The following is a 57,671-nucleotide window of genomic DNA, read 5'->3' on the forward strand; positions in this document are numbered from 1 at the left end:
CCATTTCCTCCTCTACGTGCAGATTCTACAACAGTACCGCTTGCCGTAGTCATAATTGGAGTACCCAATTTAGCTGCAAAATCGGTTCCTTTATGTGCCCTTACTCTTCCGTATAATGCTATTTTTCTTCTTAAATTGTATCTTGATGAAACTCTGTACTGAAACTTAATTGGCGATTTTAAAAATTGTCTTCGTAATAATCCTGCTTCATTATCATAATATTCAGGAATTTGTTTAATGCTATCAGCTACATATCTATAGGCATATAAATCTCTTCCATTATGATTAAAAACTGCGGCTTTAATTTTTCCGTAGCCAACTGAGACTGTATCATTGATAAATTTTTCTTCAAAAATTATTTTAAAAGTATCGTCTTTTTGTAATCTATAAAAATCGACCGTCCAAGCATAAATATCAGCAACTTCACTGGCTAAGCCTGGTCGTAACCCTAGTGTGTCGATTGCTTCAGAAAAATTATAAACAATTTTACCTGAAACTTCTCTCTCTTTAATTTTTATAGGCTTTTTATACGTATAAGCATTCACCAACGAATCTTTAAAATCTATAATGGTGGCATCCACTTTATTATGCTTGTAAATAAAAAACTGTGCTTTTTCTAAAGAATCTTTAGAGGCCAAAATCGTATAAGGTTTCCCTGCTCTTACTCGACGAACATCAAAAGTATCTTTTATGGTAGTTGCTATTTGATTAATTTTTGGATAGTCTACATGAAATCTATCCATAATAATTCCAAAACTTTCTCCATTTTTGATAGTATCATTAATTACAGTAAATTCATCAAAATTGAATCCGTATTTTATAGTAGGCTCTGGTTCTATTACCTCTACAATTTGCTCAACAGGAGGCTTTTCTTCTTCTTTACATGAAAAAAGGAGGCATAAAACGAAAAATGGGAGGAGATAAACTGGTTTCAACTAAAACTATTTTTTATTGTTGGCAAAAATACAAATAAATGAACTTTATTATAATACTTTAACAATATGTAACAGTTTCTTTTGTCTTTGATTAATCAAAAATTATTACAAACGGATTTGCTAGTCCTTTGTAAGCGTCTAATTCAGCTCTTAGAGACCCTACCGATAATGATGCTTTCACCATAACAGGAATTTTATTGTCATCCGCAGTAATCCAAATAGTAACACTTTCTTCAGCTTTAAAAACTCTACCTGCTTGTACAATGGGCCTAAATTTTTGGGTTTTTACTTTCCCGAATTTAGTTTTCAAAGTATCATACCCTAAAAAACGAAGTTTGAAAGGATATGATTTCTCATCAAAAAACATATCTACACTTATCTCTTCTCCTTTTTCCATTCCTTTTGTATCATAAGATCTTAAGAAATAAAAAGTAGAGATCATATCATGAACTCCGTTTACAGAGATAACCGTATCACTTTGTTTAATAAAATCTTGAACTGATGCTGTATTTTGTTCATGATTAAACTTGATATCCTTGTTCTTTTTATAACCACCTTCATCTATTTTTCTTTTGAAATAATAGGGTTTTATGGTATTTATATCAAAAAAACTTTCATAGGTGTCATCAACTTTAAAGAACCAACCAACTAAGTCAGAAGTCTGTCCTTTTCCTTTAGCATGTAATACTTTTTTACCACCGTAAGTAGTTTCTTTTAATTGAAGTACCGCAGTACCTGCTTTTAAAAAACCACTATAGCTCATTTCATATCGAAGCCACTCACCATCTTTAAAGGGAGTAATTTTTTCTTGACTCTTTGCTGTAAACGAAATTACAACTGCTATAATAAAAACTAATATCTTTCTCACAATTTCAAACTTAGGAAAAAAGGATGACAATTACCGTTCCAAAAAGTAAAAAGCTGTTTAAATTATTATTAAACAGCTTTTTGATGTTTTTTAAAATGTACCCCAATTTTTAATTTCTTCCTTACTCCATAAATATGGATAAAAAATTCTCTTCTGGTATTTGGGGTGTAAATATTTTCGCCAACTACTACCACCTGTAGCTTCTAATTCTTTTTCACTTCCACCTAAATATTTACCCGCAGCATTATAATGTGCCATTACCCATTTTACATTTACTGTATAATCGTAATGACGCATTGCTTTAATCAATTCTTCATTTTTTTGAACATCTTCTGGAAGTTGTAAGAATTTTTTTGAAAGATTACAATCATTATAATCTTCCATAAAATCGATAAAATCTCCCATGTATTTCTTCTCAAACAGTTTGATTAAAATTGACTTTTCTCCTGTTTGATGATTTACACCAGCGGCTTGCCAATACAAATGATCATAAGCGTTATTAAACGATGAATTTCTATCAATTGTATCTCTAAAACGAGCATCAATTAAATTAATAAGTTCTGTGGATGCGAACTCAATTTTACGATACTGTGCACTCTGGAATCCACTTGCTGGTGTTAATGTATTTCTAAATTTTAAATATTGCTCCACATCCATTCCTTCTGCCATGACTGAGAACGAGCTGCACAACATATCAAAATAACGACTAATGCGCATTAAGTGTTTCGAAAATTTTTCAGCAGTTATTTCTGATGATTTTGCAACCTGATCAATTTCCCATAATACCATTTTAAACAGCAACTCATTCACCTGATGATACATGATAAATACCATTTCATCTGGCTCAGTTGTTCTTGGTATTTGTAAACCTAAAAGTGCATCGGTTTGAATATAATCCCAATAGGTAATTGGTGTACTCCAAAGTAGCCCTTCTAACATTGCGTTTAACGGAACCCCTAGTTTCTCGTACTTCTCTTCAATGGCTTTTAGTATTTCTTCTTTGCTCATGTTTACTTTTTAGAATCAAAAAAAAACCAAGAAACAGACGTTCTTTGTCTTGACTCTTGGTTTTATATTTTCCATTTATATTATAAAGTTCCTCTACGTTGTTGTTCTCTTTCGATAGACTCAAATAAAGCTTTAAAGTTCCCTGCTCCAAATCCGCGAGCTCCCATACGTTGAATAATTTCAAAAAATAACGTTGGACGATCTTCAACCGGTTTAGTAAAGATTTGTAATAAGTATCCTTCTTCATCAGCATCTATCATAATAGACAATTCTTGAAGTTTAGAAATATCTTCTTTCATCATACTCATATGCTCACCTAAACGATCTGGAATCATATCGTAATACGATTGTGGTGGTGGTGGTAAAAACTCCACTCCATTGGCTTTTAACTGCGATACTGTTTTAATAATATCATCGGTTGCTACTGCAATATGTTGTACACCTTCACCTTCATAAAAATCTAAATATTCTTCAATTTGTGAACGTTTTGCTGCTTTTGCTGGCTCATTTATTGGAAACTTTATACGTCCGTTTCCATTACTCATTACTTTACTCATTAAAGCTGAATATTCGGTATGAATTTGCTTATCATCAAACGATAAAAAGTTTACGAATCCCATTACGTCTTCGTACCATTTTACCCATTTATCCATTTGTCCCCAACCAACATTACCAACCATGTGGTCGATATATTTTAACCCTGCTGATGGTGGATTGTAATCTGTTTTCCATTCTTGAAAACCTGGTAAAAATGTTCCGTTGTAATTTTTACGCTCTACAAACATGTGAACCGTTTCTCCATATGTGTAAATTCCTGCACGTACTACTTCGCCATGTTCGTCGGTTTCAACTGTTGGCTCCATAAACGGTTTTGCACCACGTTTTGTAGTTTCTTCAAATGCACTTCTTGCATCTTCTACCCAAAGTGCTACTACTTTTACACCGTCACCGTGCTTTACAATATGTTCATTAATTGGCGACTTACTATTTAATGGAGTCGTTAATACTAAACGGATTTTGTCTTGTTTTAAAACATAACTCACCGAATCTTTAGAACCGGTTTCTAATCCTTTATATGAGTGTGATTGGAATCCGAATGCTGTTTTATAAAAATGCGCTGCTTGTTTTGCGTTACCTACATAGAACTCTACATAATCTGTACCCAAAAGTGGAAGGAAATCTTGTGCTCCTTCAAATATTTTTTCTAAACTGTAGTTTACTGATTTTATTTCTTTACTCATTGTGTTTGTTTTTTTACTCTAACCAAGATTTATAATAATCCTCATCAGCAATTTTCATTGCTTCTTCTGTAACTTTTAACGGTTTAAAAGTATCTACCATTACCGCTAATTCTTCAGTTACTGTTTGTCCAATACTTCTTTCGGTTGCTCCTGGATGTGGACCATGTGGAATACCTGCTGGATGTAATGAAATATGACCTGCATCGATATCGTTTCTACTCATAAAATCTCCATCAACGTAATATAAAACTTCATCAGAGTCGATGTTACTATGATTATATGGCGCTGGAATTGAGTTTGGATGATAATCATACAAACGCGGTACAAAACTGCAAATTACAAATGCATTAGTTTCAAATGTTTGATGTACTGGTGGCGGTTGGTGAATTCTACCAGTAATTGGCTCAAAATCGTGAATAGAAAATGCATACGGAAAATTATACCCGTCATACCCCACAACATCAAAAGGATGCGAAGCATAAACCATTTCTATAATATCTCCTTGTTTTTTTACTTTGATTAAAAAGTCTCCTTTTTCATCATAAGTTTCTATCTCTTCTGGCCTTCTTAGATCACGCTCACAAAATGGAGAATGCTCTAATAATTGACCAAACCAGTTTCTATATCTTTTTGGTGTGTATACTGGTGAATATGATTCAACAATAAAAAGACGATTGTCTTCTGTATCGAAATCTAATTTGTATATAATTCCGCGAGGAATTACTAAATAATCTCCGTATTTAAAATCTAAATTCCCAAGATGTGTTCGTAATTTACCCGTTCCTTTATGAATGAAAATTACCTCATCTGCATCTGTGTTTTTATAAAAATAATCTTTGGTAGATTGTTTTGGTGCTGATAAAATAATATTACAATCGGAATTTGTTAGAACAACCTTTCTACTCTCTAAGTAATCGTTTTCTGGAAGTACTTGAAATCCTCTAAAACGATACGATTGAATATTGTTTTCTTTCGCAATTTTTGGTGCAATAGAATATTGCTTGCGAATTTCTTTGACCATAGTGGGTCTATGTTCGTGATATGAGTTGGTAGACATTCCGTCGAAACCAATAGTACCAAACAATTGTTCGTAATATAAACTACCGTCTTTTTTACGGAATTGTGTGTGTTTTTTAGGTGGTATTTTTCCTAATTTATGATAAAAAGGCATAGTATTTCTATTTGATGATTAAATAATATTAACTTATAAATACATCAAATTATCATTCAGGATTTCTCTTAATAAGAAATTTTAAGTGTGATAATAGGTCTAACCAAAACATAATAAATGGTTTATATGCTACTATACAAATATACAGAAAAGTACGCGGAGATTTTTAACTTTCAGGAGCTAATTCTACTTCCAATCCGTCTAGCTCAGGAGTTATTGGTATTTGACAACCTAAACGGCTGTTATCTTCCACATAAAAAGCTTCAGCTAACATAGCTTCTTCTTCCTCACCCATTTCTGGTAATTCATGATCTGACTTTACATAACATTGACACGAAGCGCACATCGCCATACCACCACAAATCCCAATGGTTCCTTCTGGAGCTAACTCGTACGAACGAACTACTTCCATTAGGTTCATTGCCATATCGGTGGGAGCTTGTATTTCGTGCAAAACACCTTCTCTATCTGTTATCTTTAGTGTGATATCTGGATTCATCTAATTTATTGACTTTATAACAGCTTTTGGTGCTTCTTTTCGGGTTCCGTCAAAACCATCTACACCACCTACAGTTGTATATTTCATCACATATTTTTTATCTGGGAAAATACGTTGAAACGCACTTTGACACATTAAAGTGGCTTCATGAAAACCACATAAAATCAATTTCAATTTACCTGGATAGGTGTTTACGTCTCCAATGGCATAAATTCCTGGAATATTCGTTTGATAATCAAGAGCATTATTTACTTTAATGGCATTTTTCTCAATTTCTAACCCCCAATCTGCTATGGGACCTAATTTTGGTGATAATCCGAAAAGAGGAATGAAATGATCTGTTTCTATAATGAACGGCTCTTCGTCTTTTTTATGAACTTCAACACCAGTAACTTTATCCCCTCCAACAATTCCTTTAACCTCTGCAGGAGTTATTAATGTTAGTTTTCCTTCGTCTTTTAACTCTTGAACTTTATCCACGGAATCTAAAGCACCACGGAATTCATTTCTTCTATGAATTAATGTTACAGAAGAAGCAACATCAGTTAAGAAAATTGACCAATCTAAAGCAGAATCTCCGCCACCAGAAATCACAACTTTTTTGTCGCGATACAACTCTGGATCTCGAATAATATATTCAACTCCTTTATCTTCAAAATCTGCTATATTAGGAATTGGTGGTTTCCGTGGCTCAAAGCTTCCTAATCCACCCGCAATTGCAACTACTGGTGCGTGGTGTTTTGTTCCTTTATTCGTCGTTACTATAAACGTTCCGTCTTCTTGTTTATCGATAGTATCTGCACGTTCACCCAACGTAAATCCTGGTTCAAATTGTTTAATTTGTTCCATTAATTTATCGGTTAAATCTCCTGCTAAAATCTCAGGATATGCTGGAATATCGTAAATCGGTTTTTTAGGATATATCTCTGAGCATTGACCTCCTTGTTGTGGTAATGCGTCTATTAAATGACAACGTAATTTTAATAAACCTGCTTCAAAAACAGTAAACAATCCTGTTGGGCCTGCGCCAATAATGAGTATGTCGGTTTTTATCATTTGATAAAATCTATTCTTTTAATTATTTTTTTACTATTCGTTTTTTACACTTTGAAAAAACAAACCAAAAAAAACACTTTTCCTTTATGATTTTTAAAAATCTATTCTTGGAAAAGTTTTTCAATGCCATGCATTGATTGTTTTATTTTATTCTATCTTCTTCACTATTTGCAGATAAAATCTGCGTTAGCGATTGAAGCGTTTGTATGAGCTCTTTTGTCTAAGCAAAAAGCGGCGAATACGGAAAGTGCAACCCACAGGGTACCCAAAATTAAAGTGTTATAAATTTGTAAAAGCTGACATTTATCAGTTACGCTACATTTATAACTTCTTCAATTTCTGGAGCATACTTTTTTATAGTTGCTTCAACACCGTTTTTAAGTGTCATTTGATTTACAGAACAACCACTACAAGCACCTTCTAATTGCACTTTTACAATATTATCTTCTATTGATAAAAGCTTAATATTTCCTCCGTCACTCAATAAAAAAGGACGGATTTCTTCTAAAGCTTTTTCTACGTTGTTTTGTGTTTCTTGAGCTTTCATTTTATTTTATTTTGTGCTACATCCACTCATTGTTGTAATGCGAACAACTTCTGTTGGTGGTAAATTAGCGTTACGTTTTAGTAGTTGAGAAACCATTTCTTTGGTAATATCCTCAAACGCTTTTTCTAAAGGAGTTCCTTTTTGTAAAGCTACTGGATGACCAACATCTCCTGCTTCTCTAATACTTTGCACTAATGGAATTTCTCCTAAGAATGCAGTATCAATATCTTCAGCTAAATTCTTCGCGCCATTTTGACCAAATATATAATATTTATTATCTGGTAATTCTGCCGGTGTAAAGTAAGCCATATTCTCTACAATTCCTAAAACAGGAACATTTATACTTTCTTGTTGAAACATTGCCACTCCTTTTTTAGCATCTGCCAAAGCAATGTTTTGTGGAGTACTAACAACAACTGCACCATTTATCGGCACCGCTTGCACTATTGATAAATGTACATCTCCCGTTCCTGGAGGCAAATCAATTAATAAGAAGTCTAACTCACCCCAATCTGCATCAAAAATTAATTGATTTAATGCTTTTGAAGCCATCGGTCCACGCCAAATTACCGCTTGATCTGGATTGGTAAAAAACCCTAGGGATAATAATTTTACTCCGTAATTTTCAACTGGTTTCATTTTAGACCTACCTTCAACTTTTACAGATAAAGGTCTTTCCTTTTCAACATCAAACATTAAATGTTGAGATGGCCCATATACATCCGCATCTAAAACCCCAACTTTGAATCCCATTTTTGCTAATGAAATTGCTGTATTAGACGTAATAGTAGATTTACCAACTCCTCCTTTACCAGATGCAATTGCAATAATGTTTTTAATATTCGGAATTTCCTTACCTCTAATTTGATTTGGATTTTCTTTAGTAGGAACTTCTACTTTCACATTCACTTTTACATCAATCTTTTGATCAACATGCTCGTGAATAGCTTTCATAATTTCTACCTCAACCTTTTTCTTCGCTTGTAAAGAAGGGTTGCCAATAACCACATCTACAATTACTTCGTTGCCAAATGCTACAACGTTTTTTATGTTTTCGTTTTCTACTAAACTTTTACCTTCTCCTGGTGCAGTTATCGTTTCTAACGCTTTGTATATATCTTGTTTTGTGAAACTCATGTAAGTTCTTACTTATATTTAATCTAAATTGCAAAGATACATTTTAGCCCTCAGATAATAAAAGGTTTGAATTGTGTTTATTTATAAAATGATAAAGGTTTGTTATGTTTGTTTTATCTTGTAGTCTCTTTACCTTATATTTTTCTTGAAATGGATTTAATTAATCAAATAAACACTTATACATACCCTATAGTTATCCCTCTTTTCATAGTACTTATTTTAATTGAAATATATCTTGGCTGGAAAGATCGTGAGCAAAATCACGAAGTAAAAGACACAATAACAAGCATAGCTACAGGATTGGTGTATTTTATCATATCGCTACTCACTAAATCTATCAAATTGTTATTGTTTCTCTACATCTACAATAATTTTAGATTATTCTCTATTGATTATTCCCTATGGACTTCTTGGGTTGTTCTTTTCTTTTTAGATGATTTCACTTTTTATTGGGGGCATCGTTTTGCGCATTCTGTTTCATTATATTGGGCAAGCCACGTGGTACATCATTCTTCTGAGCGATTTAATTTTTCAACTGCATTAAGAAAAACATGGACGTATGATGTAACTGGTCATTTTTTGTTTTGGATTTGGTTAGCAATTATTGGTTTTCATCCATTACATATTTTTGCAGTGAAAACCTTAAATTTTATTTACCAATATTGGATTCATACTGAAAAAATTAGAAAACTACCAAAACCTATTGAATTCATTTTCAACACACCCTCGCATCACAGAGTGCATCATGGGTCGGATTTAAAATACTTAGATAAAAATCATGCTGGTGTGCTCATTATTTGGGATCGGCTGTTCGGAACTTTTCAATCTGAAGAAGAAACTCCGAATTACGGATTAACTTCAAACATTAAATCTTTCAATCTTTTTAATGTAGAATTTCACGAATGGAAAAATTTATTTTCTCGAATTATAAAAAGTGGAAACTTTACTAACGGATTAAAATATTTATTTATGCCTCCAGGCTGGAGTCACGATAAAATTTCGTTAACCACAAAAGAGTTACGTGAAAAAATGAAGAAGGAAAGTATTTAGAGTAACTCTTTACTCGGGTCCCAAAACACCTTTTCAAAATCTTGAATTTGATTCTCGACAACCACAATTCCTTCGCTTTCTAACAATTGCTGCATAAGGTTTGTTCCGTCAAAATGATGCTTCCCTGTTAGTAAGCCTTTTCGGTTTACCACGCGATGTGCTGGCACATCCTTTCCTGAAGAATTATTCATGGCCCAACCTACCATTCTTGCAGATCGTGCTGCTCCTAAATAAGTTGCTATCGCCCCATAGCTAGTTACTCTTCCGTAAGGAATTAACTTTGCAACTTCATGAGCTTTTTCAAAAAAATTCGGATTAGAATCCATTGTATAAAACTACAATAATTTAATCAATGATACTATAGCCACCAATCCCGTAAGACTCGCTAAAACCAAATTTAAATATTTAGAAATTTTTGCAATTCTGCTTTTCATTTTTGAAGCTAAAATCACATAAGAACCAAAAATTAAATGAAATCCTAAGAGAACTCCAAAAACTAAAAGTGTAAAATCACTAATCTCCTTAAAAAAACCATTTTTTGAGGCGTAAAGTAAAAAAACACCATAAAAAAAAGGAATTGCAAACATATTTGCTGAAGCTAAAATTAAACCATATAAAAATGGTTTTTTAACATCGCTCTTTTGTGAAGTTTGTTTTTGTTCTTGATAAGATTTTCTAAAGAAATAAAATGAAAGCAAAAGAAAAATAGCTATGGAGAACTTTTGAATCATCGATAGTATTCCTGAAGACTCACTACTAATTCTCACCAAATAAATAGCTACTAAAGATTGTAAAACAGTTACCAGACTAACCGCTAAAACAAATTTAAATGCATGATTTTTATTATAATCTACACTTATTTTACTTGCTGTAATATTTAACATTCCTGGGGCTGCAAAACCAAAAAAAGAAGACAAAACCCCTAAACTTACTGCAGCTAACATGTTTTAATATTTTATTCTGAATTTAATAAACGTAATTGGTTTTCCTTGCTCTAAATATTGCTTTTCATAAAACGTTTGTGTACTTACCACCTCTTCTGGTGAATAATAATCTTTATACACATCGTGATTAGCATGTAAAATCTCATGTCCTTCACCATGTAGTAACCCTAGCGTATAACCATGCATAAATTCGCTATCGGTTTTAAGATTAACGACTCCGTCTTCTTTTAAAATAGTATGATACTTTTTTAAAAATTCAGAATTAGTCATTCTATGCTTTGTACGTTTGTATTTTATTTGAGGGTCTGGAAAGGTAATCCAAATTTCATCTACTTCGTTTTTAGCAAAAATAAAATCTACCAACTCTATTTGTGTACGAATAAAAGCAACATTGGTCATTTTGTTCTCTAACGCAGTTTTTGCACCACGCCAAAAACGCGCTCCTTTTATATCAATACCAATAAAATTTTTATCAGGATTTTTTTCTGCTAAAGCAACCGTATATTCACCTTTACCACATCCTAATTCTAAAACAATAGGATTGTCGTTTTTAAAAAAGGTATTCCATTTTCCTTTTAATGAAAAATTGTTAACAACCTCTTCTCTCGTAGGCTGAATTACGTTTGCGAACGTTTCGTTTTCTTTAAAACGTTTGAGTTTGTTTTTACTCCCCAATGTAGTATAGAATTAAGCTCTATCTTCTGTTCCTTCTTTTAAGAAACGATAAGATTCATTCATCCAGTAAGCTAACAATACTAAAAGAACTACTAAAAACAACCAGTTAATTGTATTGGTAGTCCACCAATTCTTAACCGTTAGTCTTAACCAATCGAAAGGCAAGAATAAAACCTTATCAAATAAATCTCCTATTAATCTAAAAATATTTAATGCTAACATAACTTGATTATCTTTACGCTTGCAAAAATATAAAAAGAAACGATGTTAACCAACTTTTTCAGCAAATCAAAACCTATTACTGTTTTACTGATTATAGCTTTGTTTTTATGCTATTATTTTATGGCTTTTTTAAGTGGAAAAATAGCCTCTATTAATCTTTGGGTTTTACCCTTATTTTTATTAATGTTTAGTATTGCTGGGTTTATAAATTCTAAGAATGCTCTTACATTCGACAATTCTTATGCCTTTTTATTTTTGGTGTTTTTTATAGGCATGTTTCCAGAAACTCTTAAAATAAATTCTACCTTCTACTCTAATCTCACATTGTTACTGTTTTTACGAAAAGTATATAGTATACAATCTTCAAAAAACTTATTTAAAAAATTATTTGATGGTGGTTTATGGTTAGGAATTACCTTTTTAATCGAACCTTTTTCAATACAATTTGGTATACTTTTATATATATCAATATACTTACACCAGCGTTTTACTTATCAAACAATTTTAATTCCTTTAATAGGCTTTTTCGCTCCTACTTTTTTATATTTTACCTACTGTTTGTGGTATGATAAACTGCAAGATTTCGAGCTCCTTTTTGATTGGTTTACGCATTATGATTTAAGTTTATACAATCAATTTAGTTATCTATTACCCATTTACTTTGTCTGTGTTTTTATTATGCTTTCCGTATTTTTTAAAACACCTAAAGCATTGGCTATTAAAAACTCTTTTAGAAAAAATTGGATTTTACTTTTATTGAATTTTGCAATTGCTTTTTTATTACTAATACTAGTTAAAGACAGAAACGGTAGCGAGATTTTGTATTTGTTTTTTCCTTCAGCATTAATAATAGCCAACGGACTTGAGCTTTTTGAAAGAAAATGGTTTATTGATGTTGTTCCTTTTTCGTTTATCGTTTGTGCTTTTATTGTTAATTTTGTGTAATTACATTTTTTCGCCAAAAGCTAGATCACCAGCATCACCTAAACCAGGAATAATATATCCGCTATCATTTAAATTTTCATCAATATCCGCTATCCACAACGAGGTGTTCTCTGGAAAATGTTTTTTAATATAATCAACTCCGTCTTCTGATCCTATAACAGATACAATATGGATTTTTTTGGGGCTACCATATTTTTTTATTGCTTCATGAACAGCCACTAACGACCTTCCTGTTGCTAACATAGGGTCAATCAACAACAATGTTTTATCGTTTATAGAAGGAGAAGCAAAGTATTCTACCACAATTTCGAAATGCTCATCGTTGTTTGGGTGATGACGATATGCAGAAATAAACGCATTTTCAGCATCGTCAAAATAATTTAAAAGTCCGTTATGCAAAGGTAAACCCGCTCTAAGAATAGAACATAAAATCAAATCTTCTGAAGGTAAATTGGTTTTCTTAATCCCTAAAGGGGTAGTAATTTCTTTCGAATAAAAAGAAAGCTGTTTACTTAATTCATACCCTAAAATTTCACCTATCCGCTCTATATTTCTTCTAAAACGCATACTATCTTTTTGAATAGCAACATCCCTAAGTTCTGAAATAAACTTATTTAAAACGGAATTCTCTTTACCTATATGATTAATTTTCATGAAAAATATTTGATTGCAAATTACAAAAAACTAACCTACCGATTTAATAAAATCTTTTAGCAAAGAAATCAATTCTTTTGAATTTTCTATATGGCTCATATGTCCGTTAGACAATGTAATTAAAGGTGTTTGTGTCCTCCCTGCTTCTTCTTTGATTTGTTTATGATTTATTATTGAATCTTTTTTACCTGTAATAATTAGTTTTTTAAAACCTTTTGAAGCTAAAACATGCTCTCTGTTTATTCGCATTCTCATTCCTTCAGAACAAGCAATATACCCATGTACTGATGTTTTTAAAGCCACTTCTTTACATTCTTCTACTTCCTCTAAAAATTGATTTCGAGTATCTTCTGCAAATAAATTCACGATTGACATTGATACTAAACTTTCATAATTAGTTTGTGCCATTTTTATAGCGCGTAACCTTAGTTTTTTACGTTCTTCATTATCTGCTTGCGCAGTAGAATTTAGCAAACACAAACCTTTTATATTTTTTAGATATTTTTCTGTAAAAGCCAAAGCAACATACCCTCCCATAGAATGACCAATAAGAGTTACGCTTCTAATTCTTTCTGCTTTTAGAACAGCTTTAACGACGTCTGCCAGATCCTCCATAGCATGTACATAACCCAAACAATCAGATTTTCCATGCCCTAACAAATCAATGCAAATCACTTTGTTTCGTTGTGATAATTCCTTATCTATTTTATTCCACATGGAAGAATTTTCAAGAAAACCATGCAGTAAAATTACGGCTCCTCCTTTTCCTTTAGAAGAATATGCAACCCGTGTATTTTTATACATTATAAAATTTTCCATAGCACAAAAATATGTATATTTCGTCACTAGACTAGTAGTGTTATATGAATAAAACCAAAGAAATTTTCGTTACAGGGTTCGCCTTATTTTCTATGTTTTTTGGCGCAGGGAATTTAATTTTACCTCCTTTTTTAGGTAAAAATGCAGGAGAAGATTGGTATTGGGTATCTATTGGTTTTTTTATTACCGCTGTTTTCATACCAATTCTTGGTATTCTAGCGCACGCTCGCTTACAAGGAACGCTGTATGATTTTGGTAAAAAGGTTTCTCCGGTTTTCAGCACAGTATATTGTATTATTATATACGCTATTTCCATTAGTTTACCAGCACCTAGAACAGCTTCTGTAACCCATGAAATGGCAATTGCACCTTATTTCAGAACCAGTTCATTACTAACAAGTATTATTTATTTTTTACTCGTATTTATATTTGCTATTAACCGAACAAAAGTTCTTAACCTTTTAGGCAAGATTTTAACACCTTTCATTATCCTTATTTTATTAGCAATTATTTTTATTGGTGTTTTCACTGCTCCAAATGTTATTTCCCCAACTACCTTTAGTACTCCTTTTGTTAGTGGTTTGTTAGAAGGGTATCAAACTTTTGACGCTATTGGTGCTATTGTCGTAGGCGGTATATTGGTGATTTCTATGAATTTTAAAAAAGACACTTCTTTCGAAATAAAAAAGGAATTAATTACCAAAGCTGGGTTTATAGCGGGGTGCGGTTTATTAATTATTTACGCAGGATTAATTCTTAACGGAGCACGCTTCAATACTACCTTTAAAACGGATGCAACTCGCACAGAAGTGTTATCTATTTTAAGCACACAAACCCTTGGTAATATCGGAACTGTTTTTTTAAGTGTATTAGTTTCTTTAGCTTGTTTTACAACTGCTGTTGGAATAGTTACAGGTACCTCCGACTATGTAAAAGGCCTATTCAACAATTCACAAAAAGTATATTTTATAACTGCTTTTTTGGGTTGTTTGATTGGCGTTGTTGTTGGGCAATTCGATGTTGGTTACATTATTAATATTGCCTTACCTGTACTAATGTTTATCTACCCAATTACGATAGCTCTAATTATATTAAATGTCTTGCCTGAAAAATACGCTTCTAAAAATGTATTTAAAGTAGTGGTATTAGCGACATTTATTTTTAGCATTCCAGATTTTTTACAGTTTTTTGTTGATGAAAAAAAGCTTTCAGAAATTCAAAATATCATTCCTTTTTCAAAACATAATTTAGGATGGGTTTTGCCAGCAGTTTTAAGTTTTATTCTTGGGCTCCTCATAAAAAATCATTCTTTTTCAGAAAAAGAAAATTAATTCTCTTCATGTTTTTCTACATTTAAATCTTCGTACTTTTGTACTCTATGATAGAAACAAGAGAAGCCATATCTGAAAAGGCGGTTTTAATAGGAGTTATAACCCAGCATCAAGACGAAAAAAAATCTGACGAATATTTAGATGAGCTAGAGTTTTTGACCATGACTGCTGGTGGTGTTCCTGTAAAACGATTTGTACAAAAAGTTGAAAAACCAAACCCTAAAACTTTTTTGGGTACAGGTAAGTTAGAAGAAGTAAAATCGTATATAGATGCTCACGGAATAGGTACCGCTATTTTTGATGACGAACTCTCACCTGCACAATTAAGAAATATTGAGAACTTTTTAGATTGTAAGATTTTAGACAGAACCAATCTTATCTTAGATATTTTTGCGAGTAGAGCTCAAACAAGTTCTGCAAAAACACAGGTCGAATTAGCACAATACCAATATTTACTACCTCGTTTAACAAGAATGTGGACACACCTTGACAAACAAAAAGGTGGAATTGGGATGCGTGGTCCTGGAGAAACAGAAATTGAAACGGATCGTCGTATAATTCGTGAAAAAATCGATTTACTTAAAAAGAAGCTTAAAACGATAGACAAACAAATGGCGGTTCAACGTAAAAACCGTGGGAAAATGGTTCGCGTTGCGCTTGTTGGTTATACCAATGTTGGTAAATCTACTTTAATGAATGTCATTAGTAAAAGTGAAGTTTTTGCAGAAGATAAATTGTTTGCAACTTTAGATACTACCGTTAGAAAAGTAGTGATTAAAAACATTCCTTTTTTATTAACAGATACCGTTGGATTTATTAGAAAATTACCAACTCAATTAGTAGAATCATTCAAATCTACCTTAGATGAGGTTCGTGAAGCTGATTTACTGTTACATGTTGTAGATATTTCACATCCAACTTTTGAAGATCATATTGCATCAGTAAACAAAATTTTAGATGAAATTGATAGTGCAGACAAACCTACTATTATGGTTTTTAATAAAATAGATGCTTATTCTCATGAAACTATTGATGAAGACGATATTATTACTGAAAAAACAAAAGCACACTATACTTTAGAAGACTGGAAAAAAACTTGGATGAGTGATCTTTCTACAGAAAGCATTTTTATTTCTGCACTAAATAAAGATAATTTAGAAGATTTTAAAGACCTTGTCTATGAAGAAGTAAAAAAGATACACATTCAGCGTTTTCCATATAACGATTTTCTTTATTATGAATATAAAGAAGAAGAATAATTAAAATAAAACTACTAGTAAAAAACAAGCCCAATCTAAATAACAATTGGGCTTTGTTTTTTTATAAACTTTCTACATCTTCACTATCTTCCAGCAATCCTAGTTTTTTCGCTCTTTTTTCCCAGCTTTTTCTTGCTAAACTTTGTAAATCGGCAACATTATCACTTTCATCCATTATCTCAAGCCCTAATAAAGTTTCTATAACATCTTCTTGAGTTACTAAACCACTTACAGAACCATATTCATCTACAACCAAAGCAATGTGCTCTCGTTGTTCAATTAATTTTTCAAACAACTGCGGAATTGGCAAATCTCGTTTTGTTATTGTAATAGTTCTTTGAATACTTTCTAGTTTTTCATTCCCCTTACCTTGTATAATGGCCTCTAATAATTGATCTTTCAAAAAATATCCTGAAATATTATCCGCTTTGTCAGTAAACATCGGTACACGTGAAAATCTTAAATTAGGATTTTCATCGAAAAAAGATTGAATCGTTCTTGAAGAGTCTGCAATTTTTAACACTGTTCTTGGTGTCATAATATCTTTTGCTTCCACCTCTTTAAAACTAAGTAAGTTCCTAATAATTAAACTTTCACTTTCATGAAAAACACCTTCTTGTTCAGCAATTTCAGCCATTGCAGAGAAATCTTCACGACTCAATATACTTCCGTGTGCTCCTTTACCTCCTATTAACTTTGTAGCTAACTGTAACAACCATAAAATACCCATCCACTTTAATGGAAAAATAAGTACATTTAATGCTGTTGACGTAAAATTTGCTAAACCTTTCCAATAGGTTGCTCCAATAGTTTTTGGTATAATTTCAGAAGCTACTAAAATAAGAAAGGTCATTAATGCAGAAACAATAAAAACTCCGTTCCCCTCATCTCCAAACGCTTTTTTAGCTTCTACACCCACTAATATAGCACCTACTGTATGTGCAATCGTGTTTAAAGTTAAAATTGCAATTAACGGCTTATCAACATCCTTTTTTAATATTTCTAAATTCGTAGCATAATGTTTCCCTTCATTTTTTTTAATATTAATAAATGTAGGTGTAACACTTAATAATACTGCTTCTAGAATAGAACATAAAAATGAAAAGAAAATAGAAAGTGTAGCATAAATAATTAATAATGTCATCTTAAAAAAATTTTAGTAAAAATACGCAAAATAAAAAACCCCAAGATAATTTCTTGGGGTTTCTAATTTATATTTTAACAGGTCTTAGAAACCGTAATTCACGCCTAAACCAAATACTTCCTTTGTTTGAAAACCTTCATAAGCATTATCATCATAAATAGCTTGTAATGCTAAGTTGGCTGATAGATACTTGTTAATTTTCATTACAACGTTAACCGTATAATCTATATCAATATTTTTAGCTTCTTCTAAATAATTACTATATAAATTTAAAATATTTTCTACAGAAACATTTTCCATTAAATTAAATTTGTAGTAGGCATTAACAGCTGCTCCTAACTCGTAACGAGAAGTCTCTCCAGCTTTTACACCGAAATAACTAACACCAGGAGCTAAATTTTCTGTAAAATGATCATGTACAAAAATTAATTTAGAAGTCGCCGGCGCTAAATTAACTTTTAAGTTGTCATGTTTTTTCCATAACATCCCTGGTCCAAATTGTAAATATGCTGGTGAGAAAAAGTGAGATAACTGATTTCCTGCTCCATCATAAGTAGACTCCATTTGAGTTTTAAAGTTTATAAAACCAGAATAGTACCAGTATCCACTCGCTTTTTTACCTGCTAAAGAGTTAAATTCTAAACGATCATCTGTTTTTTGAGCCTCTTGTCCTTTTAATTTTGTTAAACCATAAGAAACCAATATTTTGTTATCCCAAGTCCAGTCTCCTTTTGCGTAATTAAAGTCATAATTCACTCCTAAAGTACCTGTAAGGTTGTTTGTTCCTCCTGCTAACCAGTTGTTGAATGCCGATTGATTAAATAAGAAAGAAATATTTCCTGCTCTTTTCCATCCTTCTTTAGGTTCTTCTTTTTTCTCTTGTGCATTTACTGCTAATGCACCGAACAAAATAGCAATTGCTAATAGTTTTTTCATTTTTAAAATTTTTTGTTTTTTAATTCGGGGCGCAAAAATACGCCTTTATCTTAGTTTTAGACAAAGATTTTTTACAAAAGTCACTTAATCTAAAGTATTATTTCTTTTTGAATAATGGAACATTTGAACAAGCCTCTCCAAACATAATTGATTTTACCACTGATTGTATTTTACTAATCAACATTGTATAAGCGCTTTGCGGAATCGGTTTATTAGAACATCCTTTTATAATTACAGGTGCATCTTGATATTCTGAAACATCTAAATTATCTATAATTTCTTGAAAAATTACCGTCTCTAACAACGCTAAATCACCAACGACCACTTTTTTTGCATAAGAATTTAACCTTGTTGTTAATAATAAATATGCCCAAGAAGGAATAATAGCTTCTGATGAAGAAGATATAGCAATATAGCTATCTTGATATTGTTTCCAATTATGATTGCTAACCTGTTCTCTGAAATCTTTTTCACGAAGGATAAGACCTTCATAAAGCCACTCGGTAATATCAAAAACAATTCTATTTCCTGATGGATAAAACTCCTCAAGGTCTATCGTTTTTAATTTGCTATTTGCAACCCTATTTATTATTTCTTCTGCCATACTATAGCATTCCGAGTTCTAACTTCGCTTCTTCGCTCATCATTTCTTGTGTCCACGTTGGATCAAAAGTAATTTCAACTTCACAATTATTAATCTCTGGAAGTGTTTTTATTTTTTCTTCTATCTCTACAGGTAAACTTTCTGCTACCGGACAGTTAGGTGATGTTAACGTCATTAAAATTTTAGCATCATTTTCTTCAGAAACAAATACATCATAAATTAATCCTAATTCATAAATATCTACAGGAATTTCTGGATCGTAAATTGTTTTTAATACACGAACTATTTTGTCTCCTAACTCGTCTAATTCTTTATCTGTCATATTCTTTTCTTTAATTCTCCAACTTAGTTTGTTGCGCAATAGCGTACATTTTTATTTGCTTTACCATCGATACTAATCCATTAGCACGTGTCGGACTCAAATGTTCTTTCAAACCAATTTCATCTATAAAATTAGTGTCAGCGTCTAAAATGGCCTGTGGTTTTTGATTAGAATAAACACGCAACAACAAAGCCACAATTCCTTTGGTTAAAATGGCATCACTATCTGCTGTAAATTTTAATTGCTCTCCATCTAAACTAGAATGCAACCATACTTTCGATTGGCATCCTTTAATTAAATTTTCATCCACTTTAAACTCATCTGCTATTAAAGGTAACGATTTTCCTAACTCTATAATATATTCATAGCGCTCCATCCAGTCATCAAACATAGAGAACTCATCAATAATTTCTTCTTGTATTTCTTTGATAGTCATTTTTTAGAACTATTTTTGCACTTTAAATTTATCTTGTGCAATTATCGTACAAAATTACTGATAAAATTTGGCATTAGAAATGCCTAACAACGTATAAAAAATATGAGTAAATTATTAGCAGTAGGTACTGTGGCGTTTGATGCTATTGAAACTCCTTTTGGAAAAACCGATAAAATTTTAGGAGGTTCTGGAACTTTTGTTGGATTAGCAGCATCACAATTTGGAATAAAAACAGGAGTCGTTTCTGTGGTAGGTGGAGATTTTCCTCCATCATATTTAGATATGATGGAGAAGAAAGGAATAGACACTAAAGGAATTGAAATCGTTAAAGAAGGGAAAACTTTTTTCTGGAGTGGTAAATATCATAATGATATGAACTCTCGTGATACTTTAATTACTGAATTAAATGTTTTAGAACATTTTCAACCTGTAGTAACTGAAGAATTTAAAAATTCAGCTATCGTAATGTTAGGAAATTTACATCCACTTACACAAGCATCTGTATTAGATCAAATGAATGAAAGACCAAAATTAGTAGTACTAGATACTATGAATTTTTGGATGGATATTGCTTTAAACGATTTACATAATGTTTTAAAACGTGTAGATGTTATTACTATTAATGATGAAGAAGCTCGCCAATTGAGTGGGGAATATTCGTTAGTAAACGCAGCAAAGAAAATTCATGAAATGGGCCCACAACACGTAGTAATAAAAAAAGGGGAACACGGAGCACTGTTATTTAACGAAGGAAAAATGTTCTATGCTCCTGCTTTACCATTAGCAGAAGTTTTTGACCCAACAGGCGCAGGAGATACTTTTGCAGGTGGTTTCTGCGGATATTTAGCGAAAACAGAAGATATTTCGTTTGAAAACATGAAAAACGCAATTATTTATGGTTCTAACTTAGCTTCTTTTTGTGTAGAAAAATTCGGAACACAACGAATGGAAGAGCTTACAAAAGAAGAAGTTGAAACTCGCTTACAAGCTTTTAAGGAATTAACACAATTTGATATTGAATTATCATAATTAAAATCCGCGCCTTTGGCTGCGGATTTTTTTTAATATTTGCATTTCTGCGCAGGCAGGAATACCTTTTTTTAACCTAGTTAAAAAACCAACACACAACAACACAACATAAACAATTCCTGCCTGCGAAGGAATTTATCTTTACAACATGAGTGACACTTTAAAACACGAGTGCGGAATTGCAATGGTTAGATTGTTAAAACCCTTACAATATTATAAAGACAAATACGGAACCGCTTTTTACGGATTAAATAAAATGTATTTGTTAATGGAAAAACAACACAACCGTGGTCAAGATGGTGCTGGTTTAGCAAGTATTAAATTCAACGTAGAGCCTGGTACTCGTTATATTAGTAGAGTCCGTTCTAACAAAACACAACCTATACAAGATGTGTTTGCACAAATAAACGACCGTATCAATGGTGTTTTTGAAAATAACCCTGAAAAGTTAGAAGATATTTCTTGGCAAGAAGAAAACATGCCTTACTTAGGCAACTTGTTTTTAGGCCATGTTCGTTACGGTACTTTTGGTGGCAATAGTATTGAAAATGTACATCCTTTTTTACGTCAAAGTAATTGGAAACATAAAAATTTAATTGTTGCCGGTAACTTTAACATGACCAATTCTAAACAATTAATGGAAGAGTTGGTTTCTTTAGGACAACATCCTAAAGAAGCTACCGACACAGTTACTGTAATGGAAAAAATAGGTCATTTTTTAGAGGACGAAGTTTCAGATACTTATAAAAAAGCCAAAGAAGCTGGTTTTAATAAAAAAGAAGCTTCTCCTTTTATTGAAGAGCATTTAGATATTCAACGCATTTTAAAACGTTCTTCTAAAAATTGGGATGGCGGTTATGCCATGGCAGGATTATTAGGACATGGAGATGCTTTTATATTGCGTGATCCTTCAGGGATTCGACCCGCATTTTGGTATCAAGATGATGAAGTAGTTGTAGTTGCTTCAGAAAGACCTGTTATTCAAACAGCCTTTAATGTTCCTATTGATGAAGTACAAGAAATTCCTAGAGGAAAAGCATTAATCATCAAAAAAAATGGAAAAACCTCTCTAGAAAAAGTATTAAAAAAACGTGAAAAGAAATCATGCTCTTTTGAAAGAATTTATTTTTCTCGTGGTAGTGATGCTTCTATTTATCAAGAAAGAAAAAATTTAGGTAAATATGTATTTCCAGAAATATTAAAATCGATTAATAGTGATATTTCGAATACTGTATTTACTTACATTCCAAATACCGCAGAAACTTCTTTTTATGGAATGATAGAATCTGCTGAAGATATTTTAAATCAACAAAAAACCGACAAAATTTTAGCGGGAGACGGAAAGCTTTCTGCTGAAACAGTTACCAAAATTTTATCTGAAAGACCTCGTTTCGAAAAAATAGCGATTAAAGATGCAAAACTCAGAACATTTATTGCAGATGATAACAGTCGTGATGATCTGGTAGCCCATGTTTATGATATTACCTACGGTGTTGTAAAACCTACCGATAACTTAGTGATTATAGACGATAGTATTGTACGTGGTACTACCTTAAAGAAAAGTATCATTAAAATTATAGATCGTTTATCTCCGAAGAAGATTGTAGTGGTTTCTTCTGCTCCTCAAATCCGTTATCCAGATTGTTATGGAATTGACATGGCTAAAATTGGTGATTTTATTGCTTTTAAAGCTGCTTTAGAATTACTAAAAGAAACCAATCAATATGGTATTGTTGAGGAAGTTTATAAAAAATGTAAAGCACAACAAAACAAAGAGGATGCAAACATTGTAAATTTTGTAAAAGAAATTTACAATCCTTTTTCTAATGAACAAATTTCTCACAAAGTGGCAGAAATGCTAAAAACGGAAGAAATTAATGCTGAAGTAGAGGTTATTTTTCAAACAGTAGCTGGTTTGCACAAAGCATGTCCTGAACATACAGGTGATTGGTACTTTACAGGAGATTATCCTACCGATGGAGGTCATAGAGTTGTAAACGAAGCTTTTATTAATTTTTATGAAGGAAGCGACAAAAGAGCTTACTAGTTTAATAACTTTTAATAGTTAAAAAAAGCATCAGTTATCGATGCTTTTTTTTTATTTTTAACATTACATAAAACTTCTCAACTTTGAAAAGCATAAAACTACCTACTCCGCATACTATTTTACTAATTATAGCAGGATTAGTTGCAATTTTAACATGGTTTGTCCCTGCTGGTAAATTTGACACCTTACAATATCAAAAAGATAGTAATTCTTTTACCTACACACACTTAGAAGAGGTAAAAACACTACCTGCAAATCAAGAAATTTTAGAAAATTTAGGCGTTAAGATTCCTTTAGAAAAGTTCACCAACGGAGATATTGGGAAACCTATTAACGTTCCTAAAACTTACACACAACTCGACCCAAAGCCCCAAGGATTTTTAGATTTTATAAAATCACCTATTAAAGGAATTATACAATCGTCTGATATTATTTTATTCGTTTTAATTTTAGGAGGACTTATTGGTGTCATGAATTTCACGGGGGCTTTTGATGCTGGTATTTCTTGGTTAGCAGAAGCATTAAAAGGAAAAGAATATTGGCTAATTATAGTTGTTACCACTTTAATTGCTATTGGAGGTACTACATTTGGTTTAGCAGAAGAGATCATTGCTTTTTACCCTATACTTATCCCTATATTTTTAGCTGCAAAATATGATGCAATAGTCGCTTTAGCCAGTGTATATATTGGATCATCTATAGGAACTATGTGTTCTACGGTTAATCCGTTTAGTGTAATTATTGCTTCGGATGCTGCAGGAATTAATTGGACAACTGGATTTACAGGAAGATTAATCATGTTAATTTTAGGACTTATTATTTGTATTCTTTATATTTTTCGATATGCAAACCGAGTTCAGAAAGATGTCACAAAATCGATTGTTTTTGATCAAAAAGAAATGATTGAAAATTTATTTGGGAATTCAACTTCAAATTCACATACGTTAACAGGTCGTTTACGAATTATCTTAACTGTTTTTGCCTTATGTTTTGTAATAATGATTTACGGAGTTTCACGCTTAGGTTGGTGGTTTGAAGAAATGACAGTCGTCTTTTTAATCGGCTCAATTCTTATTGGTTTTTTAGCCAAAATGAAAGAAGAAAGTTTTGTTACACTTTTTATTAAAGGAGCAAATGACTTGTTAGGAGTCGCTTTTATTATTGGTATTGCCAGAGGAGTATCTGTAGTAATGGAACAAGGATTAATAAGCGATACTATTTTACACTATGCTAGTGGTTTAACAAGCGGGATGTCGAAAGGAGTTTTTACCAATGTGTTACTTTTTATTTACTCTGGTTTATCATTCTTTATCCCAAGTTCTTCTGGTATGGCTGTTTTAACGATGCCAATTATGTCGCCATTAGCAGATACTGTTGGTATTGGTAGAGAGGTAATTGTAAACGCTTACCAATACGGTATGGGTTTGTTTGCATTTATCAACCCAACAGGTTTAATTTTAGCTTCTTTGGCTATTGTTAAAATCGGATATGATAAATGGTTAAAATTTGTCATTCCGCTAGTAATTATTTTAACTGTATTTACCATGATAGCGTTAACAATACAGGTTTATATTTAACATATGAAAAACATATATTTTATCTTAGTTTTATCTACAATTATCGGATGCAACAATCCCGTAAAAACCTCAACTAAAATGGATACAAAAATTGTAATTGCTCATCGTGGAGCTTCAGGGTACTTACCAGAACACACTATGGAAGCGAAAGCTATGGCTTATGCAATGAAACCTGATTATTTAGAGCAAGACCTTGTATTAAGCAAAGACGATGTTCCTATGGTAATTCATGATATTGAGTTAGATGACGTTACCGATGTGGCTCAAAAATACCCAAATAGAAAACGTGAAGATGGTCGTTTTTATGTTATTGATTTTACATTTGACGAATTGCAACAACTAAACGTTACAGAGCGTTTTAACCCTAAAACAGGTAAGCAATTTTATCCAAATCGTTTTCCGAAGGGAAAAGGAAATTTCAAACTACATTCTTTGCAACAAGAGATTGAATTCATTCAAGGGTTAAATACATCTACAGGAAATAACATCGGTATTTATCCAGAGATCAAAAACCCTGCTTTTCATCATAAAAACGGGAAAGATATCGCTAAAATCACCTTGCAAATATTGTCTGACTATGGTTATACCACTAAAAAAGACAAATGTATCTTCCAGTGTTTTGATGCTAAAGAATTAGAACGTGTTCGAAAAGAGTTAAAATCAGATTTATTTTTAGTGCAATTAATTGAATTCCCCGAAGAAGCTAATAATTTAGATTACTACGCTCGTTATGCTAACGGAATTGGACCTTGGTATAAGCAAATTCTAGATAAAAAAACAGGTGACAAATGGATATTCACATCCTTGGTTGATGATGCTCATAAATTAGGCTTAAAAGTACATCCGTATACATTTAGAGCAGATCAGTTAGATGAGTTTTCTTCGTTTGATGAAATGATGCAGGTCTTATTTTTTGAAGCAAATATTGATGGTGGTTTTACCGACTTCCCTGATAAAATGGTTGAGTTTTTAGCTAAGAAGTAACTTCAATTAATTTTCTTCTGTATACTGTTAACAATTTAGATTTAGAAATAAATCCGTGATATTGATTATTATTAACAACAGGTAAATTCCAAGCACCACTATCTTGAAATTTCTTCATAATATCCGTCATTTTATCTTCTTCCAACTCCACTATTTCAGGTGGATCTTGCATTACATCACTAGCTTTAACACTATTATATAAAGTGGTATCAAACATAATAGGCCTTATATCATCCAATAATAAAATTCCTAATAACTCCTTAGTTTCCTTATCAACAACAGGAAAAATATTTCTATTTGATTTTACTACCGCTTCATGAACAATTTCTCCTAATGTCATTTCAGGATAAATCTCCACAAAATTGTTTTCAATAACCCTATCCATATCCATTAAAGTTAATACGGCATGATCTTTATCATGGGTAATCAATTCTCCTTTTCTACCCAACTCCATTGCGTATACGGAGTGAGGATGAAAATATTTTATCACACCAAAAGAAATAGCAGAAGTGATCATTAAAGGAATAAATAATTCATATCCGCCTGTTATCTCTGCAATTAAGAAAATTGCTGTAAGCGGTGCATGAAGTACTCCCGCCATAAGACCCGCCATGCCAACCAAAGTAAAATTACTTTCAGAAATGGAAAAAGAGAAAAAACCTGAATTATTAATAATTTTTGCAAGACAATTTCCCATAATGCTCCCCATAAATAATGTAGGTGCAAAAATACCACCAACACCACCAGCACCAAAAGTAAGTGAACTTGCTATAATTTTAAAAAATACTAATCCTATTAACAACCCTATAACGATCCAAACATTTTCGGTCTCCAAATTAAAAAAATTGTTTTCTAACGCTTTTTCAGGGTTTCCTGCAACTAAATTATTAATAACATCAAACCCTTCCCCATACAAAGGTGGTATGAAATACACTAGAATACCAATGGCTATACCTCCAAAAACAATTCTTTTAAATGGTGAACCAATATTGTCAAAAATCTTTTGAATTCTCTCGTAAATCTCTGTAAAATAAACCGAAGTTAATGATGCTACGAGTCCTAAAACAATATAAAAAGGAACATCAGATACTGTAAATTTATCCTCAATTCTGAAAGGCAAAAGAATATCATTTCCAAAAAAGAAATATGACATAATAATAGCCGAAAGTGACGCTAAAAGTAACGGTAACATTGAGGCAATTGTTAAATCTAAACTAAACACTTCAATAGCAAAAATAATCGCAGCAATTGGAGCTTTAAAAATTGCTGATAAAGCGCCTGCCGCAGCACAACCAATAAGTAAGTTACGTGTGGTTTGGTTTACATGAAACATTCGAGAAATGTTAGAACTTATGGCAGCACTTGTAGCAACTGTGGGACCTTCTAATCCTACAGAACCTCCAAAACCAATTGTGATAGGTGCCGTTAATAATGAACCAAACATTTGGTATTGTTTCATAATTCCTTTTCTCTTCGAAATAGCAAAAAGGGTAGAAGGAATACCGTGACTTACTGTGCCTCTAATTATATATTTAATTACCAAATACACAAGTGTAAACCCAATTATAGGAAACAAAAAATAAAATACTTTATGATAATGTTGCACTAACTTCCCTTCTAAAAGAGATTGTATATAGTGCGTAAAGTTTTTTAAGATTAAAGCTGCTAACCCAGAAGTAAATCCAACTAAAATACTTAGAATATAAACAAATCTTCTTTGTGAAATGTTTTTATATCTCCATATAAATATTTTCTTAAGTATTTTTTTAGATGAAAGCATAAGTCCAAATGTATCAAAAAAATCCCTCAAAAAGAGGGATTATATTTATGCTTTAATATCTAATTTAATACTCAATTCTTGTAATTGTTCATTATCTATCGTTGCTGGTGCATCAATCATTACATCACGCCCTGAGTTGTTTTTAGGGAATGCAATAAAATCACGGATAGTTTCTTGTCCGCCTAAAATAGCAACCAATCTATCTAAACCGAAAGCTAAACCTCCATGTGGTGGTGCTCCGTATTCAAAAGCATCCATTAAGAAACCAAACTGAGCTTTTGCTTCTTCTTCAGTAAATCCTAAATGCTTAAACATAATTGCCTGTGTTTCTTTATCATGAATTCTAATAGATCCTCCACCAATTTCATTTCCGTTTAATACCAAATCGTAAGCATTTGCTTTTACAGCTCCAGGATCTGTATCTAACAATTCTAATTGACCTGGTTTTGGCGATGTAAACGGATGGTGCATTGCATGATAGTGCCCCGTTTCTTCATCTAATTCTAATAATGGGAAATCAATTACCCATAATGGTGCAAATACTTTTGGATCTCTCAAACCTAAACGTTCTGCCATTTCCATACGTAAAGCACTTAATTGTGCTCGAACTTTGGTTGTTGGTCCTGATAAAACACATATTAAATCTCCTGATTTTGCTCCTGTAGCTTCAGCCCATTTTGCTAAATCTTCTTCGTCGTAAAACTTATCTACAGAAGATTTAAATGAACCGTCTTCGTTACATTTTACATATACCATTCCTAAAGCTCCTACTTGTGGACGCTTTACCCATTCGATTAATTTATCGATTTCTTTACGTGTATAGGATGCTCCTCCAGGAACTGCAATTCCTACTACTAATTCAGCATCATTAAATACCTTAAAGTCTTTGTGTTGTGCAACTTCATTTAACTCACCAAATTCCATCCCAAAACGGATATCTGGCTTGTCATTTCCATACAAACGCATTGCATCATCAAACAACATTCTTGGAAATTTATCAACCTCAACATTATTGATTTCTTTTAGTAAATGACGTGTCATTCCTTCAAAGATCTCTAAAATATCTTCCTGTTCAACAAATGCCATTTCACAGTCTATTTGTGTGAATTCTGGTTGACGATCGGCACGTAAATCTTCATCTCTAAAACATTTTACAATCTGGAAATATTTATCCATTCCACCGACCATTAACAATTGTTTAAAGGTTTGTGGCGATTGTGGTAATGCATAAAACTGACCTGCATTCATACGAGAAGGCACTAAGAAATCACGTGCTCCTTCTGGTGTAGATTTGATTAAATATGGAGTTTCAACATCAATAAACCCTTTATCAGAAAGGTATTTACGAACTTCCATTGAAACTTTGTGACGGAAAATTAAGCTGTCCTTTACCGGATTACGACGAATATCTAAGTAACGATATTTCATTCGGATATCTTCTCCTCCATCGGTTTCATCTTCAATAGTAAATGGAGGAAGCTTTGCTTTGTTTAAAATATCTAACTTGGTAACTAATACTTCAACATCTCCAGTTTCCATATTTGGATTCTTAGACTGACGCTCAATTACCGTTCCTGTAACTTGTACTACGAACTCACGACCTAAAGTTTTTGCTTTTTCTATAATGTCTTTAGGTGTACGCTCTTCGTCGAAAATTAACTGTGTAATTCCGTAACGGTCGCGTAAATCAACCCAAATCATAAATCCTTTATCGCGCGATTTTTGTACCCATCCAGATAAGGTAACTTCAGTATTTATGTGCGATGCTCTTAACTCGCCACAAGTGTGCGTTCTGTACATTTAATTCTTGTTTTAGAAGTTGCAAAATTAACAATAATTGTTAGGATGTGAAAAATTACTATTAGTTAGTTTAAATTGATTTAATTCTGTTTTTTTACTATGTTATAAAAAAATTAAACATGACATTAGATAACTTTATTAGTAAATTGAAAAACAACCCAAAAACTATTGAGTTTAAAAACACAATAAATACTATCGAATCACTATATAATTTTTCTCCATCAGCATTTAAAAACGGAGAAATAAAAAATAGAGCTACCGAAAATTTAGGCTCTTGTAAAGTATTTGCTTTTGCATTAAAGCAACAATTTACAAAAGATGAAACTTTAGCTTGTTTTGGTCAATATTATTTTAAAGATGTGTTAGGAAACCCTAACGGAACGGATCATCAAAATATTCGAAATTTTATGCAAACTGGTTTTAAAGGTCTAAGTTTTGAAAGGGAAGCATTAACAGAAAAGAACTAATATTTTATCTAAACTATTTTAAAACTCATTCATCTTCAACTTCTGAAAATAAACCGCAGCTGCTTTTTTAACTTTTGGTGCTAAAATCAACGTAGAAATCACCGTTGGAATTGCCATGAGTGCATAAGCGCTATCCATTAAGTTTATGACAAAATCTAACTTAACTACCGAAGCAATTACAATAACAAAAATATAAATATGATTATAATATTTTGCCGTTTTTAAATTCGATAAAAAACTTAAACAACTATAACCATAAAATGAATAGGTAAACAACGTCGAAAAGGCAAAAATCAACACACATATTGTTAAAATAACACCTCCTATATTATACGGTAAAACAGAATTAAATGCCGCTAACGTTAACGAAATTCCGTCTCCATCAAAACCTTTCCATATTCCCGAAGCTAAAATGGCCAATGCAGTAAGTGTACATACTAGCAACGTATCAATAGCAGGGCCTAACATTGCTACCAAACCTTCTCTAATAGGTTCTTTAGTTTTAGCGGTACCGTGCATCATCGGTGCGGTTCCTAATCCTGCTTCGTTAGAAAAAGCAGCTCGTTTTACTCCGGTAATTATTAAAACTCCTAATGCACCTCCTAACACTGATTTTCCTGAAAAAGCATCTGTAAAAATTAATTTGAATATGGACGGAACTACATCTATCTTTAAAAATAGAATCGTTAAAACAGTCATTAAATACACCACCACCATTACCGGTACTAGTTTCCCCGCAACACTTCCAATTCGTTTAATTCCGCCAAAAATTACCAAAGCAGTAATAATGGCAATCGTTATTCCTAACATCAATTTTGCCGTAAACGTATTGCTTTCATTTACTTGAAAAACATCTACTAAGGTTTGTGTTAATTGGTTTGCTTGAAAGGCAGGTAATGTTCCGAATAATCCTGCAAAAGAAAAGAAAACGGCTAAAGGTTTCCATTGTTTTCCAAGTCCTTCTGTAATTACATACATCGGGCCTCCTTTTACATTTCCATCTTCATCTTTTCCTCGATACATTACCGACAAACTACAGGTAAAAAATTTGGTTGCCATACCTACAAAAGCACTTACCCACATCCAAAAAATGGCTCCTGGACCTCCAGTAGCAATTGCAATGGCAACTCCGCTAATATTTCCCATTCCCACAGTAGCAGCAATAGCAGATGATAATGCTTCGTAATGCGATAAATCTCCAGGAGAATCCTCTTTATCATATTTCCCTCTTAAAATTGCAATAGCGTGACCCATATATCGAAACGGAACTAATCCCGAATAGATAAATAAATACAATCCGCCACCAATTAACAAGATTAATAAAGGAATTCCCCAAATCCATGAAGAAAATTCTGCAACTATATTCTGAATGTCTAAAAACATAAATTAATATTTTAATCGAAAGTAGTAAAATGTGTATGAAAAAAAGAACGATACCTTATTATTAACAAGTATCGTTTTTTAGTGTTATTTTATGAAAGTATGATATATTATTTACAAACTATTCCTCTTTTTCCTAAAACATCAACATCTCTTAAAAAGCCTTCTTGAATGGTTCCTTCTTGAAAAATAAACGTTTTTTCGTGTATTTGATTTCCTTCAAAGAAGCTTACCTGGAAACGATTATCTAACGCAAACAATTCAGGCTGCATAATTTCAAACTTAGCAAATGAATTTGCTGGAAGTTTATCAATCTTTCTTCTGAAAAGTGACGTTGTTTTTGTCTCTGAAAACCCTTGAGAAACAATGACCACCATTTCTAAATCCACATCTTTTCTGTTGATGATATACACATTCCAATCATCTTCATTATGCGCTTCATTGTACTCTAAAACAATGGCAATTTCTACACCAGTAACTTTAGGTATTTCGATGTCTTTTTTCATAAGATTGTATAAAATGGAAAGACGAAAGCTTTTGGTTTCTTTCGTCTTTTATTTTTGATTTTTTTTAAAGTACAGATTTAAATTGCTCTAAGAAACGAACGTCATTTTCATAGAACATACGAATATCTGGAATTTGGTATAACAACATTGCGATACGCTCAATTCCCATTCCGAAGGCATAACCAGAATATTTTGTAGGATCTATGTTTGCATTTTTCAATACATTAGGATCTACCATTCCGCAACCCATAATTTCTAACCAACCTGTTCCTTTCGTAATTCTATAATCGGTTTCCGTTTCTAACCCCCAATAAATATCTACCTCAGCACTTGGCTCAGTAAATGGGAAATACGACGGACGTAATCTGATTTTAGATTTACCGAACATTTCTTTAGTAAAGTATAATAACGTTTGTTTTAAATCGGCAAACGAAACATCTGTGTCAATATATAACCCTTCTACTTGATGGAAAATACAGTGTGCACGTGCTGAAATATCTTCATTACGGAAAACTCTACCTGGAGAAATCGTACGAATTGGTGGTTCATTATTTTCCATATAACGTACTTGCACTGAAGATGTGTGCGTTCTTAATAAAGTATCAGGATTCTTTTCAATAAAGAAAGTATCTTGCATATCACGTGCCGGATGATATTCCGGTAAGTTCAATGCGGTAAAGTTGTGCCAATCATCTTCAATTTCTGGTCCTTCAGATACTGTAAATCCAATACGATTAAACACTTCTATAATTTGATTTTTAACGATAGATATCGGATGACGAGAACCTAATTCAATTGGTTCAGACGGACGAGACAAATCGCCATAAACCCCCTTTTCTTCAACTGAATTTTCTAATACTTCTTCTTTTAAAGTAGTTACCTTTTCTTCTGCAGCTTGTTTAAGTGTGTTTATCGTTTGTCCGAATTCTTTCTTTTGATCGTTAGGCACATTTTTAAACTCAGCAAACAACTCTTTTAAGATTCCTTTGCTTCCTAAAAACTTAATTCTAAACGTTTCAATTTCATCTAAAGAAGTAGCTGAAAATGTGTTTACTTCACCAATCAATTCTTTTATCTTATCTAACATATTCCATCAAAAAAATTAAGTTGCAAATTTACGCTTTTTTACTGAAAAAAAGAGTATACAATAAGGGATTACGAAAACGATTTAGAGAAAACTAAAAAAAGCACCTTTTTAAGCACCTAAAATAGTAATTTAATTATATTTGCGTATTAAAATTATAGTATACATAATATATTGAACAACTAAATTATGGAATCAAAAATAAATGCTTTTATGGACTACGTTAAAGAACGTAATCCTCATGAACCAGAATTTTTACAAGCTGTACATGAAGTAGCAGAAGCTATTATCCCTTTTATTGAGAGTAATTCAAAATACAAAGGAAAGAAATTATTAGAAAGAATGGTGGAGCCAGAAAGAACTTTAATGTTTCGTGTACCTTGGGTAGATGATAGTGGAGAAACTCAAGTTAATCGTGGTTATAGAGTAGAATTCAATTCTGCTATTGGACCCTACAAAGGTGGATTGCGCTTTCATCCTTCTGTAAACTTATCAATTTTAAAATTCTTAGGTTTCGAACAAGTATTTAAAAACTCATTAACTACACTTCCAATGGGAGGTGGAAAAGGAGGATCTGACTTTAACCCAAAAGGGAAATCTGATCGTGAAGTGATGGCTTTTTGTCAATCTTTTATGACTGAATTAGCACGTCATATTGGTCCTAACACAGATGTTCCTGCGGGAGATATTGGTGTTGGTGGTCGCGAAATCGGATTCATGTTCGGTCAATACAAACGTTTACGTAATGAGTTTACTGGGGTTCTAACTGGTAAGGGAGCTACTTGGGGTGGATCATTAATTCGTCCTGAAGCAACAGGTTACGGTGATGTATATTTCGCTGAAAACATGTTGAAAACTAAAGGAGATTCTTTTAAAGGAAAAACCGTTGTTATCTCAGGATCAGGGAATGTTGCTCAATACGCTTGTGAAAAAGTAATTCATTTAGGCGGTAAAGTTGTTACCATGTCTGACTCTGGTGGATATATTTATGCTCCTGGAGGAATACATTCAGAAAAATTAGCTTTTATTATGGAGCTTAAGAATGTAAAAAGAGGACGAATAAAAGAAGTTGCTGAGAAATTTGACGGTGTAGAATATTTCGAAAATGAAAGACCATGGTCTGTTGCTTGTGATGTAGCTCTGCCTTGTGCTACTCAAAATGAATTAAACGGAGAAGAAGCAAAAACATTAGTTACAAACGGATGTATTTGTGTAAGTGAAGGTGCAAACATGCCATCGACACCAGAAGCTATCGAAGTATTCCATAAAGCAAAAATATTATTCGCTCCTGGAAAAGCATCAAATGCTGGTGGAGTTGCAACATCTGGTTTAGAAATGAGTCAAAACTCATTACGTTTAAGCTGGACGCGTGAAGAAGTTGATAGTAAATTACATGGAATTATGAACAGCATTCATGAAGCCTGTGTAAAATACGGAACTGAGCCTAATGGTTATGTAGATTATGTAAAAGGAGCAAATATTGCTGGTTTCGTTAAAGTTGCCGACGCAATGTTAGATCAAGGAGTTGTTTAATTTCAACTTCTAAATATACAAAAAGGCGCACCAAAATGGTGCGCCTTTTTTTTGCTTTAAAGCGTAAAAAACAGGTTAATTTATTAACAAATTTTTCCGTTTTCTCTTTCCGTTATAATATGTATATTTACAGATTAAGAACAGACTATCTTAAAAGATACAACCTGTTGAAAACCAAATTATTAAAAAGATAGTTTTTTGATACTATACCAACTATAGGTTTAAAAAACTACTCAAAATATATAAATTTTATGAGTTGTAGCAGTTGCTCAACTAACAATAACGGCGTTCCTAACGGATGTAAAAGCAATGGAAATTGTGGAACAGGTACATGCGGAAGCGGAAACAAGCTTGCTGTTTTTGATTGGTTATCGAATATGACTTTACCAACCGGTGAAGCTCCTTTTAATATTTACGAAGTCCGTTTTAAAAACGGGAGAAAACATTTTTTTAAAAACACTGAAAAACTAACACTCTCTATGGGAGACATTATAGCAGTTGAAGGATCTCCGGGTCATGATATTGGTATTATTTCATTAGCCGGTGAATTAGTAAAAGTGCAAATGAAGAAGCATAACGTAGATTCTAACAACGAAGAAGTTAAAAAAATCTACAGAAAAGCATCTCAAAAAGACATCGATATTTGGCAACAGGCTAGAGATAGAGAGCAAGAAACACAACGAAAAGGGCGTGAAATTATTTCTCGTTTGGGATTAAAAATGAAACTTTCAGATGTTGAATACCAAGGAGATGGAAACAAAGCCACTTTTTATTACACAGCTGATGAACGTGTAGATTTCCGTCAGTTAATTCGTGATTTGGCGAGTGCATTTTCTATTCGTGTAGAAATGAAACAAGTTGGAATGCGGCAAGAAGCGGCTCGTTTAGGAGGTATTGGTTCTTGTGGTAGGGAATTGTGTTGCTCTACTTGGTTAACCGATTTTAGAAAAGTAAATACAGCTGCGGCTCGTTATCAGCAATTATCATTAAATCCACTAAAATTAGCTGGACAATGTGGTAAGTTAAAGTGTTGTTTAAACTATGAATTAGATTCGTATTTAGATGCTTTAAAACAATTTCCTAAACAAGATACCGTTCTTAAAACTGAAAAAGGAGATGCTGTTTTTATTAAAATGGATATTTTCAAAAAACTACTATGGTATACCTATAAAGAGGAACGCTTTAGATGGTATAAATTATCTCTAGATCAAGTTCTTGAAATTATAGAACTAAATAAAAATAATGAGGTAGGCTCTCCGTTAGAAGATTACGAGTCTGAAATTACAGAAGAAGCAAAAACAGATTTTGAAAATGTGGTTGGTCAAGATAGCTTAACACGTTTTGACGAGCCTAAAAGGTCACGTAAAAACCGTAACTCTCGCACCAAAAACAAACCAAAATTTACAAATGCTAAAACTCAGGTTGTTCAAAAAAATCAACCAAAAAGAAAACCTCAAGCTAGAAAAGAAGAAGGAGCAGAGGCAAAAGAAAACCAACCTAAACAACAACGAAACAAAAAAAGACCTAATAATAAACCTAAAGTTGAAGGGCAATCTTCACCAGAAGGAACTCCAAAAAACACAGCAAACAAAAAACCAAACAGCCAAAAAAGAAGAAATAACAAACGTAAAAACACTGGAAACAACAATGCTTCAAACGATCAAAAACAATAATTATTTATCAGTTTTAATACTGTTTTTAGTATTGGTTTCGTGTGATTCCAGTCGAGTTTTTGATAAGTATTCTTCCATTTCTAATGGCTTATGGAATAAAGAAGACATGGTTTCTTTTACGTTTTCAGTTAACGACACAATCGCTAAGCGCAATTTATTTATCAATATAAGAAACAACAATAAATATCCGTTTAGTAATTTGTTTTTAATAACTCAAATGAATTTTCCTGATGGTCAAAAAATTATTGACACCCTTGAATATGATATGGCTGATAAATCGGGGGAATTTTTAGGAGAAGGTTTTTCAGAAATTAAAGAAAATAAACTTTTTTATAAAGAAAATATATTGTTTCCTATAGTCGGAGATTATTCTGTTACTATTTCACATGCCATGAGAAAAAACAGTGAAGTTAACGGGATTAAAAATCTAGAAGGAATTACCGAGGTAGGATTTAGAATTGAAAAAATTGAATAATATGACAGAAAAAAAAGCTACTGATTTTAGCAACTACATTAAATGGTTTTGGCGTCTTGTTTTAGGAGGAATTCTATTTTTATGCTTGTTTTTTTTATTTGCTTCTTGGGGTTTATTTGGTAAACTCCCTTCTTTTGAAGAATTAGAAAATCCTGAAAATAATTTAGCTACAGAAATTATTTCTACAGATGGCAAAACTCTAGGTAAATATGCTCATGAAAATAGAACTCCTATTAAATATAAGGACTTACCAGAAAACTTAATAAAAGCGTTAGTTGCCACCGAAGATGAGCGTTTTTACGAACATTCTGGCATCGATTTTAGAGGAACCGCTAGAGCTGTTTTAAAACCAGGTAGTGGTGGTGCAAGTACGATTACACAACAATTGGCTAAAATGTTGTTTACAAAAAGAGCCTCAAAAAATATTTTTTTACGTGTTATTCAAAAAATGAAAGAGTGGGTTGTAGCAACAAAATTAGAACGTCAGTACACAAAGCAAGAAATTCTTTCAATGTACCTAAACAAATATGATTTTATAAATCAAGCAGTAGGTATCCGTTCTGCTGCAAGAATTTATTTTGGTAAGGAACCTATCGAATTAGAAATGCACGAATCTGCCATGTTGGTTGGTATGTTAAAAAACGCCTCATTGTACAACCCTTTAAGAAGGGAAGAAATGGTAAGACAACGAAGAAATGTTGTTTTAAAACAAATGGAAAGAAATGGTTTTATTACTGATAAAACTAAAGATTCGTTACAAAAACTTGCTTTAAAAATAAACTACACTCCAGAAAGTCATAGTGATGGTTTAGCTACTTATTTTAGAGAACATTTACGTGATTTCTTAAAAGGTTGGGTAAAAAAGAATCCAAAACCAAGTGGTGAAGAATATGATATTTATCGTGATGGTTTAAAAATTTACGTAACTATAGATTCTCGTATGCAACAATACGCAGAAGAGGCTGTTACAGAACACATGTCGAATTTACAAAAGTATTTTTTTCAAGAACAAAAAAGAAATAGACAAGCTCCTTTTTACGATATTGATAAAGATCAGATTAAAGGGATTCTTAATAGAGCTAAAAAGAATTCTGATCGGTACAAACGCATGAAAGCCGATGGTAAAAAGGATAAAGAAATTGAAAAGGTCTTTAATACCAAAACCGAAATGCGCGTGTTTACATGGAAAGGTGATAGAGATACTATCATGACTCCATACGATTCTATTCGTTATTATAAATATTTCTTGCGCTCTGGTTTAGTTTCTATCGAACCACAAACGGGTCATATTAAAGCATGGGTTGGTGGTATAAATAATAAGCATTTTAAGTACGATGCTGTTGAACAACAAAAACGACAAGTAGGTTCTACTTTTAAACCATTTGTATATGCAACAGCAATTAATCAATTAAAAATGTCTCCTTGTGAGAAATTACCAAACACGCCATACACTATTCCGAAAGAAAAATATGGAATGGACAAAGATTGGACACCTGAAAATGATGGAAATAAATATGGAGGAGAATTAACCTTAAAACAAGCTTTAGCAGGATCTGTAAATACAGTAACCGCAAGATTGATAGACATGGTATCACCTATAAACGTAGCTCGTTTAGCGCAATCGGCAGGTATATCTACCGAAATAAAAGCCAATCCATCTATTGCTTTAGGAGCTATCGATTTATCATTATTAGAAATGGTAAGTGCGTATTCTACTTTTGCCAATAAAGGTTTACGTGTAAGCCCTATGATGTTAATGCGTATTGAAGATAAAAACGGTACCGTTTTAGGAAATTTTGTTCCAGAAACAAAAGAGGTATTAAGTGAAGAATCTGCTTACGTAATTTTAAATTTAATGGAAGGTGTTACGCAAGGTGGTTCTGGTGTTCGTTTACGTACTCCTTATGCACGACCAAAATATCTTACTGGTTATCCTTATAATTTTTCAAATCCAATAGCAGGAAAAACAGGAACCACACAAAACCAATCCGATGGTTGGTTTATGGGGATTGTACCAAATCTTGTTACAGGTGTTTGGACAGGTGGTGAAGATCGTTCAATTCATTTTGCTGGTATTGATAAGGGTCAAGGAGCAGCTATGTCATTACCTACTTGGGGTATTTTTATGCGTAAATGTTATGAAGATAAAACCTTAGACATAAGTACTAGTGCTTTTGATAAACCTTCTAATATTAGTATCAATTTAGATTGTTCTAAGGTAGAAGATGATAAAAGTGCAGAAGAAGGTGAAGAGGGAGATAAAAAACAAGAAGAAGAAAAAGACACAGATTTTTAACATTTATCTTAAACAAAACAACTAACAATGATAAATAAAAAGGTAAACAACGTTCAAGAAGCTCTAAAAGGCGTTAAAAGCGGTATGACTTTTATGCTTGGCGGTTTCGGTTTATGCGGAATTCCAGAAAACGCAATTACAGAATTAGTTCGTTTAGGAGTTAAAGATGTTACCTGTATTTCCAATAATGCAGGTGTAGACGATTTTGGTTTAGGCTTACTATTACAAAATCGACAGGTTAAAAAAATGATTTCATCTTATGTAGGTGAAAACGATGAGTTTGAACGTCAAATGCTATCGGGTGAACTAGAAGTAGAATTAACACCACAAGGTACTTTAGCTGAAAAATGTCGTGCTGCACAAGCAGGTTTTCCTGCTTTTTATACACCAGCAGGTTACGGTACTGAAGTAGCCGAAGGAAAAGAAACTCGTGAGTTTAATGGTAAAATGTACGTATTAGAACCTGCATTTAAAGCTGATTTTTCTTTTGTAAAAGCTTGGAAGGGTGATGCTGCAGGTAATTTAATTTTTAAAGGAACTTCAAGAAACTTCAACCCAAATATGTGTGGTGCAGCAACTATTACAGTTGCAGAAGTAGAAGAATTAGTTCCGGTTGGTGAATTAGACCCTAATCAAATTCACATTCCTGGAATTTTTGTACAACGTATTTTTCAAGGAGAAAAATATGAAAAGAGAATTGAGCAACGAACTGTTAGACAAAGAAATTAATTATGGCTTTAGATAAAAACGGCATTGCAAAACGTATCGCACAAGAAGTAAAAAACGGTTACTATGTAAACCTAGGAATTGGAATCCCTACACTGGTTGCTAATTACGTTAGAAACGATATTGAAGTTGAATTTCAAAGTGAAAATGGTGTGTTAGGAATGGGGCCTTTTCCTTTCGAAGGAGAAGAAGATGCTGATGTTATTAATGCTGGTAAACAAACTATCACTACACTTCCAGGAGCAAGTTTTTTTGACTCTGCTATGAGTTTTTCTATGATTCGTGGTAAACACGTTCATTTAACCATTTTAGGCGCTATGGAAGTTTCAGAAACCGGAGATATTGCCAACTGGAAAATTCCTGGGAAGATGGTAAAAGGAATGGGTGGCGCGATGGATTTGGTGGCCTCTGCAGATAATATTATTGTAGCGATGATGCACACCAACAAAGCAGGGGAATCAAAATTACTTAAAAAATGCTCATTGCCTTTAACTGGGGTGGGTTGCGTAACAAAAATTGTTACTAACTTGGCTGTTCTTGAAGTTAAAAATAATACGTTTCATTTGTTAGAAAGGGCTCCAGGAGTAACTGTTGAAGAAATAAAAAAAGCTACAGAAGGTACTTTAATTGTGAATGGAGAAATTCCAGAAATGTCAATTTAATTTCAATGAAAATAATTTCTTACAACGTTAACGGAATTCGTGCTGCTATAAAAAAAGGATTTATTGATTGGTTACAACAAGCGGACCCAGACATAATTTGTATTCAAGAAACGAAAGCACAAAAAGAACAATTAAATCATTTAGACTTTGAATTAGCAGGATATCCTCATCATTATTGGTTTTCTGCCGATAAAAAAGGATATTCAGGTGTCGCTATTTTTTGCAAAAAAGAACCAAACCATATTGAATATGGTACAGGAATTGAATCCATGGATTTCGAAGGAAGAAATCTTAGAATAGATTATAATGAGCTTTCAATCATGAGTTTGTATCTTCCATCAGGAACAAATGATGCTCGTTTAGGTTTTAAATTCAATTATATGGCTGAATTTCAAGATTACATAAACGAGCTAAAAAAGAAGATTCCTAATTTAGTAATTTGTGGAGACTATAATATTTGTCATGAAGAAATAGATATTCATAATCCAAAAATGAAAGGTGTATCTGGTTTTTTACCTGAAGAACGTGAATGGATTGGAAACTTTATAGATAGTGGTTTTATAGATAGCTTTCGCTACTTAAACAAAGAACCAAACCATTATAGTTGGTGGAGTTATAGGGCAAATTCTCGTGCTAATAATAAGGGATGGCGCATCGATTATTGTATGGTTTCAGATTCGTTAAAAGATAGTATTTCAAGAGCCTATATTTTACCTGAAGCAAAACACTCAGATCATTGTCCTATCGCCGTTGAGTTTAAATTTTAAAATGAAGTCGAATGCATGTGATGAATTTTTCTATGAAAAAAATATTTTTATCTCTACTTTTTATCTCCTCTAGCCTATTATCACAAAACACAGGTATAGATTCTGTTTTTGTTCAAAAGAATATCGCTTCACAATCAATTGATAGCATTCAAAATAACGAAATTAAAGAAACAGTTATTGCTGAAGAATTATACACTAACGATGATTTAAAATTAATGGACAGTTTGCTGATTGAAGCAAAGTTTAAATCACCTTTATATGATAGCATTCAATATGTAATTAATGATAAAGATATCATAGGAAATGTTACTGAAATTGTTTCTCCAGATTTATTAAAATCTCGATTAGCAGAAATTAATACCACTACCCCATTTCATTTAGCGTATAATCCCGCACTAGAAAAAACAATTAATAATTATATCAAATACCGTAAAAAATATTACCCTGCTCTAATGGCAAGAGCTCAGTATTATTTCCCAATGTTTGAACAGTATTTAGATCAATACGACATTCCTTTAGAAATGAAGTATTTGGCTATTGTAGAATCTACGCTAAATCCAAAAGCGAAATCCAGAGTAGGCGCAACTGGTTTATGGCAATTTATGTACGGAACGGGAAGACAATTTAAACTTGCTGTAAACTCTTATGTAGACGAACGCCAAGATCCTGTGAAATCAACTATTGCTGCGTGTAAATATTTAAATAGTTTGTACGATATTTTTGGTGATTGGGATTTAGCTTTAGCAGCTTATAACTCTGGTCCTGGAAATGTGTTAAAAGCGATAAAACGTTCTGGTGGATATCGAAATTATTGGAATATTCGTCCGTTTTTACCAAGAGAAACCGCTGGTTATGTGCCTGCTTTTTATGCAACTATGTATATTTTTAAATATGCAGATGAATTAGGAATTTATCCTGAGGCTCCGCAAATTTTCAATTTTCAAACAGATACAATTCAAATAAAAAGGAGTCTTTCCTTTGATCATATTTCAGAAAAAACTGGGGTTGATACAGAAATTTTATCTTTCTTAAATCCCATGTATAAATTGGATATTATTCCGCATGTTAAAAATAAAGGCTTTGCTGTGCGTTTGCCTCGTAACAAAACCTTTGAATTTTTGGATAAAGAACATGAAATATATGCATTAGCAGATTATGATGATTCTAAACGAGAAAAACCATTACCAAAATACTTTGAAATGGATAAGCGTATTCGTTACAAAGTAAAAAATGGAGATTTTTTAGGAAAAATTGCTGCTAAATTTGGTGTGCGTATAAAAGACATAAAGCGTTGGAATAATATGTTAAGTACCCGATTAAAAATTGGCCAACATTTATATATTTACCCTAAAAGGATGTAAATGGAACAATTTTTGATTAATTACTCTACAACCAAAACTATAAAAACTACAATGAAAAATTTACTTACACTTTTAGCGCTAACATTCTTCATTGTTAGTTGTAAAAACAATAAAAAAACTGATTTTGTTTTACCAACTTCTTCAGGAAATACTAACAAGATTTTAGTAGTTATGAAAAGTAACCAATGGTTAGGGAAATCAGGGGACGAAATCCGAACTGTTTTTGGTGAACATCAAGTTGGCTTACCTCAACCAGAAACTTTATTATCTGTTTCACAAGTTGATCCTTCAGGATTTAAAACTTTTATGCGTAACGATAAGGCTATTTTAATTATGCAAGAAGGAGATAAAGAACAAATTTCTGTTACCAAAAACAAATATGCTGCGCCTCAGACAATTGTGTTAGCAACTGCTAAAAATGAAGAAGGTTTTGTAAACTTAATAAGAAATCGCGGTAAAGAAATTATTAAAATTTTTAAAGATGAAGACATTAAATTTATTCAAAACATCTTTAAAAAAGAACGTCTAAATGATGAATTGTTTAAAACATTAGAAAATATTGGTGTTAGTTTTGATATTCCTGAAAGATATTGTTTAGTAGATGATACTGGAGATTTTTTATGGTTACGTCAACATTTAAAAAGCGGAATAGCAAGAGGAGATGGATCTAATAATATTATCGTGTATTCCGTTCCTTTAGAAGATGAAACAAAAGTTGCAGATAATATAACCGCTGTTAGAGATACTATTGGTAAAAAATATATCCCTGGAAGCAAAGAAGGAATGTATATGATTACTGAAAAAGCTTATACTCCCTATACATATGATGCAGAAATAGATGGAAAAAAAGCATTTGAAACTCGTGGTAAATGGGAAGTGAAAAATGATTTTATGGCAGGTCCTTTTATTAACTATACAGTTATAGATAAAAAGAACAATCGACTAGTTGTTTTTGAAGGATTTACCTATGCTCCTTCTATAAATAAAAGAGATTTTATTTTTGAATTAGAAGCTATTGCTAAATCTATGAAAATTAAATAAATAACCAGTAGCTAAAACACCTCTCTATATCAAGTATAAAGTGGTGTTTTAGTGACTTATTAATCCATTTACAAAAGTATAATAGTTTTTTTTACTCATCATATCTCTCTCAATATTTTATCTTTTACCTCTTTTACAAAGTTTCTACCTATAGGAAGTCGTTTGTCTCCAATATGAATACAATTTCCATCAATAGCCATTACTTTATTTATAGCAATAGTAAAAGATCTATGAATTCTAATAAACTGATTATTAGGTAGTAATTTAGTTATCGCTAAGAGATTGTAGTGGGTAATGTAGTCATCGTAAATCGTTTTTATGGAAACATAATCTTTAAGACTTTTTATATACAGAATGTCATCATAGAAAATTTTTATCATCTTTTTATCAACCTTTATAAAAAAATAATTATTGTTGATAACTTGTTCTTGATTAACTTCTTGTGAACCATTTTTAGAATTCAATAGTTTAGATACTTTATTTAAGGATTTCATGATTCTTTTTAGAGCTATCGGTTTAACCAAATAATCTGTAACATCTAGTTCAAATCCCTCTACAGCGAATTCTCTGTATGCGGTAGTAATAATGATTAAAGGGGGATTACTAAGACTTTTAATGAATTCTATTCCATTTAATTTTGGCATATTTATATCAATAAAAATTAATTGTATCTGGTTTTTTGACAATATATTAAACGCCTCAATAGGGTTATTACAAGTATGAGATACATTAAAATTATCAAAACTTTCTAAATGCTTTTTAAGCACATTGATAGCCAAAGGTTCGTCATCAACTATTAAACATTGTATTTTCATTTAAGGGGGATTTTTAAAACTATTTCATAGTCTATTTCATTTTCATTAATTCTAAATTCATAATTATTATCAAACAACAATCCTAATCTACGTTTGGTATTTTTCAAACCAATACCATTTTCTATTTTAGAACCTTTAGTAAAATTTTTAAAACCACTTTTTTTATTTTTTGTTATAAAAGTTAGCCATGAATCAATTACTTCAATACTAATATATAAATTAACTTTTCCTAGATCATAATCGGTACCATGTTTAAAAAGATTTTCAATAAATTGTAACAATAATAATGGAGGTATTTTATAACTCTCTATAGATCCTGTTAATAAAAAATCTACACCTACTCTATTTCCAAATCTTAATTGTTCTAAATCTATATAATTCTGAATATATTTTATTTCATTTAATAGGTATACTTCCTTTTTATTGCCCTCATAAATAATATAACTCATAAATTCTGAAAGCTTAACCACTGTTTCCTCTGCTCTATCTGATTTATCTAAAATTAAAGAATATAAGTTATTAAGGGTGTTAAAAAAAAAATGAGGTTGAAGTTGAGCTTTGAGCATAGATAATTCACTCTCAAGGTTTTGTTTCTCAAGACGCTTTGTTTTTTTTAAGTTTTTCACGTAATCTATAGTCACCTTTATGGCTGTTGTAAAACCAATTACATATAACTGACCAATATATGCTGCAAGAATGTAATTAAAATCAAAAATTGATGTGTTAGATCTCTGAGATTCTTTGTAAACGTCTGTTGTAACAAATTCGTATGTAAAAATGATTCTCACAAAAGTCATAACCAATATGGCTGTTAAAAGCATAAAAATATACGCTAAATACCTATTGGGAATTAATCTTGGTAGTAAGAAATATAAATTAAAATATACAAGAATAATATGAACAGAAAATTCAACAATATTTGAGTAAAATGAATAAGAGTAATCATCAAAATAGCTACCCCATCTCAAAGTATTTAAGGTGAAATAAATTAACCAAAAAAGGCCATGATAAACTATTTCTCTTTTAATTTTAATTGACTTCACGTTTTAAGATAGACATATGTTATAACTCAAAGTAATCCATTTTATTGAATACTTAAAACACCTTTTTTAGCAAAACTCTCTTTTAGTGCTTAGTTTATACGTTTTCAGATAGATGATTCCGTATAGCTACAATTTAATGTCGTTCAGCTAATTAGTTTTCTAATAATTACACTTCTTATTACTTTAGATTATTATAACAACCCCAAAATCAATCTAATATCATGAAAAAAATGAAGTCCCCCGACAAAGAATGGTTAATTCTCAAATCTGAATTAACAAAATTACTTTTTATCTTATTCACAATTTTAACAAGTGCTATAACTGCTCAAGTTAATACTGGAGGCTCCAGTACGACTTCAAATCACAACAAACAGATCATTGGTTATATCACAAATTGGGATGCCTGGAAACAACCAACGGCAGGAGTGCCAGCTCAAGGAGCATTAACTCAATTGAATATAGATTATTCAAAGTACACGATTCTTAATTACTCCTTTTTTGGGGTAGCAAATGATGGATCATTACATAGTGGAGATCTTAGAAATAAACAAATTTATCAGCAAGGAGTTGAACAGCAACCTGGAGATATCCTTTTTAGTGATGTATATAGTAGCTGGGATTATCATATTCTTTTTGGTGAAATAGAACCTATTCAGTATATCAGCGAAGCTGTGAAACAGAGAGCAGAAGCACTTGGTTATGTGGTAACTGTTGGTGGTAATACATGGAGTCATCCCGCATGGGGACTTTCAGGAACTTTACCTTTACCGTTGCCAAAAGAAGGTAGTGGTGGAAAAGGATTGCTAGAGTTAGCTCATCAAAACAATGTAAAAGTAATGGCTTCTATTGGTGGCTGGAGTATGTGCAAACATTTTCCAGAAATGGCAGCGGATCCAGCAAAGAAAGCTAGATTTATAGCAGACTGTAAGAAGCTGATTAGCATGGGATTTGATGGGATTGATCTGGACTGGGAATATCCAGGAGCCTTCTCTGGAATGAATTTTACAGGAACTGATGCTGATTATGCAAATTTTGAAAATTTAGTACAAGAAATAAGAAATGCTATAGGCCCTACTAAATTGATAACAGCTGCTATGGCTGCAGATCCAAAAAAACTAGATGGTTTTAATTGGTCAAAATTGGCCAATACAATGGATTATTTTAATATGATGACCTACGATTTTAATGGAGGTTTTTCAGATATTGCAGGTCATAACGCACCAGTATACCCTTATGATGGAGCAGAAGCTCCTGATTTTAACTGGCAATCTACACTAAGTAAACTAAACTCTTTAGGTGTACCTTCTAATAAAATAAATTTTGGTGCTCCATTTTATGGAAGAGGTGTCATAACAAGTGGTAATGCGGGACTAAATGTACCAACTGTAAAAAGAAATGTTACTATTCAGCCCGATGGGCCAGTGAGCACTGCTGCAGATTATACCAATTGGCCACAAGACGTTTATGATGGAACTCCAAACTACTTTTTTATTAAACAAAAAACAGGTTCAGGAAGTGGTTGGACTAGACATTGGGATGATCAAGCAAAAGTTCCTTATATGACAAAAGGAAATTATTTTTTAAGCTACGATGATGAAGAGTCTATAGGTGTAAAAGCGCAATTTATAAATGATAATAACCTCGCAGGAACCATTGTATGGACAGTTTATGGTGATCTAGAAATGAGTGGTTCGTATGAATCTTATGGAACTAAATTAAAAAAATGGTCTAATGTAAAATCACCATTAATAAATAAGATAAACGATGTTTTTGCTAATGGCGGTAGCGGCGGAGGTAATATTACTCCTACGGTTTCTATAACATCTCCTCAATCAGGGGCAACATTAACCGCTGGTAACGCTATCAATATTGCAGCAAATGCATCAGATAGTGATGGTAGTATTACAAAAGTAGAATTCTATAATGGAGCTACATTATTAGGAGAAGATACGAGCGCACCATACACCTATAGCTGGGCTAATGTATCAGCAGGAAGTTATACGATTTCTGTAAAAGCGTATGACAATGCAAGTAGTACAGCTACTTCTTCTGTTGCAGTAACAGTGAGTGGTAGTGGTGGTAATCAACTACCTACGGTTTCTATAACATCTCCACAATCAGGAACTAGTTTTATTGCTGGAGATAATATTATAATTAGTGCTAATGCTAGCGATGCTGATGGTTCTGTAAGTAAAGTAGAGTTTTATAATGGTGCTACTTTATTAGGACAATCTACAAGTAGTCCTTATTCTTATACTTGGAGTAATGTACCTACAGGAAGTTACACTATTAATGTAAAAGCATTTGATAATGAAAACGCACAGAGTAGTTCTTCAGTTTCAATTACAGTAAGTAATGGTAGTGGAAACGGCACGTGTACGGCACCTGCGTGGGTATCAGGACAAGCCTATAATGGAGCTGAAGTAGTATCGCATCATGGCCATGAATACCAAGCAAAATGGTGGACCAATCAGAATCCTATAGGGAGCTCTGAGTGGGAAGACCTAGGTGCTTGTGAAGATGGAGACGATGGTAATGATGATGGAGGAAATGGTACGTGTACGGCACCTGCGTGGGTATCAGGACAAGCTTATAATGGTTCTGAAGTAGTATCACATGAGGGTCACGAATACAAAGCAAAATGGTGGACGAATCAGAATCCAGTAGGAAGTTCTGAGTGGGAAGACCTAGGTGCTTGCGATGGTGGCGGTAACAATGGAACCTCTCCTCAGGTAGCTATTAGTACTCCAGGAAATGGCCAATCATATACAGTAGGAAGTATAGTAACAATTACAGCTAATGCATCTGACAGTGATGGTAGTGTATCAAAAGTAGAATTCTTTAGTAACGGAAGTAAGTTAGGAGAAGATACAACAAGTCCTTATAGTTATACATGGAGTAATACGCAAGCAGGAAACTATTCATTAACAGCAGTAGCTACAGACAATAGTAATTTATCATCTACCTCAAATGTGGTAAGTATTAGTATTACTTCTGATGGAGATGATGATGATGATTGTAATAACAATGATTTTAAAGTCGTTGGATATATGCCTAGTTGGCAAGGTAGCGCAACTGCAATACAGTATGATAAACTAACCCATATTAATTATTCTTTCTTAATTCCTAATAGTGACGGTAGCTTGCAAGCATTAGAAGGAGCTGCAAAAATGCAACAAATTGTATCGCTAGCCCATCAGAATGGAGTAAAAGTACTGATCGCTGTAGGAGGATGGTTAAACGGTAATGATTCTGCATTTACTACATTGGCTGCAAATGCATCTACCAGAACAGCTTTTGTAAATAACCTTGTTAACTTTGTAAACCAGTATAATCTGGATGGAGTAGACATGGACTGGGAGTATCCTAGAGAAGGAAATGAGCCACAGAATTACGAGTTGTTAATGCAAGAACTTGGCGCAGCAATGCATAGTAGAGGTAAATTACTCACTGCTGCTGTGGTAGTATCTGGATGGAATGCCGATGGTATATTAAGTGGTGTGTTTGATGATATTGATTTCCTTAATATTATGGCCTATGATGGTCCTGATCATTCTACATTTGCACAAGCTAGTGGAGGTTTAGACTACTGGTTAGGGCGTGGATTACCAAAATCTAAAGCAGTACTAGGGGTACCATTTTATAGTAGACCAGAAGTAAAAAGTTATGCCACTTTAGTAGCGCAAGGAGCAGATCCTTATAGTGATGTTTTTCAGGGTACCAACTATAATGGAATTAACACCATAAAAAGCAAAACAGAACTTGCCATACAACGTGGTGGTGGAATTATGATTTGGGAATTATCTAATGATAGTACAAACACACAGTTTTCTTTACTAAGTGCAATAAATGAAGTTACTGGAGGTCCTTGCGGAGGAAATGATAATGTTGTCCCTACAGTATCTTTAACTTCTCCAGTAAACGGAAGTAGTTTTACAGAAGGAGATACGGTAACAATTAATGCCAATGCTTCTGATAGTGATGGTACTGTAGCGACAGTAGAATTTTATAATGGCGGTACGTTATTAGGACAAGATACAAGTGCACCATATAGTTATAGTTGGAACAATGTTTTTCAAGGTTCGTATACAATTACTGTTAAAGCAATTGATAACGAAGGTGCTTCTGCAACTACATCAGTAAATATTAATGTAAATGCTGATAGCGGAGATAGCTGCGATCAACCACAGTATATAGAAAATGGTGGATATGAACCAGGTAGCCAAGTACAGAATGAAGGAAAAATATATCAGTGCAAAGATTATCCAAACAGTGGATGGTGTAATGGTGCGGATTGGGCATATGGGCCTGGTACTGGTACTTATTGGAGCGACGCTTGGACATTAGTAGGTGAATGCTCTGGTGGTGGAGATAGTAATGCTCCATCAGTATCTATTACTTCTCCTTCTAATGGACAATCATATACAGAAGGAAATAGCATTATAATAAATGTTTCTGCCTCTGACGCAGATGGTAGTGTAACAAAAGTAGAGTTTTATAGTAATGGTGCTAAACTAGGAGAAGACACAACTAGTCCATATATATATACTGTTGCTAACGCAGATGTAGGTAGCTATTCATTAACAGCAGTAGCAACAGATAATAGTAATCAGTCTACTACTTCTAATCCCATAAACATTAATGTTACTACTTCTGGTGATGAGGGTAACAATGGAGAACTACCAAAGAGAATTCTAGTAGGATATTGGCATAATTTTATTAACCCTGCTGGTGGAATGAAATTAAGTGAAGTCTCAGATAAATGGGATGTAATTAATATCTCCTTTGCTATCCCAACAGTATTAGGTGGTTCAACTATGACTTTATCATTAGATCCTGCCATTTATTCTAATGTACAAGAATTTAAGAATGATGTTGCCGCGTTACAAAGTAGAGGTAAAAAGGTCTTGATTTCGATGGGAGGAGAAACTGGAGTTGTCGGAATAAATACGGCTGCAGACGCTCAAGCTTTTAGTAGTTCTATGATCAATATTATTAATGAATATGGATTCGATGGAATGGATATTGATTTTGAAGGAGGTTCAATTTCTCTTGCAGGAGGTGATACTGATTTTAGAAACCCTACTACACCAAAAATAGTAAATCTAATTTCTGCTTGTCGTACTATTATAAGTCAATTTGGATCTGATTTTATTTTATCAATGGCTCCAGAAACGGCATACGTACAAGGTGGATTTAGTGCTTATGGCGGCATAAGTGGTGCTTATTTACCGTTAATTTATGCATTGCGAAATGATATGGATTATATCCATGTACAACATTATAATACTGGATGTATGTTAGGATTGGACGGTTTGTGTTATGGTTCTGGTAATGCTAACTTTCAGGTAGCTATGGCAGATATGCTGTTACAAGGATTCACTGCAGGAGGACAACAATTCCCAGCACTACGCCAAGATCAGGTAGTTATAGGTTTACCTGCCACCCCTTCTGCCGCAGGAAGCGGATATACAGCCTCATCAGAAGTTCATAAAGCATTAGATTATATTATCAAAGGACAGTCTTTTGGTGGTTCGTATGTCTTAAGGAATCCTTCGGGTTATCCTAATTTTAGAGGATTGATGACTTGGTCTATTAATTGGGATAAAAATGGTGGCTTTGGTTTCTCTAATCCACATAGAGCGTATTTAGACGGACTGGACAATAGCACTATAACAACTGTTGCAAATAAAGCAATTAGTGTTGTAAGCATTTACCCTAACCCAGTTGTTGGAGACATGATGAATATGAATATTCAAGGATCTAAAGCTAATACAACATTTAGATTGCAAATATTTAATAACAGTGGTTCTAAAGTTTTAGATTTTAAGGACAATAAAATTCAGGAAGGAAGTAACATAAAATCCTTTGATGTTAGCAAACTAGAATCTGGACTTTATTTTTACATTCTTTCTGCTCCAAAAGGAGAAGTAAATGGTAAAATAATAAAACAATAATTTTTTTATACTTCTTAAAAATTTTCCTCCCGTAATCGTAAAAAGTTTCGGGAGATTTTTTTATAACTTTAACGGTATTAATAACCATGATGATAGGGTTTATTTAGAATAGACCTATATTCTTTAAAAATACCTGAATGAAAGAAGTAAATCATTGGTTTGTGACCTTAGCTATTATGGGCGGGATCTTATGTAAATTAAGCCTCAAAATATTCTTCAATTAAAAGTATCAATTGAAAAACAAACAATTGATGCTTTTTTTATTTTAGTGTAACAAATTCTAAAAATGAGCAACTAATAAATATCAACCAAAAAATAACCAAATGATTTCACGTTTTTTAAATCTTGAATGGAAACAGTTTTTTCGTTCTATGTTTTGGCAAAAGGGAATTCTCATTAATATTTTAATGGGTTTGTTTGTTCTCTATTTTGCCATTGCGTTCTTAAGTATTGGTGTGGGTGGATTTTACTTTCTCAAAAAGCAATACCCTGAGCAAGACCCCTTAAAAATTATCAACTCATTAATGCTCTTCTTTATTATTGGTGATTTAATTTTTCGCTATATCATGCAAAAGTTACCCGTAATGAATATTAAACCTATGCTTGCTCTTCCTATAAAAAAGAGCAAATTGGTTAATTATATTTTAACCAAATCAGCCTTTTCATTTTTTAATGTATTAGGAATGTTTTTCTACATCCCTTTTGCAATTGTTTTAATTAAAGAAGGTTATGGGATAAGTAATATTTTAGGTTGGTTAGCAGCAATGTTTTTCATTATATTATCTGCTAATTATTTAAACTTTTTAATTAATAAAAATAATATTGCTCTTGTTGTATTAACCGTTTTATTGGGAGGAACAGTCGCTTTGCAATACTTTGGTATTTATGACATTACTAAAATAAGTTCTTTTTTGTTTGATGGTTTGTATGTAAATCCCATTTATTTTTTAATTCCTATTGCTTTATTAGTTGGACTCTATTATTTAAACTATAAACAATTAGCTAATCAGGTATATTTAGACGATGCTATAGCAACCAAAACAAAAGAAGCAACATCATCAGATTTATCTTTTGTAAACAGATTTGGTAGTTTGGCTCCGTTTATTAAAAACGACATGCGTCAAATATGGAGAAATAAGCGCACGAAGACCATCTTTTTTATGTCGTTTCTATTCCTTTTTTATGGAATTATTTTCTTCTCAAACAAAGTATATGAAGAAAAAATGCCAGCTTTTTTAATCTTCGCTGCGTTATTTGTTACCGGTGGTTTTGCAATTAATTATGGACAATTTATTCCTGCTTGGGACAGTGCTCACTATCGAATGATTATGAGTCAAAACATTCGTTATCGCAAATTTTTGGAAAGTAAATGGTTGTTAATGGCTATCGTAACTTTTGTTTTATATATTTTAAGTATTCCTTATTTATACTATGGAGTAGATAAATTTTTAATGATCACGGCAGGGGCAGTCTTTAATATCGGATTTAACACCTTGTTTTTATTGTTTGCGGGTTCTTTTAATAGAAAAAGAATTGATTTAAACGCAAGCGGATTTGGAAACACACAAGGAACTAGTGCAACACAATTTTTAATAATTATTCCTATGATGGGAATTCCAATGTTTTTATTCTGGATTTTCAACAAATATGTAAGTTTTAATGCTGGAATTATTGCAATTGCTGCTGTGGGTATAATCGCTTTTATATTCAAAAACTACTTTATGAATTTAATAGAAAAGAAATACATAAAGGATAAGTATGCTGCTATACATGCTTTCAATCAAAAAAAATAATCTAACCAAAAAGAAACAAAATGATACAAGCTAAAAATATTTCAAAAAAATACGGATCAACAGAAGTTTTAAATATTCCGCAATTAGATATTCCTAAAGGACAATCTTTCGGATTGGTAGGAAATAACGGAGCAGGAAAAACAACACTGTTTAATTTATTGTTAGATTTAATTCGACCAACAACTGGTAGTATTGAAAACCATAATGTTGTGGTTAATAAAAGTGAGGACTGGAAAATATTTACAGGTTCCTTTATTGATGAAAGTTTTTTAATAGGTTATTTAACACCCGAAGAATATTTTGATTTTATCGGTGATTTAAGAGGAATGAATAAAGCAGACGTGCAAGCATTTTTAAGTCAGTTTGATGATTTTTTTAATGGAGAAATTCTTGGGAAGAAAAAGTATTTACGTGATTTAAGCAAAGGAAATCAGAAAAAGGCAGGAATCATCGCTGCAATGATGGGAAATCCGCAGGTTGTAATTTTAGATGAACCTTTTGCCAATTTGGATCCAACAACGCAATTTCGTTTAAAAAGTATTATAAAAAAATTAACTGAAAACAATGAGGTTACCGTGTTGGTATCGAGTCACGATTTAAGTCATGTAAACGAAGTTTGTAAAAGAATTGTTGTTCTTGACAAAGGAAATGTAGTTAATGACATCCAAACTTCACCAGAAACTCTAAAAGAATTAGAAAGCTATTTTTCTGCATAAGTTAAATTTTAGCATTTTATTCCTATTTTTACGCTCTTACGTACAATAACTCATTAAAAAGCTTGTTGTAATTAGAGCGTAATTTTATATGAAGAGACTACATAAAATACTTATTCTTTTAACCGTTTTGGTAACGGTTTTATATTCGTGTAGTACCCAAAAAGATACTCTTGTTAGCAAAAATTTTCATGCATTAACCGCTAAATACAATGTGTTATTTAATGGTGAACAGGCTTTTCAACAAGGGTTAAAAGATATTCGTGAACAACATACAGATAATTTTTGGAAACGTTTACAGATAGAACCTATTACGTTTGATGAAAGAAAAATTGAAGCTCCTAAATTTAATTCTCCTGGAGAAGATTTTAATAATAAACAAGAAGAAAATAAAAGCGCAACACCTTTTGATAGAGCGGAAGAAAAAGCTGTAAAAGCAATTCAAAAGCATTCTATGAATATTAAAGGATATGAAAAAAATCGGCAAATAGATGATGCATATTTATTGTTAGGTAAATCCCGTTATTACACACAACGTTTCATTCCTGCTGTTGAGGCTTTTAATTACATCATCGCAAATTACCCAAATGCTAATTTAAATTATGAAACTCGTGTTTGGAGAGCCAAAGCGAATGTTAGATTAGGAAATGAGGAAACAGCTATCCAATCTATGAAGTTGCTATTAAAAGTAGTAGATGAAAAAGAAGAAATTTCAAAAGAAGTACAAGAACAAGCATATACCGCTATGGCAATGGCGTACACTGAAACAGATACTATTCAGAAAGTTATTGAGCACTTAAATAACGCAACTCAAACATTTATCAATAGAGAACAATCGGCAAGAAATATGTTTATTTTGGGTCAGGTTTATAGCGAATTAAATCGCAAAGATTCTGCAAGAATGGTCTTTCAAAAATTAGCAAATAAAAAACAAGCTCCAGTTAAATATAGAATTCATGCGAATATTGAATTAGTTAAAAATTCAGCTAAAGATTCTTCTGATGTTTTACTCATTAATCGGTTTAAAAAATTAATTAAAAACACAGACAATCGTAAATATTACGATGAATTATACTATCAATTAGGAACTTTATATGAAGATAGAGGTAACACTAAAAAAGCGGTAGAATACTATAAAAAATCATTAACTGCTAAAGACGGTAGCAATTACCAAAAAACATATACTTACGAACGTTTGGGTAATTTACACTTTAACAAACAAGACTACTTATTAGCGGGTTCTTATTATGATAGTGTACTACAAATTACTTCAAAAGAATTTGATAGTGAAAAACGTATCCGTAGAATTAGAAGAAAAAACAAAGGCTTAACTACATTAAAGAAATACGAAGATGTTGTTAAAAACAACGACAGTATTTTACAACTGGTAGCAATGTCTACTAATGAACGTACAGCTTATTTCGAAAGTTATATCGAAAAAATTAAGAAAGAAGATGAAGAACGCAGACAGCAATTATTGAATTCTCAAAACTTCGGAAATCAATTTGGTGGCGGGACATCTTTTGGTAATAACAAAGGGAAATGGTATTTCTACAACACACAATCTAAAGGTTTTGGTGAAGCGGAATTCCAAAGAATATGGGGAACTCGTCCTTTAGAAGACAACTGGCGTTTATCAGATAAAACAGCTATTAATTCAAATAATGAAATTGCAGAAGAGGAAGACATTAATAAAAGCAGATATGAGTTAGCAACCTATATAGAGGCTATTCCTACTGATCCAAAAATATTAAATCAACTTAAGGAAGATCGAAATGATGCTTTATATCAATTAGGATTAATTTATAAAGAACAGTTTAAAAATACAGGTTTAGCAATTAAAAACTTTGAGCGATTAACTAATCTTAATCAAAAAGAAGAATTAAAACTACCTTTAAACTACCACTTATATCAATTGTATACAGAGGTTGGCGAAATTGCTAAAGCAACACGGGCAAAAGAGTTTATTTTACAAAATTACCCAAATACAAGATTTGCAGAAATAATTATATCTCCAGACAAGAAGCTGGAAGCAATCGAAGAAAAAGAGGATGAAATAGCGAAGAAATATAAAGAATTATATTACCTATATAAGAACTATAAATATGAAGAAGTTGTAAATCAGATAAATACTTTTTCAGAAACAGTTGCAAAATCAGATTTAATCCCTAAATTAGCGCTCCTAAAAGCTTTAGCTATAGGTAAATACAAAAGTAAAGAGGAGTATAAAAAGGCATTAGAATTTGTTGCCTTTAGCTATGCAAATAAAGAAGAAGGAAAAAAAGCAGAAGAAATAATTAAACTCTTAAAATAATCCCCATATGTTCGGTAAAAACAAAAAAGAAGATGCAGTTGAAAGAAAGACAACTAGCAGAAATGTAATCGGTAAAGGAACCAAAATTATTGGTGATGTAATTTCGGAAGGAGATTTTAGAATCGACGGAATTTTAGAAGGAAGCTTAAAAACTGATGGGCGTGTAATCATTGGGCAAGAAGGCTTTATCCAAGGAAATGTAGAATGTGCTAACGCAGATATTGAAGGAAAATTCTCTGGAGAATTTATCGTTAGTGATACATTAACAGCTAAAACTTCAGCAAATATTACAGGGAGCGTTATTGTTGGTCAAATTTCAACAGAGCCAGGTGCTGCATTCAATGCCACTTGTAATATGAAAGGAGCTGTTAAAGAATTGAGTAAAGAAAATAATGATCAAAAACTCAAGCAAAAAACCGCTTAATAAATTCGTAAAATTTTCAGGAATTGCAATACAAATGGGTCTAACCATTTACCTTGGTAGTGTACTGGGTAAATGGTTAGATGCCAAATTCTTAAACGAAACCCAACTCTACACTAAAATTTGTACTCTTATAGCAGTTTTTGGCGCAATGTTTTCTGTTATAAGACAAGTTATTAAAATGTCTAAAGACAATGATTAAACGAATTCTTAATTTTCTAATCGCAATTATTATATTATTTGCGATTAGCTATTTTTCACATCAACATGTGATTCAATCTAAAGAAATTCATTTATCCTTTTCGCTACTTTCAGTATATCTATTTCATAGTATTGCTGCAATCATTATATATAGTATTGTAGAATTTGTTGCTCATAAAATACCAAACCAAGCAGGATATGCTTATCTTGCTTCTATCTTTATAAAAATAGGTTTTTTTGTGCTGATTTTTAAAGCAGCTGTACTTGCAAATGAAAGTCTTTCGAAACCAGAACGGTTTTCGTTAGTAATTCCTCTTTTTATATTTTTAATAACTGAAGCGGTAGCTGTTTCGAAGTTACTGAATAGCAAATAGTTTCTCTTATTTTATTTAAAATTTTACTTATTAAAATATCTTAAAAAACTAAACAAAAAAAGGGTTTGTAGTTTTAATTAAATGTTTACCTTTGCACGGAAATTTAGAGACCATAATCCTATATTCAGAAAAGGTATGATGATAGCAAGAATATCTATCAAGTTTTTAACGATATTTACATTAGTATTCACCCCATTTACAGTTTTTGCTGGCGAAGGTGAAAAATCTTCAGATAAAGGTGGTGAAATCAACACCCCAACATCTATTAAAGAATATATTAAACATCACTTAGCGGATTCGCATGATTTTTCTTTGTATTCATATACAAACGATGAAGGAGAAAGAGAACATATTGGCTTTCCATTACCAGTTATAGTTTGGACAAGTAAAGGACTGAAAACTTTCATGTCTTCCTCTTTTCATCATAATGACGACGGACACATAGTTGTTGAAAAAGGAGGGGTGAAATTGGCAAAGATTCATAGTAAAATCTATGAGTTAGATGAAGATGCTACAGAAGTTTCTTTTGACGAGGACCACCATGCAACAAACGCGCACAAAGTATTAGATTTTTCTATCACAAAAAGTGTTTTCGGAATGTTGTTCGCAGGCTTCTTAATGCTATTAGGTTTTGGTTCTTTAGCTAGAGGTTATAAAAAAGGAGCGATTCCAACAGGAGTTGGTCGTGTTTTAGAGCCTTTAGTATTATATGTAAGAGATGAAATTGCAAGACCAAATATTGGTGAAAAGCACTACCGTAAATTTATGGGATTCTTATTAACGGTTTTCTTCTTTATCTGGATCTTAAACTTACTAGGTTTAACTCCATTAGGATTTAACGTAACAGGTCAAATCGCAGTAACTGTTTGTTTAGCATTATTCACTTTTATTATTGTGCAATTTAGTGGAAACAAAGATTATTGGAAACACATTTTCTGGATGCCAGGTGTACCAGTAGTAATGAAAATTATATTAGCGCCAATCGAAGTTTTGGGAATGTTTACAAAACCTTTCTCTTTACTAATTCGTTTGTTTGCTAACATGACTGC

At 32.4% G+C, this 57,671-nt stretch carries 53 protein-coding genes (2 of these 53 running past the window's edge); 26 read left to right on the forward strand and 27 right to left on the reverse strand.

Going from position 1 to position 57,671, the window contains the following annotated elements; genetic code table 11:
* From C7447_RS01455 to C7447_RS01495, 9 genes are all read right to left on the reverse strand, one after another.
* Positions 1–935 carry the 5' portion of a peptidoglycan DD-metalloendopeptidase family protein gene (locus C7447_RS01455; protein WP_148868401.1) on the reverse strand. Its footprint begins 337 nt before the window's first position, so the window shows 935 of its 1,272 coding nt (coding positions 1–935); it begins with the start codon at positions 933–935; the stop codon falls past the left edge of the window.
* 91 nt (positions 936–1,026) lie between these two features.
* The gene (locus tag C7447_RS01460; protein ID WP_148868402.1) at positions 1,027–1,803 is read right to left on the reverse strand and encodes a DUF3108 domain-containing protein; all 777 of its coding nucleotides are present in this window, start codon (positions 1,801–1,803) and stop codon (positions 1,027–1,029) included.
* Between the two features lie 90 nt (positions 1,804–1,893).
* The gene (locus C7447_RS01465; RefSeq protein ID WP_148868403.1) at positions 1,894–2,811 is read right to left on the reverse strand and encodes a tryptophan 2,3-dioxygenase family protein; all 918 of its coding nucleotides are present in this window, start codon (positions 2,809–2,811) and stop codon (positions 1,894–1,896) included.
* Between the two features lie 80 nt (positions 2,812–2,891).
* A complete protein-coding gene (hppD, locus tag C7447_RS01470; RefSeq protein WP_148868404.1) occupies positions 2,892–4,052 on the reverse strand; it encodes a 4-hydroxyphenylpyruvate dioxygenase in 1,161 nt (386 codons plus the stop codon).
* Between the two features lie 13 nt (positions 4,053–4,065).
* Positions 4,066–5,223, reverse strand: a complete 1,158-nt coding sequence (locus C7447_RS01475) for a homogentisate 1,2-dioxygenase (protein ID WP_148868405.1) — start codon at positions 5,221–5,223, stop codon at positions 4,066–4,068.
* Between the two features lie 166 nt (positions 5,224–5,389).
* Positions 5,390–5,722: a 2Fe-2S iron-sulfur cluster-binding family protein gene (locus C7447_RS01480; protein ID WP_148868406.1), complete on the reverse strand. Its 333-nt coding sequence runs from the start codon at positions 5,720–5,722 to the stop codon at positions 5,390–5,392.
* Positions 5,723–6,778 (reverse strand): NAD(P)/FAD-dependent oxidoreductase, encoded by a 1,056-nt coding sequence (locus tag C7447_RS01485; protein WP_148868407.1) that lies wholly within the window; start codon positions 6,776–6,778, stop codon positions 5,723–5,725.
* Positions 6,779–7,088: 310 nt separating this feature from the next.
* The gene (locus C7447_RS01490) at positions 7,089–7,325 is read right to left on the reverse strand and encodes a NifU family protein (RefSeq protein ID WP_148868408.1); all 237 of its coding nucleotides are present in this window, start codon (positions 7,323–7,325) and stop codon (positions 7,089–7,091) included.
* Between the two features lie 6 nt (positions 7,326–7,331).
* A complete protein-coding gene (locus C7447_RS01495) occupies positions 7,332–8,462 on the reverse strand; it encodes an Mrp/NBP35 family ATP-binding protein (RefSeq protein ID WP_148868409.1) in 1,131 nt (376 codons plus the stop codon).
* A gap of 150 nt (positions 8,463–8,612) precedes the next feature.
* Here C7447_RS01495 and C7447_RS01500 point away from each other — a divergent pair, with 150 nt between their 5' ends.
* A complete protein-coding gene (locus C7447_RS01500) occupies positions 8,613–9,512 on the forward strand; it encodes a sterol desaturase family protein (protein ID WP_148868410.1) in 900 nt (299 codons plus the stop codon).
* Here the strand turns inward: C7447_RS01500 and C7447_RS01505 are convergent.
* From C7447_RS01505 to C7447_RS01520, 4 genes are read right to left on the reverse strand one after another with little or no spacing between them, the layout of a single operon-like run.
* The gene (locus C7447_RS01505; protein ID WP_148868411.1) at positions 9,509–9,838 is read right to left on the reverse strand and encodes an MGMT family protein; all 330 of its coding nucleotides are present in this window, start codon (positions 9,836–9,838) and stop codon (positions 9,509–9,511) included. The two genes, C7447_RS01500 and C7447_RS01505, sit on opposite strands and share 4 nt — an antisense overlap.
* A gap of 9 nt (positions 9,839–9,847) precedes the next feature.
* Entirely contained in the window at positions 9,848–10,456 is a 609-nt protein-coding gene (locus C7447_RS01510; protein ID WP_148868412.1) for a LysE family transporter, read from the reverse strand.
* A gap of 3 nt (positions 10,457–10,459) precedes the next feature.
* Positions 10,460–11,131, reverse strand: a complete 672-nt coding sequence (trmB, locus tag C7447_RS01515) for a tRNA (guanosine(46)-N7)-methyltransferase TrmB (protein ID WP_148868413.1) — start codon at positions 11,129–11,131, stop codon at positions 10,460–10,462.
* 12 nt (positions 11,132–11,143) lie between these two features.
* Complete coding sequence (locus tag C7447_RS01520) at positions 11,144–11,353, reverse strand: DUF6341 family protein (RefSeq protein WP_148868414.1); 210 nt, start codon at positions 11,351–11,353, stop codon at positions 11,144–11,146.
* A 42-nt stretch (positions 11,354–11,395) separates the two neighbouring features.
* On the opposite strand from C7447_RS01520, the gene C7447_RS01525 reads away from it, so the two are divergent.
* A complete protein-coding gene (locus C7447_RS01525; RefSeq protein WP_170245866.1) occupies positions 11,396–12,298 on the forward strand; it encodes a DUF6427 family protein in 903 nt (300 codons plus the stop codon).
* Here the strand turns inward: C7447_RS01525 and upp are convergent, their stop codons facing one another.
* Positions 12,299–12,952, reverse strand: coding sequence for a uracil phosphoribosyltransferase (gene upp / locus C7447_RS01530; protein ID WP_148868416.1), 654 nt, complete (start codon positions 12,950–12,952; stop codon positions 12,299–12,301). It lies immediately after the preceding gene.
* A 30-nt stretch (positions 12,953–12,982) separates the two neighbouring features.
* Positions 12,983–13,771, reverse strand: a complete 789-nt coding sequence (locus C7447_RS01535) for an alpha/beta fold hydrolase (RefSeq protein WP_148868417.1) — start codon at positions 13,769–13,771, stop codon at positions 12,983–12,985.
* Positions 13,772–13,815: 44 nt separating this feature from the next.
* Here C7447_RS01535 and brnQ point away from each other — a divergent pair, with 44 nt between their 5' ends.
* Together brnQ and hflX are read left to right on the forward strand one after the other, a co-directional pair.
* Positions 13,816–15,102, forward strand: coding sequence for a branched-chain amino acid transport system II carrier protein (gene brnQ / locus C7447_RS01540; protein WP_148868418.1), 1,287 nt, complete (start codon positions 13,816–13,818; stop codon positions 15,100–15,102).
* 47 nt (positions 15,103–15,149) lie between these two features.
* Positions 15,150–16,361: a GTPase HflX gene (gene hflX, locus C7447_RS01545; protein ID WP_148868419.1), complete on the forward strand. Its 1,212-nt coding sequence runs from the start codon at positions 15,150–15,152 to the stop codon at positions 16,359–16,361.
* Between the two features lie 61 nt (positions 16,362–16,422).
* Here hflX and C7447_RS01550 read toward each other — a convergent pair whose 3' ends face one another.
* The 5 genes from C7447_RS01550 to C7447_RS01570 all read right to left on the reverse strand — a co-directional run bounded on the left by C7447_RS01550 (position 16,423) and on the right by C7447_RS01570 (position 19,803).
* Positions 16,423–17,505 carry a CNNM domain-containing protein gene (locus C7447_RS01550; RefSeq protein WP_148868420.1) on the reverse strand — a complete coding sequence of 361 codons (1,083 nt, stop codon included), beginning with the start codon at positions 17,503–17,505 and terminating at the stop codon, positions 16,423–16,425.
* 84 nt (positions 17,506–17,589) lie between these two features.
* Complete coding sequence (locus C7447_RS01555) at positions 17,590–18,441, reverse strand: DUF3078 domain-containing protein (protein WP_148868421.1); 852 nt, start codon at positions 18,439–18,441, stop codon at positions 17,590–17,592.
* Positions 18,442–18,538: 97 nt separating this feature from the next.
* The gene (locus C7447_RS01560) at positions 18,539–19,045 is read right to left on the reverse strand and encodes a DUF2480 family protein (protein ID WP_148868422.1); all 507 of its coding nucleotides are present in this window, start codon (positions 19,043–19,045) and stop codon (positions 18,539–18,541) included.
* Between the two features lies 1 nt (position 19,046).
* Positions 19,047–19,367: a DUF59 domain-containing protein gene (locus tag C7447_RS01565; protein WP_148868423.1), complete on the reverse strand. Its 321-nt coding sequence runs from the start codon at positions 19,365–19,367 to the stop codon at positions 19,047–19,049.
* 10 nt (positions 19,368–19,377) lie between these two features.
* The gene (locus C7447_RS01570; RefSeq protein ID WP_148868424.1) at positions 19,378–19,803 is read right to left on the reverse strand and encodes a SufE family protein; all 426 of its coding nucleotides are present in this window, start codon (positions 19,801–19,803) and stop codon (positions 19,378–19,380) included.
* A 102-nt stretch (positions 19,804–19,905) separates the two neighbouring features.
* Here C7447_RS01570 and C7447_RS01575 point away from each other — a divergent pair, with 102 nt between their 5' ends.
* From C7447_RS01575 to glpQ, 4 genes are all read left to right on the forward strand, one after another.
* Positions 19,906–20,832, forward strand: coding sequence for a PfkB family carbohydrate kinase (locus C7447_RS01575; RefSeq protein ID WP_148868425.1), 927 nt, complete (start codon positions 19,906–19,908; stop codon positions 20,830–20,832).
* Between the two features lie 148 nt (positions 20,833–20,980).
* On the forward strand, positions 20,981–22,879 hold the full coding sequence (locus tag C7447_RS01580; protein ID WP_148868426.1) for an amidophosphoribosyltransferase: 1,899 nt from the start codon (positions 20,981–20,983) through the stop codon (positions 22,877–22,879).
* Positions 22,880–22,962: 83 nt separating this feature from the next.
* On the forward strand, positions 22,963–24,456 hold the full coding sequence (locus C7447_RS01585) for a YfcC family protein (protein ID WP_148868427.1): 1,494 nt from the start codon (positions 22,963–22,965) through the stop codon (positions 24,454–24,456).
* 3 nt (positions 24,457–24,459) lie between these two features.
* A complete protein-coding gene (gene glpQ, locus C7447_RS01590; RefSeq protein WP_148868428.1) occupies positions 24,460–25,440 on the forward strand; it encodes a glycerophosphodiester phosphodiesterase in 981 nt (326 codons plus the stop codon).
* Here glpQ and C7447_RS01595 read toward each other — a convergent pair.
* Together C7447_RS01595 and aspS are read right to left on the reverse strand one after the other, a co-directional pair.
* Positions 25,430–27,220, reverse strand: a complete 1,791-nt coding sequence (locus C7447_RS01595; protein WP_148868429.1) for a chloride channel protein — start codon at positions 27,218–27,220, stop codon at positions 25,430–25,432. The two genes, glpQ and C7447_RS01595, sit on opposite strands and share 11 nt — an antisense overlap.
* 45 nt (positions 27,221–27,265) lie before the next feature.
* On the reverse strand, positions 27,266–29,020 hold the full coding sequence (aspS, locus tag C7447_RS01600; RefSeq protein ID WP_148868430.1) for an aspartate--tRNA ligase: 1,755 nt from the start codon (positions 29,018–29,020) through the stop codon (positions 27,266–27,268).
* A gap of 119 nt (positions 29,021–29,139) precedes the next feature.
* Between aspS and C7447_RS01605 the strand changes: the two genes are divergently transcribed.
* Positions 29,140–29,487, forward strand: coding sequence for a HopJ type III effector protein (locus tag C7447_RS01605; RefSeq protein ID WP_148868431.1), 348 nt, complete (start codon positions 29,140–29,142; stop codon positions 29,485–29,487).
* Positions 29,488–29,505: 18 nt separating this feature from the next.
* On the opposite strand, the gene C7447_RS01610 is transcribed toward C7447_RS01605, so the two are convergent.
* From C7447_RS01610 to pheS, 3 genes are all read right to left on the reverse strand, one after another.
* Complete coding sequence (locus tag C7447_RS01610; protein WP_148868432.1) at positions 29,506–30,870, reverse strand: alanine/glycine:cation symporter family protein; 1,365 nt, start codon at positions 30,868–30,870, stop codon at positions 29,506–29,508.
* 107 nt (positions 30,871–30,977) lie between these two features.
* Positions 30,978–31,373 (reverse strand): hypothetical protein, encoded by a 396-nt coding sequence (locus C7447_RS01615; protein ID WP_148868433.1) that lies wholly within the window; start codon positions 31,371–31,373, stop codon positions 30,978–30,980.
* A gap of 64 nt (positions 31,374–31,437) precedes the next feature.
* On the reverse strand, positions 31,438–32,460 hold the full coding sequence (gene pheS, locus C7447_RS01620; RefSeq protein ID WP_148868434.1) for a phenylalanine--tRNA ligase subunit alpha: 1,023 nt from the start codon (positions 32,458–32,460) through the stop codon (positions 31,438–31,440).
* A gap of 186 nt (positions 32,461–32,646) precedes the next feature.
* Between pheS and gdhA the strand changes: the two genes are divergently transcribed.
* From gdhA to C7447_RS01665, 9 genes are all read left to right on the forward strand, one after another.
* On the forward strand, positions 32,647–33,990 hold the full coding sequence (gene gdhA / locus C7447_RS01625) for an NADP-specific glutamate dehydrogenase (protein ID WP_148868435.1): 1,344 nt from the start codon (positions 32,647–32,649) through the stop codon (positions 33,988–33,990).
* A gap of 251 nt (positions 33,991–34,241) precedes the next feature.
* A complete protein-coding gene (gene ricT / locus C7447_RS01630) occupies positions 34,242–35,663 on the forward strand; it encodes a PSP1 domain-containing protein (RefSeq protein WP_148868436.1) in 1,422 nt (473 codons plus the stop codon).
* Positions 35,638–36,138, forward strand: coding sequence for a gliding motility lipoprotein GldH (locus tag C7447_RS01635; RefSeq protein WP_148868437.1), 501 nt, complete (start codon positions 35,638–35,640; stop codon positions 36,136–36,138). Before ricT ends, C7447_RS01635 begins: the two co-directional genes overlap by 26 nt.
* Before the next feature lies 1 nt (position 36,139).
* Positions 36,140–38,434, forward strand: a complete 2,295-nt coding sequence (locus C7447_RS01640; protein WP_148868438.1) for a transglycosylase domain-containing protein — start codon at positions 36,140–36,142, stop codon at positions 38,432–38,434.
* Between the two features lie 27 nt (positions 38,435–38,461).
* Positions 38,462–39,163: a CoA transferase subunit A gene (locus C7447_RS01645; protein WP_148868439.1), complete on the forward strand. Its 702-nt coding sequence runs from the start codon at positions 38,462–38,464 to the stop codon at positions 39,161–39,163.
* A 2-nt stretch (positions 39,164–39,165) separates the two neighbouring features.
* Entirely contained in the window at positions 39,166–39,822 is a 657-nt protein-coding gene (locus C7447_RS01650; RefSeq protein ID WP_148868440.1) for a 3-oxoacid CoA-transferase subunit B, read from the forward strand.
* A gap of 5 nt (positions 39,823–39,827) precedes the next feature.
* Complete coding sequence (locus tag C7447_RS01655; protein WP_148868441.1) at positions 39,828–40,589, forward strand: exodeoxyribonuclease III; 762 nt, start codon at positions 39,828–39,830, stop codon at positions 40,587–40,589.
* A gap of 32 nt (positions 40,590–40,621) precedes the next feature.
* Positions 40,622–41,950, forward strand: a complete 1,329-nt coding sequence (locus C7447_RS01660) for a lytic transglycosylase domain-containing protein (RefSeq protein WP_148868442.1) — start codon at positions 40,622–40,624, stop codon at positions 41,948–41,950.
* Between the two features lie 51 nt (positions 41,951–42,001).
* Positions 42,002–42,991, forward strand: coding sequence for a DUF4837 family protein (locus tag C7447_RS01665; protein ID WP_148868443.1), 990 nt, complete (start codon positions 42,002–42,004; stop codon positions 42,989–42,991).
* 98 nt (positions 42,992–43,089) lie between these two features.
* Here the strand turns inward: C7447_RS01665 and C7447_RS01670 are convergent, their stop codons facing one another.
* Entirely contained in the window at positions 43,090–43,806 is a 717-nt protein-coding gene (locus C7447_RS01670) for a LytR/AlgR family response regulator transcription factor (RefSeq protein ID WP_148868444.1), read from the reverse strand.
* The gene (locus tag C7447_RS01675; protein ID WP_148868445.1) at positions 43,803–44,849 is read right to left on the reverse strand and encodes a sensor histidine kinase; all 1,047 of its coding nucleotides are present in this window, start codon (positions 44,847–44,849) and stop codon (positions 43,803–43,805) included. The genes C7447_RS01670 and C7447_RS01675 overlap by 4 nt, the downstream gene beginning before the upstream one ends.
* A gap of 230 nt (positions 44,850–45,079) precedes the next feature.
* Between C7447_RS01675 and C7447_RS14890 the strand changes: the two genes are divergently transcribed.
* From C7447_RS14890 to atpB, 8 genes are all read left to right on the forward strand, one after another.
* The gene (locus C7447_RS14890) at positions 45,080–50,806 is read left to right on the forward strand and encodes a glycosyl hydrolase family 18 protein (protein WP_211354886.1); all 5,727 of its coding nucleotides are present in this window, start codon (positions 45,080–45,082) and stop codon (positions 50,804–50,806) included.
* 323 nt (positions 50,807–51,129) lie between these two features.
* Positions 51,130–52,599, forward strand: a complete 1,470-nt coding sequence (locus C7447_RS01685) for a DUF5687 family protein (protein ID WP_148868447.1) — start codon at positions 51,130–51,132, stop codon at positions 52,597–52,599.
* A gap of 20 nt (positions 52,600–52,619) precedes the next feature.
* Entirely contained in the window at positions 52,620–53,315 is a 696-nt protein-coding gene (locus C7447_RS01690; protein WP_148868448.1) for an ABC transporter ATP-binding protein, read from the forward strand.
* An 88-nt stretch (positions 53,316–53,403) separates the two neighbouring features.
* Complete coding sequence (gene porW / locus C7447_RS01695) at positions 53,404–55,626, forward strand: type IX secretion system periplasmic lipoprotein PorW/SprE (RefSeq protein WP_148868449.1); 2,223 nt, start codon at positions 53,404–53,406, stop codon at positions 55,624–55,626.
* 7 nt (positions 55,627–55,633) lie between these two features.
* Positions 55,634–56,050, forward strand: a complete 417-nt coding sequence (locus C7447_RS01700) for a bactofilin family protein (RefSeq protein ID WP_148868450.1) — start codon at positions 55,634–55,636, stop codon at positions 56,048–56,050.
* A complete protein-coding gene (locus C7447_RS01705; RefSeq protein WP_148868451.1) occupies positions 56,019–56,249 on the forward strand; it encodes an AtpZ/AtpI family protein in 231 nt (76 codons plus the stop codon). Before C7447_RS01700 ends, C7447_RS01705 begins: the two co-directional genes overlap by 32 nt.
* The gene (locus C7447_RS01710) at positions 56,242–56,622 is read left to right on the forward strand and encodes a DUF6168 family protein (RefSeq protein WP_148868452.1); all 381 of its coding nucleotides are present in this window, start codon (positions 56,242–56,244) and stop codon (positions 56,620–56,622) included. Before C7447_RS01705 ends, C7447_RS01710 begins: the two co-directional genes overlap by 8 nt.
* A gap of 135 nt (positions 56,623–56,757) precedes the next feature.
* A protein-coding gene (gene atpB / locus C7447_RS01715) for a F0F1 ATP synthase subunit A (protein WP_148868453.1) crosses the window boundary here: on the forward strand, positions 56,758–57,671 show its 5' portion. It continues 256 nt past the right edge of the window; the window shows 914 of its 1,170 coding nt (coding positions 1–914); it begins with the start codon at positions 56,758–56,760; its stop codon lies beyond the right edge, outside the window.

The sequence above is a fragment of the Tenacibaculum adriaticum genome, assembly GCF_008124875.1.
Classification (GTDB): Bacteria; Bacteroidota; Bacteroidia; order Flavobacteriales; family Flavobacteriaceae; genus Polaribacter; species Polaribacter adriaticus.

Bases quoted from the DNA above. Each gene is read 5' to 3' on its own strand.
- C7447_RS01550 (WP_148868420.1), bottom strand. From the start codon at position 17,505: ATGACATTATTAATTATTTATGCTACACTTTCTATTTTCTTTTCATTT.
- C7447_RS01685 (WP_148868447.1), top strand. From the start codon at position 51,130: ATGATTTCACGTTTTTTAAATCTTGAATGGAAACAGTTTTTTCGTTCT.
- C7447_RS01490 (WP_148868408.1), bottom strand. From the start codon at position 7,325: ATGAAAGCTCAAGAAACACAAAACAACGTAGAAAAAGCTTTAGAAGAA.
- C7447_RS01555 (WP_148868421.1), bottom strand. From the start codon at position 18,441: ATGAAAAAACTATTAGCAATTGCTATTTTGTTCGGTGCATTAGCAGTA.
- gdhA (WP_148868435.1), top strand. From the start codon at position 32,647: ATGGAATCAAAAATAAATGCTTTTATGGACTACGTTAAAGAACGTAAT.
- C7447_RS01495 (WP_148868409.1), bottom strand. From the start codon at position 8,462: ATGAGTTTCACAAAACAAGATATATACAAAGCGTTAGAAACGATAACT.
- C7447_RS01535 (WP_148868417.1), bottom strand. From the start codon at position 13,771: ATGGAAAATTTTATAATGTATAAAAATACACGGGTTGCATATTCTTCT.
- C7447_RS01700 (WP_148868450.1), top strand. From the start codon at position 55,634: ATGTTCGGTAAAAACAAAAAAGAAGATGCAGTTGAAAGAAAGACAACT.
- C7447_RS01710 (WP_148868452.1), top strand. From the start codon at position 56,242: ATGATTAAACGAATTCTTAATTTTCTAATCGCAATTATTATATTATTT.
- C7447_RS01500 (WP_148868410.1), top strand. From the start codon at position 8,613: ATGGATTTAATTAATCAAATAAACACTTATACATACCCTATAGTTATC.
- C7447_RS01665 (WP_148868443.1), top strand. From the start codon at position 42,002: ATGAAAAATTTACTTACACTTTTAGCGCTAACATTCTTCATTGTTAGT.
- glpQ (WP_148868428.1), top strand. From the start codon at position 24,460: ATGAAAAACATATATTTTATCTTAGTTTTATCTACAATTATCGGATGC.
- C7447_RS01595 (WP_148868429.1), bottom strand. From the start codon at position 27,220: ATGCTTTCATCTAAAAAAATACTTAAGAAAATATTTATATGGAGATAT.
- porW (WP_148868449.1), top strand. From the start codon at position 53,404: ATGAAGAGACTACATAAAATACTTATTCTTTTAACCGTTTTGGTAACG.
- C7447_RS01655 (WP_148868441.1), top strand. From the start codon at position 39,828: ATGAAAATAATTTCTTACAACGTTAACGGAATTCGTGCTGCTATAAAA.
- C7447_RS01575 (WP_148868425.1), top strand. From the start codon at position 19,906: ATGAGTAAATTATTAGCAGTAGGTACTGTGGCGTTTGATGCTATTGAA.
- C7447_RS01465 (WP_148868403.1), bottom strand. From the start codon at position 2,811: ATGAGCAAAGAAGAAATACTAAAAGCCATTGAAGAGAAGTACGAGAAA.
- C7447_RS01670 (WP_148868444.1), bottom strand. From the start codon at position 43,806: ATGAAAATACAATGTTTAATAGTTGATGACGAACCTTTGGCTATCAAT.
- C7447_RS01605 (WP_148868431.1), top strand. From the start codon at position 29,140: ATGACATTAGATAACTTTATTAGTAAATTGAAAAACAACCCAAAAACT.
- C7447_RS01485 (WP_148868407.1), bottom strand. From the start codon at position 6,778: ATGATAAAAACCGACATACTCATTATTGGCGCAGGCCCAACAGGATTG.
- C7447_RS01525 (WP_170245866.1), top strand. From the start codon at position 11,396: ATGTTAACCAACTTTTTCAGCAAATCAAAACCTATTACTGTTTTACTG.
- C7447_RS01570 (WP_148868424.1), bottom strand. From the start codon at position 19,803: ATGACTATCAAAGAAATACAAGAAGAAATTATTGATGAGTTCTCTATG.
- aspS (WP_148868430.1), bottom strand. From the start codon at position 29,020: ATGTACAGAACGCACACTTGTGGCGAGTTAAGAGCATCGCACATAAAT.
- C7447_RS01510 (WP_148868412.1), bottom strand. From the start codon at position 10,456: ATGTTAGCTGCAGTAAGTTTAGGGGTTTTGTCTTCTTTTTTTGGTTTT.
- C7447_RS01520 (WP_148868414.1), bottom strand. From the start codon at position 11,353: ATGTTAGCATTAAATATTTTTAGATTAATAGGAGATTTATTTGATAAG.
- C7447_RS01640 (WP_148868438.1), top strand. From the start codon at position 36,140: ATGACAGAAAAAAAAGCTACTGATTTTAGCAACTACATTAAATGGTTT.
- C7447_RS01505 (WP_148868411.1), bottom strand. From the start codon at position 9,838: ATGGATTCTAATCCGAATTTTTTTGAAAAAGCTCATGAAGTTGCAAAG.
- C7447_RS01690 (WP_148868448.1), top strand. From the start codon at position 52,620: ATGATACAAGCTAAAAATATTTCAAAAAAATACGGATCAACAGAAGTT.
- brnQ (WP_148868418.1), top strand. From the start codon at position 13,816: ATGAATAAAACCAAAGAAATTTTCGTTACAGGGTTCGCCTTATTTTCT.
- C7447_RS01580 (WP_148868426.1), top strand. From the start codon at position 20,981: ATGAGTGACACTTTAAAACACGAGTGCGGAATTGCAATGGTTAGATTG.
- C7447_RS01645 (WP_148868439.1), top strand. From the start codon at position 38,462: ATGATAAATAAAAAGGTAAACAACGTTCAAGAAGCTCTAAAAGGCGTT.
- C7447_RS01610 (WP_148868432.1), bottom strand. From the start codon at position 30,870: ATGTTTTTAGACATTCAGAATATAGTTGCAGAATTTTCTTCATGGATT.
- C7447_RS01705 (WP_148868451.1), top strand. From the start codon at position 56,019: ATGATCAAAAACTCAAGCAAAAAACCGCTTAATAAATTCGTAAAATTT.
- C7447_RS01480 (WP_148868406.1), bottom strand. From the start codon at position 5,722: ATGAATCCAGATATCACACTAAAGATAACAGATAGAGAAGGTGTTTTG.
- C7447_RS01560 (WP_148868422.1), bottom strand. From the start codon at position 19,045: ATGGCAGAAGAAATAATAAATAGGGTTGCAAATAGCAAATTAAAAACG.
- C7447_RS01635 (WP_148868437.1), top strand. From the start codon at position 35,638: ATGCTTCAAACGATCAAAAACAATAATTATTTATCAGTTTTAATACTG.
- upp (WP_148868416.1), bottom strand. From the start codon at position 12,952: ATGAAAATTAATCATATAGGTAAAGAGAATTCCGTTTTAAATAAGTTT.
- hppD (WP_148868404.1), bottom strand. From the start codon at position 4,052: ATGAGTAAAGAAATAAAATCAGTAAACTACAGTTTAGAAAAAATATTT.
- hflX (WP_148868419.1), top strand. From the start codon at position 15,150: ATGATAGAAACAAGAGAAGCCATATCTGAAAAGGCGGTTTTAATAGGA.
- pheS (WP_148868434.1), bottom strand. From the start codon at position 32,460: ATGTTAGATAAGATAAAAGAATTGATTGGTGAAGTAAACACATTTTCA.
- C7447_RS01650 (WP_148868440.1), top strand. From the start codon at position 39,166: ATGGCTTTAGATAAAAACGGCATTGCAAAACGTATCGCACAAGAAGTA.
- C7447_RS01565 (WP_148868423.1), bottom strand. From the start codon at position 19,367: ATGACAGATAAAGAATTAGACGAGTTAGGAGACAAAATAGTTCGTGTA.
- ricT (WP_148868436.1), top strand. From the start codon at position 34,242: ATGAGTTGTAGCAGTTGCTCAACTAACAATAACGGCGTTCCTAACGGA.
- C7447_RS01660 (WP_148868442.1), top strand. From the start codon at position 40,622: ATGAAAAAAATATTTTTATCTCTACTTTTTATCTCCTCTAGCCTATTA.
- C7447_RS01615 (WP_148868433.1), bottom strand. From the start codon at position 31,373: ATGAAAAAAGACATCGAAATACCTAAAGTTACTGGTGTAGAAATTGCC.
- C7447_RS01475 (WP_148868405.1), bottom strand. From the start codon at position 5,223: ATGCCTTTTTATCATAAATTAGGAAAAATACCACCTAAAAAACACACA.
- C7447_RS14890 (WP_211354886.1), top strand. From the start codon at position 45,080: ATGAAGTCCCCCGACAAAGAATGGTTAATTCTCAAATCTGAATTAACA.